The 56599-nt window shown below is 65.7% G+C and carries 54 protein-coding genes (1 of these 54 only partly in view); 24 read left to right on the plus strand and 30 right to left on the minus strand.

Annotated features, from left to right (window positions below; genetic code table 11):
• Together ABZ789_RS10465 and ABZ789_RS10470 are read left to right on the plus strand one after the other, a co-directional pair.
• Positions 1–1005, plus strand: partial view of an indolepyruvate ferredoxin oxidoreductase family protein gene (locus ABZ789_RS10465; RefSeq protein WP_358422928.1) — the final stretch only. 2454 nt of this gene lie to the left of the window's left edge; 1005 of the gene's 3459 nt are visible here — the last part of the coding sequence; its start codon lies beyond the left edge, outside the window; the stop codon is at positions 1003–1005.
• A gap of 34 nt (positions 1006–1039) precedes the next feature.
• Entirely contained in the window at positions 1040–2125 is a 1086-nt protein-coding gene (locus ABZ789_RS10470) for a Glu/Leu/Phe/Val dehydrogenase dimerization domain-containing protein (RefSeq protein WP_358422931.1), read from the plus strand.
• A 78-nt stretch (positions 2126–2203) separates the two neighbouring features.
• On the opposite strand, the gene ABZ789_RS10475 is transcribed toward ABZ789_RS10470, so the two are convergent.
• Entirely contained in the window at positions 2204–2710 is a 507-nt protein-coding gene (locus ABZ789_RS10475; RefSeq protein WP_358422933.1) for an Lrp/AsnC family transcriptional regulator, read from the minus strand.
• Positions 2711–2930: 220 nt separating this feature from the next.
• Here ABZ789_RS10475 and ABZ789_RS10480 point away from each other — a divergent pair, with 220 nt between their 5' ends.
• A complete protein-coding gene (locus ABZ789_RS10480; RefSeq protein WP_358422936.1) occupies positions 2931–4250 on the plus strand; it encodes an amino acid permease in 1320 nt (439 codons plus the stop codon).
• A 488-nt stretch (positions 4251–4738) separates the two neighbouring features.
• On the opposite strand, the gene ABZ789_RS10485 is transcribed toward ABZ789_RS10480, so the two are convergent.
• The 3 genes from ABZ789_RS10485 to ABZ789_RS10495 all read right to left on the minus strand — a co-directional run bounded on the left by ABZ789_RS10485 (position 4739) and on the right by ABZ789_RS10495 (position 6875).
• Positions 4739–5128 carry a hypothetical protein gene (locus tag ABZ789_RS10485; RefSeq protein ID WP_358422939.1) on the minus strand — a complete coding sequence of 130 codons (390 nt, stop codon included), beginning with the start codon at positions 5126–5128 and terminating at the stop codon, positions 4739–4741.
• Positions 5129–5227: 99 nt separating this feature from the next.
• Positions 5228–6115 (minus strand): PaaI family thioesterase, encoded by an 888-nt coding sequence (locus ABZ789_RS10490; RefSeq protein WP_358422941.1) that lies wholly within the window; start codon positions 6113–6115, stop codon positions 5228–5230.
• Between the two features lie 85 nt (positions 6116–6200).
• Positions 6201–6875, minus strand: coding sequence for a PaaI family thioesterase (locus ABZ789_RS10495; protein ID WP_358422944.1), 675 nt, complete (start codon positions 6873–6875; stop codon positions 6201–6203).
• 391 nt (positions 6876–7266) lie between these two features.
• On the opposite strand from ABZ789_RS10495, the gene ABZ789_RS10500 reads away from it, so the two are divergent.
• Positions 7267–9234, plus strand: a complete 1968-nt coding sequence (locus ABZ789_RS10500) for an APC family permease (protein ID WP_358422947.1) — start codon at positions 7267–7269, stop codon at positions 9232–9234.
• 130 nt (positions 9235–9364) lie between these two features.
• On the opposite strand, the gene ABZ789_RS10505 is transcribed toward ABZ789_RS10500, so the two are convergent.
• The 3 genes from ABZ789_RS10505 to ABZ789_RS10515 all read right to left on the minus strand — a co-directional run bounded on the left by ABZ789_RS10505 (position 9365) and on the right by ABZ789_RS10515 (position 11574).
• Positions 9365–10126 carry a DUF899 family protein gene (locus ABZ789_RS10505; RefSeq protein ID WP_358422950.1) on the minus strand — a complete coding sequence of 254 codons (762 nt, stop codon included), beginning with the start codon at positions 10124–10126 and terminating at the stop codon, positions 9365–9367.
• 26 nt (positions 10127–10152) lie between these two features.
• The gene (locus ABZ789_RS10510; protein WP_358422953.1) at positions 10153–11025 is read right to left on the minus strand and encodes an alpha/beta hydrolase; all 873 of its coding nucleotides are present in this window, start codon (positions 11023–11025) and stop codon (positions 10153–10155) included.
• Between the two features lie 66 nt (positions 11026–11091).
• Positions 11092–11574, minus strand: a complete 483-nt coding sequence (locus ABZ789_RS10515; RefSeq protein WP_358422956.1) for a helix-turn-helix domain-containing protein — start codon at positions 11572–11574, stop codon at positions 11092–11094.
• A 91-nt stretch (positions 11575–11665) separates the two neighbouring features.
• Here ABZ789_RS10515 and ABZ789_RS10520 point away from each other — a divergent pair, with 91 nt between their 5' ends.
• Complete coding sequence (locus ABZ789_RS10520; RefSeq protein WP_358422959.1) at positions 11666–12100, plus strand: PaaI family thioesterase; 435 nt, start codon at positions 11666–11668, stop codon at positions 12098–12100.
• 33 nt (positions 12101–12133) lie between these two features.
• Here the strand turns inward: ABZ789_RS10520 and ABZ789_RS10525 are convergent, their stop codons facing one another.
• Complete coding sequence (locus ABZ789_RS10525) at positions 12134–12415, minus strand: hypothetical protein (RefSeq protein ID WP_358422962.1); 282 nt, start codon at positions 12413–12415, stop codon at positions 12134–12136.
• Positions 12416–12623: 208 nt separating this feature from the next.
• Here ABZ789_RS10525 and ABZ789_RS10530 point away from each other — a divergent pair, with 208 nt between their 5' ends.
• The 4 genes from ABZ789_RS10530 to ABZ789_RS10545 all read left to right on the plus strand — a co-directional run bounded on the left by ABZ789_RS10530 (position 12624) and on the right by ABZ789_RS10545 (position 16841).
• Positions 12624–14009 (plus strand): hemolysin family protein, encoded by a 1386-nt coding sequence (locus ABZ789_RS10530; protein ID WP_358422965.1) that lies wholly within the window; start codon positions 12624–12626, stop codon positions 14007–14009.
• Positions 14002–15015, plus strand: coding sequence for a hemolysin family protein (locus ABZ789_RS10535; RefSeq protein ID WP_358422968.1), 1014 nt, complete (start codon positions 14002–14004; stop codon positions 15013–15015). The genes ABZ789_RS10530 and ABZ789_RS10535 overlap by 8 nt, the downstream gene beginning before the upstream one ends.
• 216 nt (positions 15016–15231) lie before the next feature.
• A complete protein-coding gene (locus ABZ789_RS10540; protein WP_358422971.1) occupies positions 15232–16524 on the plus strand; it encodes a hemolysin family protein in 1293 nt (430 codons plus the stop codon).
• Positions 16525–16601: 77 nt separating this feature from the next.
• Positions 16602–16841 carry a hypothetical protein gene (locus ABZ789_RS10545; RefSeq protein ID WP_358422974.1) on the plus strand — a complete coding sequence of 80 codons (240 nt, stop codon included), beginning with the start codon at positions 16602–16604 and terminating at the stop codon, positions 16839–16841.
• Between the two features lie 58 nt (positions 16842–16899).
• Here the strand turns inward: ABZ789_RS10545 and ABZ789_RS10550 are convergent, their stop codons facing one another.
• The 5 genes from ABZ789_RS10550 to ABZ789_RS10570 form a co-directional block, all read right to left on the minus strand.
• The gene (locus ABZ789_RS10550; RefSeq protein ID WP_358422977.1) at positions 16900–17022 is read right to left on the minus strand and encodes a hypothetical protein; all 123 of its coding nucleotides are present in this window, start codon (positions 17020–17022) and stop codon (positions 16900–16902) included.
• Positions 17023–17133: 111 nt separating this feature from the next.
• Positions 17134–17922, minus strand: a complete 789-nt coding sequence (locus ABZ789_RS10555) for an enoyl-CoA hydratase (RefSeq protein WP_358422980.1) — start codon at positions 17920–17922, stop codon at positions 17134–17136.
• Positions 17912–19504 carry a CotH kinase family protein gene (locus ABZ789_RS10560; protein ID WP_358422983.1) on the minus strand — a complete coding sequence of 531 codons (1593 nt, stop codon included), beginning with the start codon at positions 19502–19504 and terminating at the stop codon, positions 17912–17914. Before ABZ789_RS10560 ends, ABZ789_RS10555 begins: the two co-directional genes overlap by 11 nt.
• The gene (locus ABZ789_RS10565; RefSeq protein WP_358422986.1) at positions 19504–20181 is read right to left on the minus strand and encodes a DUF4956 domain-containing protein; all 678 of its coding nucleotides are present in this window, start codon (positions 20179–20181) and stop codon (positions 19504–19506) included. The genes ABZ789_RS10560 and ABZ789_RS10565 overlap by 1 nt, the downstream gene beginning before the upstream one ends.
• A gap of 24 nt (positions 20182–20205) precedes the next feature.
• A complete protein-coding gene (locus ABZ789_RS10570) occupies positions 20206–21048 on the minus strand; it encodes a polyphosphate polymerase domain-containing protein (protein ID WP_358422989.1) in 843 nt (280 codons plus the stop codon).
• 130 nt (positions 21049–21178) lie between these two features.
• Here ABZ789_RS10570 and ABZ789_RS10575 point away from each other — a divergent pair, with 130 nt between their 5' ends.
• The 4 genes from ABZ789_RS10575 to ABZ789_RS10590 all read left to right on the plus strand — a co-directional run bounded on the left by ABZ789_RS10575 (position 21179) and on the right by ABZ789_RS10590 (position 24841).
• Positions 21179–21886: a response regulator transcription factor gene (locus ABZ789_RS10575; protein ID WP_358422992.1), complete on the plus strand. Its 708-nt coding sequence runs from the start codon at positions 21179–21181 to the stop codon at positions 21884–21886.
• Complete coding sequence (locus tag ABZ789_RS10580; protein WP_358422995.1) at positions 21883–23292, plus strand: HAMP domain-containing sensor histidine kinase; 1410 nt, start codon at positions 21883–21885, stop codon at positions 23290–23292. Before ABZ789_RS10575 ends, ABZ789_RS10580 begins: the two co-directional genes overlap by 4 nt.
• 92 nt (positions 23293–23384) lie before the next feature.
• Complete coding sequence (locus tag ABZ789_RS10585) at positions 23385–23663, plus strand: hypothetical protein (RefSeq protein WP_358422998.1); 279 nt, start codon at positions 23385–23387, stop codon at positions 23661–23663.
• A gap of 41 nt (positions 23664–23704) precedes the next feature.
• Complete coding sequence (locus ABZ789_RS10590; RefSeq protein WP_358423001.1) at positions 23705–24841, plus strand: Rieske 2Fe-2S domain-containing protein; 1137 nt, start codon at positions 23705–23707, stop codon at positions 24839–24841.
• 36 nt (positions 24842–24877) lie between these two features.
• On the opposite strand, the gene ABZ789_RS10595 is transcribed toward ABZ789_RS10590, so the two are convergent.
• Complete coding sequence (locus tag ABZ789_RS10595; protein ID WP_358423004.1) at positions 24878–25465, minus strand: TetR/AcrR family transcriptional regulator; 588 nt, start codon at positions 25463–25465, stop codon at positions 24878–24880.
• A 110-nt stretch (positions 25466–25575) separates the two neighbouring features.
• Here ABZ789_RS10595 and ABZ789_RS10600 point away from each other — a divergent pair, with 110 nt between their 5' ends.
• Positions 25576–26364: an SDR family oxidoreductase gene (locus ABZ789_RS10600; RefSeq protein ID WP_358423007.1), complete on the plus strand. Its 789-nt coding sequence runs from the start codon at positions 25576–25578 to the stop codon at positions 26362–26364.
• Between the two features lie 9 nt (positions 26365–26373).
• On the opposite strand, the gene ABZ789_RS10605 is transcribed toward ABZ789_RS10600, so the two are convergent.
• The 4 genes from ABZ789_RS10605 to ABZ789_RS10620 all read right to left on the minus strand — a co-directional run bounded on the left by ABZ789_RS10605 (position 26374) and on the right by ABZ789_RS10620 (position 30153).
• Complete coding sequence (locus ABZ789_RS10605) at positions 26374–27129, minus strand: IclR family transcriptional regulator (RefSeq protein ID WP_358423010.1); 756 nt, start codon at positions 27127–27129, stop codon at positions 26374–26376.
• A 77-nt stretch (positions 27130–27206) separates the two neighbouring features.
• Positions 27207–27875: a helix-turn-helix domain-containing protein gene (locus ABZ789_RS10610; RefSeq protein ID WP_358423013.1), complete on the minus strand. Its 669-nt coding sequence runs from the start codon at positions 27873–27875 to the stop codon at positions 27207–27209.
• 167 nt (positions 27876–28042) lie between these two features.
• Positions 28043–28954 (minus strand): biphenyl-2,3-diol 1,2-dioxygenase, encoded by a 912-nt coding sequence (gene bphC, locus ABZ789_RS10615; RefSeq protein ID WP_358423016.1) that lies wholly within the window; start codon positions 28952–28954, stop codon positions 28043–28045.
• Between the two features lie 26 nt (positions 28955–28980).
• Positions 28981–30153 (minus strand): acyl-CoA dehydrogenase family protein, encoded by a 1173-nt coding sequence (locus tag ABZ789_RS10620; protein ID WP_358423019.1) that lies wholly within the window; start codon positions 30151–30153, stop codon positions 28981–28983.
• A gap of 352 nt (positions 30154–30505) precedes the next feature.
• On the opposite strand from ABZ789_RS10620, the gene ABZ789_RS10625 reads away from it, so the two are divergent.
• The 3 genes from ABZ789_RS10625 (at position 30506) to ABZ789_RS10635 (ending at position 32484) form a co-directional block, all read left to right on the plus strand.
• Complete coding sequence (locus tag ABZ789_RS10625) at positions 30506–30991, plus strand: nuclear transport factor 2 family protein (protein WP_358423022.1); 486 nt, start codon at positions 30506–30508, stop codon at positions 30989–30991.
• Positions 30988–31488, plus strand: a complete 501-nt coding sequence (locus tag ABZ789_RS10630; RefSeq protein WP_358423025.1) for a nuclear transport factor 2 family protein — start codon at positions 30988–30990, stop codon at positions 31486–31488. Before ABZ789_RS10625 ends, ABZ789_RS10630 begins: the two co-directional genes overlap by 4 nt.
• Positions 31489–31599: 111 nt before the next feature.
• Entirely contained in the window at positions 31600–32484 is an 885-nt protein-coding gene (locus ABZ789_RS10635) for an aldo/keto reductase (RefSeq protein WP_358423028.1), read from the plus strand.
• 93 nt (positions 32485–32577) lie between these two features.
• On the opposite strand, the gene ABZ789_RS10640 is transcribed toward ABZ789_RS10635, so the two are convergent.
• From ABZ789_RS10640 to ABZ789_RS10660, 5 genes are all read right to left on the minus strand, one after another.
• Positions 32578–34203: an ABC transporter ATP-binding protein gene (locus ABZ789_RS10640; protein WP_358423031.1), complete on the minus strand. Its 1626-nt coding sequence runs from the start codon at positions 34201–34203 to the stop codon at positions 32578–32580.
• Positions 34204–34232: 29 nt separating this feature from the next.
• The gene (locus ABZ789_RS10645) at positions 34233–35093 is read right to left on the minus strand and encodes an ABC transporter permease (RefSeq protein WP_358423034.1); all 861 of its coding nucleotides are present in this window, start codon (positions 35091–35093) and stop codon (positions 34233–34235) included.
• Positions 35090–36049 (minus strand): ABC transporter permease, encoded by a 960-nt coding sequence (locus ABZ789_RS10650; protein WP_358423037.1) that lies wholly within the window; start codon positions 36047–36049, stop codon positions 35090–35092. The genes ABZ789_RS10645 and ABZ789_RS10650 overlap by 4 nt, the downstream gene beginning before the upstream one ends.
• 7 nt (positions 36050–36056) lie before the next feature.
• The gene (locus tag ABZ789_RS10655) at positions 36057–37613 is read right to left on the minus strand and encodes an ABC transporter substrate-binding protein (RefSeq protein ID WP_358423040.1); all 1557 of its coding nucleotides are present in this window, start codon (positions 37611–37613) and stop codon (positions 36057–36059) included.
• Between the two features lie 71 nt (positions 37614–37684).
• Positions 37685–38650, minus strand: coding sequence for a TauD/TfdA family dioxygenase (locus ABZ789_RS10660; RefSeq protein ID WP_358423043.1), 966 nt, complete (start codon positions 38648–38650; stop codon positions 37685–37687).
• A 787-nt stretch (positions 38651–39437) separates the two neighbouring features.
• Between ABZ789_RS10660 and ABZ789_RS10665 the strand changes: the two genes are divergently transcribed.
• From ABZ789_RS10665 to ABZ789_RS10675, 3 genes are all read left to right on the plus strand, one after another.
• Entirely contained in the window at positions 39438–40967 is a 1530-nt protein-coding gene (locus tag ABZ789_RS10665; RefSeq protein WP_358423046.1) for a sugar transferase, read from the plus strand.
• 88 nt (positions 40968–41055) lie between these two features.
• Positions 41056–42027: a choloylglycine hydrolase gene (gene bsh / locus ABZ789_RS10670; RefSeq protein WP_358423049.1), complete on the plus strand. Its 972-nt coding sequence runs from the start codon at positions 41056–41058 to the stop codon at positions 42025–42027.
• 83 nt (positions 42028–42110) lie between these two features.
• Positions 42111–42548 (plus strand): SRPBCC family protein, encoded by a 438-nt coding sequence (locus ABZ789_RS10675; RefSeq protein WP_358423052.1) that lies wholly within the window; start codon positions 42111–42113, stop codon positions 42546–42548.
• Positions 42549–42555: 7 nt separating this feature from the next.
• Here the strand turns inward: ABZ789_RS10675 and ABZ789_RS10680 are convergent, their stop codons facing one another.
• The 3 genes from ABZ789_RS10680 to ABZ789_RS10690 all read right to left on the minus strand — a co-directional run bounded on the left by ABZ789_RS10680 (position 42556) and on the right by ABZ789_RS10690 (position 46088).
• Complete coding sequence (locus ABZ789_RS10680) at positions 42556–44148, minus strand: GMC family oxidoreductase N-terminal domain-containing protein (protein ID WP_358423054.1); 1593 nt, start codon at positions 44146–44148, stop codon at positions 42556–42558.
• A gap of 138 nt (positions 44149–44286) precedes the next feature.
• Positions 44287–45405, minus strand: coding sequence for an ATP-binding protein (locus ABZ789_RS10685; protein ID WP_358423057.1), 1119 nt, complete (start codon positions 45403–45405; stop codon positions 44287–44289).
• Positions 45402–46088, minus strand: a complete 687-nt coding sequence (locus tag ABZ789_RS10690) for a response regulator transcription factor (RefSeq protein WP_358423159.1) — start codon at positions 46086–46088, stop codon at positions 45402–45404. The genes ABZ789_RS10685 and ABZ789_RS10690 overlap by 4 nt, the downstream gene beginning before the upstream one ends.
• Positions 46089–46278: 190 nt before the next feature.
• On the opposite strand from ABZ789_RS10690, the gene ABZ789_RS10695 reads away from it, so the two are divergent.
• From ABZ789_RS10695 to ABZ789_RS10710, 4 genes are all read left to right on the plus strand, one after another.
• The gene (locus ABZ789_RS10695; RefSeq protein WP_358423060.1) at positions 46279–46992 is read left to right on the plus strand and encodes a DUF305 domain-containing protein; all 714 of its coding nucleotides are present in this window, start codon (positions 46279–46281) and stop codon (positions 46990–46992) included.
• A 50-nt stretch (positions 46993–47042) separates the two neighbouring features.
• Positions 47043–49091: a heavy metal translocating P-type ATPase gene (locus tag ABZ789_RS10700; protein WP_358423063.1), complete on the plus strand. Its 2049-nt coding sequence runs from the start codon at positions 47043–47045 to the stop codon at positions 49089–49091.
• A 252-nt stretch (positions 49092–49343) separates the two neighbouring features.
• Entirely contained in the window at positions 49344–50810 is a 1467-nt protein-coding gene (locus ABZ789_RS10705) for a sugar transferase (RefSeq protein ID WP_358423065.1), read from the plus strand.
• A gap of 320 nt (positions 50811–51130) precedes the next feature.
• A complete protein-coding gene (locus ABZ789_RS10710; protein ID WP_358423068.1) occupies positions 51131–52051 on the plus strand; it encodes an SDR family oxidoreductase in 921 nt (306 codons plus the stop codon).
• Positions 52052–52108: 57 nt separating this feature from the next.
• Here ABZ789_RS10710 and ABZ789_RS10715 read toward each other — a convergent pair whose 3' ends face one another.
• The 4 genes from ABZ789_RS10715 to ABZ789_RS10730 form a co-directional block, all read right to left on the minus strand.
• Complete coding sequence (locus ABZ789_RS10715; RefSeq protein ID WP_358423071.1) at positions 52109–52486, minus strand: hypothetical protein; 378 nt, start codon at positions 52484–52486, stop codon at positions 52109–52111.
• Between the two features lie 271 nt (positions 52487–52757).
• A complete protein-coding gene (locus ABZ789_RS10720; protein ID WP_358423074.1) occupies positions 52758–53564 on the minus strand; it encodes an aspartate dehydrogenase domain-containing protein in 807 nt (268 codons plus the stop codon).
• Between the two features lie 83 nt (positions 53565–53647).
• A complete protein-coding gene (locus ABZ789_RS10725; protein ID WP_358423076.1) occupies positions 53648–54520 on the minus strand; it encodes a helix-turn-helix domain-containing protein in 873 nt (290 codons plus the stop codon).
• A 728-nt stretch (positions 54521–55248) separates the two neighbouring features.
• The gene (locus ABZ789_RS10730; protein WP_358423079.1) at positions 55249–56157 is read right to left on the minus strand and encodes a UTP--glucose-1-phosphate uridylyltransferase; all 909 of its coding nucleotides are present in this window, start codon (positions 56155–56157) and stop codon (positions 55249–55251) included.
• Between the last annotated feature and the right edge of the window lie 442 nt (positions 56158–56599).

Below are 56599 nucleotides of genomic sequence, written 5' to 3' on the forward strand. Positions count from 1 at the left end.
CCCACGGGTGACATGGTGTACGACCGGTCCGTCCGGCACCCCGACGAGCGGGATCTGATCGACCGTCTCGACACCGCGACCCGCACGGCGGTCTCGTTCGACGCTCTCGCCGCGGCCCAGGCACTGTTCGGTGAGACCTCGGCCGCGAACTTTCTCGTCGTGGGTGCCGCCCATCAACTCGGCGGACTGCAGATCCCGGCCGTCGCGATCGAGGAAGCGATCGAGATCAACGGTGTAGCGGTCGCGACGAACATCGCCGCCTTCCGCTGGGGCCGCGTGGCGGTCGCCGATCCCGCAGCCTTCGCTGCCGCGACCGAACCGGCTCGTCCGGAGCGTGACGCCACGGTCGTACCGGAACGCCTGCTCGACGGCACCACCTTCACCGGTGAGGTGGAGCGACTCGTGCGGATCCGTGCGGCGTCCCTGATCGACTTCCAGAGCGAAGCCCTCGCCGCCCGCTACATCGAGCAGGTGCGGTCGGTGTGGGAGGCGGAACGACGCGTCACCGAGCGCACCGAGTTCAGCGAGGCAGTCGCCCGCGGGCTGTTCAAGTTCACCGCCTACAAGGACGAGTACGAGGTCGCCCGGATGCTCGTCGACCCGGTCTTCCTCGACGAGGTGCAGGGCCAGGTTCCCGGCGGCCACAAGCTCACCTACCGCCTGCACCCGCCGGTGCTGCGCGCACTCGGACGGGACAAGAAGGTCGGCTTCGGGCCGAAATCGCATGTCGCGCTGAGAGCTTTGGCCAAGGCGAAGCGTCTGCGTGGTACCAAGCTCGATCCCTTCGGTTACGCCCACGTCCGGCGCGTCGAACGTGCCCTGCTCGCGCACTACACCGCCATGATCGAACGGCTCGCCGCCGAACTGGATGCCGACTCCTACGACCGCGCCGCCGAGATCGCGGCCATGCCCGACATGGTGCGCGGCTACGAGGACGTCAAGCTCCGCTCCGTCGAGCAGTACCGGGTGCGCCTCGCCGAGCTCGGCGTCGACACCGATTTCTGATTCGTAAAATCCTATCCTGGAAAGGAATACACGCATGACCACCTCGATTGCAGTCGGCCCCGACGCCGGGTCCGTCTCAGGAGTCTTCGGCCGATCCCGTCGACTGTCCGACCGCCCGCACGAGCAGGTCGTCTTCCACGAGGACGCTGAGACCGGTCTGCGCGCCATCGTCGCGATTCACTCGACCGCGCTCGGACCTGCGCTCGGCGGGACCCGCTTCTATCCGTACGCCGACGAGTCGACGGCTCTCGAGGACGTGCTGCGCCTGTCCTGGGGGATGACCTACAAGGCGGCGGTCTCGGGTGTGAACCTCGGTGGCGGCAAGGCCGTCGTCATCGGCGATCCGGCGACGGGCAAGAACGACGAATTGCTTGCCGCTTACGGACGATTCGTCGATTCCCTCGGTGGTCGCTACATCACCGCAGCCGATGTCGGAACCCGCGCGGAAGACCTCGACGTGGTGGGCCGGCACACCCCCTACGCGGTGGGCCGTACCGTCGCGGCCGGCGGATCGGGCGACAGTTCGCCGCTGACCGCGCTCGGTGTCTTCCAGGCGATGCGGGCCGGAGCCCGAACTGTTTGGGGTGAAACAACGCTCGCGGGCCGCACCGTCGGCGTCGAAGGGCTGGGGAAGGTCGGCTACGAGCTCGTGAGCCTGCTCGTCGCGGACGGCGCGGAGGTGATCGTCTCCGATGTGAACCCGCAGGCCCTCGCCCGGGTGGTGGACGAATTCCCCGTGCGGGTCACCGACAGCGTCGTCGCGTCGTCGGCCGAGGTGTACGCCCCGTGTGCACTCGGGAGCACGTTGACCCCGTCGACCGCAGCCGTGCTCGACGCGAAGCTGGTCTGCGGGGCGGCCAACAACCAGCTCGCCGTCCCGGAGGTGGAGAAGCTGCTCGGCGAACGCGGAATCACTTGGATGCCCGACTATGTCGCGAACGCGGGTGGGCTGATTCAGGTCGCTGGAGAAGTGGACGGATCCGACGCCGCGGTCGTCCGGGAACGCGTGGAGTCGATCTTCGATCGCACCGCCGAGATCTTCGAGGTCTCGCGCGCGCTCGGCGTCACGCCGGGTGCGGCCGCGAATCGTATTGCCGAGCAGCGCATCGATACTGCCTGACACGCACAGGGGACGAGGGGATGCACCACGTGGTGCCTCCCCTCACCGTGCTGTGTCAGGGTCGACTCGTCGAGGGTGTCAGGACCGCCCGGACGAGGCCGAACGGCCGTGTCCGGCATCGCGGGTGAGGTGTTCGACGAGCGGCTGGGTCCGATACTCGATCGGGGTGGTGAGCGCGAGGGTCGTGGTGGTGTGTGCGACACCCTCGATGGTGTGGATGCGTTCGAGAACCAGCAGCAGATCCTCCTGGGACTGTGCGGCCATCCGGATCAGGAGGTCCTCACGGCCGGTCGTCGCATGTACCTCCAGCACCTCGGGGAAGCGTGCCAGCCGGGCGATCACGTGGCCCATCTGTGCCTGAACGAGTTCGACTCCGATGAATGCCTGCAGCGGCACACCCAATTTCGGCAGGTCGACGACCGGACGGTATCCGGTGACGGCACCGGAGTCCTCGAGCTTTTTGATCCGCGACTGCACGGTGTTGCGGGCGACGCCGAGTTTCGCCGACAGGTCGACGATTCCTGCCCGGGGATTGCGCGTGAGCTCTCCGAGGAGGGCTGCGTCGAGGCGGTCGAGACTGAACACGGTGGCACCCTTTCGTCTGTGATGCAGGTCACCGCTCGAGCATAATGCTCAGCCGAACAGAAAGACATTGACACTTCACGCGCTGGTGGAATTATTGCTGCATCGAATGCTCACGCAAACACGGACTGCTGCAACATGATGCGTCACCACGTGAGCGCTTTGCCCTCCCTCGTCCGATCGGGCGCGGCGGGCGCCGCAACCACCCCCCGAGGAGCACACAATGCCCGGAGTCGGCATCTGGCGGACGAAATCCGTCGAACAATCGATCGCGGACACCGACGAACCCTCGTCCCGACTGCGGCGGGAACTGACCGCCAAGGATCTCACCGTGTTCGGCGTCGCCGTCGTGGTCGGCGCCGGTATCTTCACTCTCACTGCCCGCACCGCAGGAAACGTCGCCGGCCCCTCGGTGTCGCTCGCCTTCGTTCTCGCAGCGATCGCGTGCGGACTCGCCGCCCTCTGCTACGCGGAGTTCGCGTCGGCCGTGCCGGTCGCCGGCAGCGCATACACCTTCTCCTACGCGACCTTCGGTGAATTCGTCGCATGGATCATCGGATGGGATCTGATCCTCGAATTCGCCCTGGCATCCGCGGTCGTCGCCAAAGGCTGGTCGTTGTATCTGGGAGGGATGTTCGGGGGAGAGTCCTCGATCGACCTCGGTCCGATCTCCGTCGACTGGGGTGCACTGCTCATCGTCGGCGTGCTCACCGTGGTCCTCGCCATCGGCACGAAGATCTCCTCGCGAGTGTCCGCGGTGGTCACCGCGATCAAGGTGGCCGTGGTGCTGCTGGTCATCGTCGTCGGCATCTTCTACATCGACAAGGCCAAGTACGCCCCGTACGTCCCGGAGGCAGAGGAATCGGCCGGTACGGCCACGGGTGTGCACCAGTCGCTGTTCTCCGCACTCACAGGTGCGGGCGGTAGCAGCTACGGCTGGTACGGGCTCCTCGCCGCGGCGAGCCTGGTGTTCTTCGCCTTCATCGGCTTCGATGTCGTCGCCACTACCGCAGAGGAGACCAAGAATCCCCAGAAAGCGCTGCCCCGGGGCATTCTCGGCTCTCTTGCGATCGTCACCGTCCTCTACGTCGGCGTCACGCTCGTGCTCACCGGCATGGTGAAGTACACCGACTTGAAGACGGGCAGCGCGCTGGTCGGTGACGGCAGCGCGACGCTGGCCACGGCCTTCGAGGCGCACGGCGTCGCGTGGGCGCAGATGGCGATCAATATCGGCACGCTGTTCGCCTTCGTCCTCGTATGCGTAGGCGTGATGGTGCTTCGTCGCACGCGCCCCGACCTGCCCCGCGGATTCCGGGTACCGCTCGTACCGCTGGTCCCTGTGCTCGCGGTGCTCGCGTGTGCCTGGCTCATGCTCAACCTGTCGGTCGAGACGTGGATCCGGTTCGCCGCCTGGATGGCTCTCGGCGTGGCGATCTATTTCGCCTACGGGCGCCGGAAGTCGGTACTCGGGCAGCGGTTGGAACTCGAAGCCTCCCGACGCGACGCAGAGGGGACGGAGAGGCGGGAACCCGAACCCGTGTGATGTGAGCCTGGGCCCGTCCACGTCGAACAGGCGCGGGCGGGCCCTCGTATTCAGTTTCTTCGATGGTCCGGGCAGGGCGCAACTATGACAAATCGGGCATTATACGCGGTCTTTGATGATCTTGGAAGAAATAATGCACGCATGTGAGCAAATTGCCTTATGCTGTGAGTCAGCGCCGCAGAGATGAACGTTGTGGCAACGAATCCGGGTAGTTCGTTCGAGTGCACGACAGACGAGATACGCGGATACTGCCTACGATTCTCTCTGCTCCTGTCGATTGGGAGACCGACAGGAAGGGCCCCGCCAGCGATTCGAGGGGAGGAGCCGGCGGGGCCTCGCGCTGTATCTCCTGTGTCGGGGAGGACTCAAGGGAGACACGGCCACCTACGCCGTGGCCGTATTGGAGCTTAGGGGAATCCCGGTCGGCCGTCCAGAGGTCGAGACTGAAACGAGACCTAGGAATGTTTCGTGGCTGTAAACAATGATGCCTATCCGGCTTTTCGGCGTCCCCGGGCCGCCTCGGCGTCGCCTGTCGCCGGAAAGATGGCTGCGGGCATGGCGCGGGAACTGTCGGGATGACCGTGGGGGGACGACGGACGCGGGGGGCGCCGCCGCCGGCGCCGGTTTCGCGTGGTCCGGAATCCCCAGGCTGCGATGCACACACCCACCCCGGAGAGCAGGTCGGCCTCGGTCAACCCGTGATTCGGTGTCACCGAGTACAGGACGCGACCTTCGAGGGGGCCGTTCATCAGCACCCACAGCACCGACGCGACCAGCGCGGCCAGGCTCGACAACAGGTGGGGTCGCGCCAGGCACCAAGTCGAGGCGGCGAACAGTGAGCACATGGCCACGAGCGAGTAGAAGACGGCGTTCTGCACGGACGACCCCTCTCGCTTCTGCCGGATCTCGATCAACTGTACTGGCGCGCGAGCGGGGCCTGCTCGTTCGTCGCCGGTGACACTCGCAACATCCGTCTCTCAGTCGGAGGGTGGTCGCTGCAACGTGATCGTGGTCAGTGCGAGTACCTGGTCGTCGGCTCCGGCGTCGACGAGGCGGACGTCGAGGACGGCGTGATCGCCGGACTCCCGGACGACGGTGACCTGTGAGCGTGCCGGCCCCTGTTTCACCTGCGACAGGTAGTGGGCCTGGATATCGGTGGCCACGAGATCGGGGCGCACGGTATGCGCTGCGTGCTCGGCGAGCAGGGCCTGGGCGCCACCCTGGATGGTGCCGATCATGTTGGCCACGAAGGGGGTGAGATCGAGTTCGAGGATGCCCTTCCTGGAGTCCAGCGTGCGCATGCCCAGCCGTGCGTAGATGTCCTTGTCGACGGGGTGCTTCGTGTACTCGCGGACGGTGCCCACCCACTCGCCCGGGTTGTAGTAATCGGAATCGGCTGCGGCAGAACGAGGTAGCCGCGCAAAGGTGACGAGGCTGCGTCCGGCGGGGCGCAGTGCACGGTCGTCGATGGCGGCAACGAGTTCCTCGAGGTCGGTGATGCCGCCGCCGTCGAAGATCTCGGCGGTGACGTGCACTGTCTTCTTGCCTATGCGCATCAGGCGAGCGTCGACGACGATCGGCCCCTCGGTGAGGGGCTCGGCCGCGTAGATGGCGAGATCCTGCGTGGCCGTCCAGTCCGGACTGCACGCGGCGAGTGCTGGGGTCGACGTGACGATGTCGACCACGGTGGTGAGCACTCCGAGTGCTGCCGCGCCGGCCCTGTTGCGCAATTCGTCGGGCAGGTCGGCGCGCATGACGGCGCGTTCCTTGCTCACCTGGAGCGACGTCAGGCCGAAGTCGGCCGTGAAGGTGTAATGGCCGGTCGTCACCATCGAGCTATTGGCGGAAATGTCGTTCTCATTCATGAGAGTGATATTGCCACGTTGCTTGCGGCCGGCAAAGAACGGCGCCCGTGGCAGGACTCCATGTCCTCGCATTCGGGGGCACGGTCTACTCGGGTCTCGGTATCTCCGCGAACGAGTCGCGCTGCTCCACCATCCATACCGGCGCGATGAAGATGCCCTCCGCCTCCACACAGATGCCCTCGTCGTCGGCGACGTGCCCGACGACGAACGCTTTGCGTCCCTCGACGCGATCGAGTTTCGCCTCGACCCGCAGAGTTCCGAGCGGGGTGCGCTTGCGGTAGCGGATGGTGAGCGTGCCGGTCATCCCCGGGTATCCGGAGATGCGCGCGGCGTCCCCGAGAACCTGATCGAGCAGCAACGCCGAGACTCCGCCGTGGACGTGCCCGGCCGGCCCTTCGTAAACCGGGCCGAGATGGACGTCCACCCACACGCGGCCGTCGTCGTCCTGCTGAATATCGCCGAGCGGTGCGATGGCGTTGCGCAGGCCTATCGCGGCGTTGCCCCAGTTGCGGAAGCGGCCCGAATCGTTGAACCGCGTGCCGTACGGGCGGTCCTCGCGGTCGCGTTCGAGGATCCGGCGGGCGGCGGCGAGATGTTCCCGCGCTCGTGCGACGTCGGCGGCATCGACGCGGGTCTGCAGGGCGAGTTGGATCAGCTCCCGCACATCCTCTGTGAGGGGGCCGTAGGTGAGTCTCTGCTGATCGATTTCCTCGTCGGACAGGCCGTCGTTGACGTAGAGCTCGAGGATGGAATCGGTCATCAGGTTCTCCGGATCGTGAGCGTGGTGAAGGAAATAGTCGACCGCGGGACCAGGCGGGAGTCAAGCCTCGATGCCGCTGCGCGGGACCACCGCAGACGCCGCGCTGCCGATACCGCAGCGGACGGCGTGAATCGGCCCTGGTGCCTGCCAAATAGAATGAACCCCGCCGGCTGTACGAGGGGAGGGGCCGACGGGGTCCGTCCGTGCCGCTCACAAAGGGGAGGAGACGCGGCACGTTTTGTTGCGAGGAGCAACAACGACTCCACGCTACCGGCAATTCTCCCACCTGCCAACCGCTCGAGTGGGTGAACGGAGGGGTGATTTCTCGTCGTTCTGCGCCTATGGCGAGCGTCGTATCACGAGCGTACCCTTCGCTTCTGCGTGCATCGAGATGCGCGGGACAGGAGCCGGTGTCGTGGCCGTAACCTTGCACAAGGGCCGTGACGGAATCACCAAACGTGTGTTGTTCGGAAGACCGCTACGCAGCGACACGCTCGGCTACACGCTGCTGCCGAAACGTATCGCCCTCCCGGTCTTCGCGTCCGACGCGTTGTCGTCCGTCGCCTATGCGCCGGAGGAGATTTTCCTCGTGCTGTCGGTGGCAGGGCTGTCCGCTTATGCCTTCTCCGGCTGGATCGGTCTCGCGGTCGCGGTCGTCCTGGTGGTGGTGGTCGCGAGCTACCGGCAGAACGTGCACGCCTATCCATCCGGGGGCGGCGACTACGAGGTGGCGACGACCAATCTCGGTGCGGCGGCAGGCCTGACGGTGGGGAGCGCGCTGATCGTCGATTACGTGCTGACAGTTGCCGTGTCGATCTCGTCGGCGGCCCAGAACATCGGTTCGGCGATTCCCTTCGTCGAGCACCACAGGGTGCTGTTCGCGATCACCGCGATCGTCCTTCTCACCACCGTCAATCTGCGCGGGCTCCGTGAAGCGGGAACAGCTTTCGCCATCCCCACCTACGCCTTCATGGTCTGCATCGGGGCGATGATCGTCTGGGGATTCGTGCGTCTCGTACTCGGCGACGATCTGCGCGCCGAGTCGTCGCAGTACGAACTCGTCGGCGAACAGTCGCATCTGGCCGGCCTGGCGTTCGCCTTCCTCCTCGCCCGGGCGTTCTCGTCGGGGTGTGCCGCCCTCACAGGTGTCGAGGCCATCAGCAACGGTGTACCGGCTTTCCGGAAACCGAAATCGCGCAACGCCGCCACCACCCTGCTCATGCTGGGTGCGATCGCGATCACGCTGCTGATGGGCATCATCGTCCTCGCCGAACGGCTCGGTGTCGTCATCGCCGAAGATCCCGCGACGCAGCTACGTGGAGCACCCGAGGGATACCACCAGAAGACGCTGGTCGTGCAGATCGCCGAGACGGTCTTCGCCGGTTTTCCTGTCGGCTTCTATCTCGTCACCGGGGTGACCGCGCTCATCCTGGTGCTCGCCGCGAACACCGCGTTCAACGGATTCCCGGTTCTCGCATCGGTACTCGCCCACGACAAGCACCTGCCGACGCAGCTCCGCACCCGCGGCGATCGCCTCGCGTTCAGCAACGGCATCGTCTTCCTCGCCCTCGGGGCGATCGTGTTCGTCTGGGCTTTCGACGCCGAGGTCACGCACCTCATCCAGCTCTACATCGTCGGCGTGTTCGTCTCGTTCACGCTGAGCCAGACGGGCATGGTGCGTCACTGGACCCGGCTGCTGGCGACCGAGACGGACGCCCGGCACCGGCGCAGAATGCAGCGCTCACGCCTCATCAACGCCGTCGGCCTGGCGATGACCGGAAGCGTGCTGATCATCGTCCTGATCACGAAGTTCGTTGCCGGAGCGTGGATCGCGATCCTCGCCATGGTGGCCGTTTTCGTGACGATGCGGGCTGTCAACCGACATTACCGCCGCGTCGCAGAGGAACTCGACCCCGCCAATTGGGATGGTCTGCTGCCGAGCCGAACATATTCGATCGTGCTCGTGGCCAAACTGCACCATCCCACCCGGCGTGCACTCGCGTATGCGGCAGCGACGCGACCCGACACCCTCGAAGCGATCACCGTCGACGTCGACGAGGAGGAGACCCGGCAACTCGTGCGCGAGTGGGAGGCCAGCGACATCACCGTTCCCCTGAAGGTGCTCGAGTCGCCCTACCGGGAGATCACCCGACCGGTGCTCGACTACGTCAAGCGGGTGCGGGGCAACTCGCCGCGCGACGTGGTCACCGTCTTCATCCCCGAATACGTCGTGGGCCACTGGTGGGAGAACCTGCTCCACAACCAGAGCGCGCTGCGGTTGAAGAGTCGCTTGCTGTTCCAGCCCGGGGTGATGGTCGCGAGCGTGCCGTGGCGGCTGCGGTCCTCGGAAGGTAAGTGATCAGTCCGCCGTTCCATTCGGACTCGGGACGATGCGACCCGAACGGTTCCGCCACGCACAACTCCTTCGTCGGAAACACTTCGCTTCCGCGGTAGGTGCGCCCGTCGTCGTCGGTGCAGTCGCTGAGGGGTCAGTGCCAGTCGCCCTGCCGTCCGAGGGTCTCGACGGGAGTCGCGCCGGGCCGGGTCCACTGCGGCACCGGGCGGCTCGTCTCACCCCATGTCGCGTGCCCCTCGGCGTCCGTGCGCCAGAACCAGCACGGGTCGTCTCCCTCCGGCCAGCCCTCGGGCTTGTCCTCCCACCTCTCGCCGCGCCCGTACGGGGTCATGTCGAGCAGGCCGGCGGAACTGTTGGCCCGTTCGGTGCCGCGACCCGTCGTGGAGTAGGTGAGGAAGGTCCGGTCGCCGTCCCGGAGATAGGAGGTGAGATAACCCATCGCTCCGCCCACGGGTTCGTCGATGTCGCGCACCGAGTACCAGGGTTGTGTGTATCCCATGAACTCGACGAACGCGGCCACTTCCTCCCAGGTACCCGTGGTCACGAACGCGAGTGAGACGCCCCGGGCCTCGAGGTAGACGGCGTCGCGGACATGCCAGGCCGTGGTGGTGCACCCCTCGCACTGTCCTTGCGGGGGTGCCCCGTCGTACCACATGTGTTTGTAGACGACGAGTTCGTTGCGGCCCTGGAAGAGGTCGAGGAAGGGGACCGGGCCGTCCGGTCCGACCACCTCGACCGTGCCGTCGAACTCCACCATCGGCAGTCGGCGGCGAGCCGCGGCGATAGCGTCGCCTTCTTTCGTGTGGGCCTTCTCCCGGAGCAGGAGCTTGTCGCGTTCGGCCTGCCAGGTGGCGAGGTCGACCACGGGTGGGCGGCCGGATCGCGGTGTGGTCATGGTGAGGTCCCGGATGATCGGTCGGGTTACACGCGGCTCGGTTGGAGCACGTCGCGGAGCACGGTGGCGAAGGCCTCGGGATCGCCCGCCATGCCCTGCTCGGCGCCCATGAATCCGCCGTGGTCGCCGGGGAAGAGCATCGGGCTGGTGCCGAGCCTGTCGGCGAGTGCCGCGGCAGCACGCCCGCACAATTGGCGCGTGGACTCGCGCCCACCGGCGACCACGATGTGCGTGGACGCCTTCGCGAGGGCATCGAAGTCGGGCCGGTAACCCGTGCACGACAACCAGTTCTGGCTCAGCAACACGTCGTCGCGGGTTCCGTCGTCCTCCGTGGGCAGGCCGAACTCCGCCGGATTCGGGGCGGGACGGTCGAGATAGCCGGACGTCAGCTCGCCCTCGTAGCCGACCAGCGCGATGAACTTGGCCATGGCCGGTCCGGTGCCGCTGCGCTGGTAGGTCTCGTGGATGTCGTCGCGCACCGCTTCGGCCTGAAGGCGATCGGGCAGCAGTTCGAGAATCGGTGGTTCGTGCGCGACCAGCGTGCGCACCTGTGCCGGGTGCCGGGAGACGAGTTCGAGGGCGTTGACCGCGCCGCCGCTGCTGGCGAAGACGTCGACGGGACCGAGATCGAGTTCGACGAGCAGTCGGTGCAGGTCGTCGGCGTGCAGGGCGGGAGTGGACGGGATCGACGTGTCGGTGCGTGTGCCACGACCCGTGCCGCGTGGATCGTAGGTGATCACCGTCCGGTCGTCGAACAGGGAGGCGAGCGTGGTGAAACCGCTTGCGTCCATGGGTGATCCTGCGATAACCAGCGGGAGCGCATCGCCTGGTGCCGAGCGGACGTCGTAGACGAGGCTCGCGCCGGGGACTTCGAGCGTGTGGGTGACTAGTTCGGTCATGTCGGCTCCTCGAGTGGTCGGTGACTGTACCGACTCCCGCCGACCGAAGAACTCATCGCGTCCGCGTCATCGGTTCGTGTCGTCGGCCAGTTTCTGTGCCGTAGGGCCAGGGCGGGTCTGCGCCTCGGTCGGCCGTAGTGGGCCGTGCCCGTGCGCGCACTTCACGACCGTTTCGACGGGAGCGCCGCAGTCGCGATGTTCGATGAGAAGTGACGGTCCCTCGGGATCGGCACAGTATTTGTCTCCCCACTGCAGCAGGGCCACGAGGATCGGGTAGAGGTCGCGGCCCTTCTCGGTGAGTCGATATTCGTGACGCGTGCGGCGCCCTTCCTCGCGATAGGGGACGGTGTCGAGGATGCCTGCGTCGACCAGGGTGCGGAGTCTGGCCGACAGCACGGGATCGGAGATGCCGGTGTGGCGGCGCATCTGCTCGAACCGTCGCACACCGTTGAACACCTCGCGCAGGACGATCATCGTCCATTTCTCGCCGATGACGTCGAGGGTGCGCTGGACCGAGCAGTTGTCGGTGCTGTAGTCGAGCCACTGCATGCACACATCGTAGCTGACTTAATCCTTGACAGTCAGGGCCCGGAAGTGGCTAACTGTGGATATCCAAGCCAGACCATGCAAGGGAGTCGTCGTGACCGAAACTGTCGAGAACCACCCGACGATCGAAGATTACGGCCGGAAGGCACCGAGCCGGTTCGTCGAGGCGAGCGGGTTCGTCGTCGAAGAGGCCACCGGCACGAAGGTGACGGGCCACGTCGATCTGGGGCCCGACCACCACACCCCCTGGGGCGTCGTGCACGGCGGTCTCTACGCGACCATCGTGGAAAGTGCCGGCAGCATCGGTGCGAGCGCTGCGGTGCTCGATCGCGGGCAGTTCGCCGTCGGCGTCAACAATTCGACCGATTTTCTGCGATCGACGACGGGATGCCGGGCATCGGTGACCGCGGAACCGTTGCAGCAGGGACGAACGCAGCAGTTGTGGCTCGTGATCATCACCGATACCGCGACAGGCAAGGTCCTCGCACGCGGCCAGTTGCGTCTGCAGAACGTTCCGTTGCCGGGATAGGCCGCCTACTGCCGACGAGGGTGCGTCGAGGCGTCACGCGGCAGACGTCGCGGCGAATACGAGGAAGACGACGAACAACGCCGCCAACCCCAGACCTCCGCCGATCACCGCATCTCGCTGGTTGGACGCGATTCCCTTGTCCACCCGATTCAGGCCGATCCATCCGCACACCACGGCGATCAGACCGGCGGGAACGGTGACGAAATCTCCGATGAAGGGCACGAAGGCGAACACCGCAGCCGCGATACCCGCAACCAGTGCGGTGCTGCCGACGCCGTTGCGGTACGGGGATCCGGCCGCGTGCTCGTCGGTCATCTCGCCTCCGGGTGAGATCGTGAGGATCGAAAGGGTACCCGTCCATGTGACCAGGAACAACATCCATGCGGGTTCGGAGGGCCGTATCCTGGGCGGGGTAGTTGTTTCCTACTTCAGAGAGAGCCATGAGACGCGCGAAGCGCAAACCTCGAAGACCCTCCCAGCCCCCGTGTGACGCTCCGTCTGTCACCGCACCTCGGATCCGGCCGTGCTGACCGTCGCAGGTATCGCACTCGGCATCCTCGTAGTCCTCGCCATCACCGCGCTGACCGGCTATTTCGTCGCGCAGGAATTCGCCTACATGGCCGTGGACCGTTCCCGTCTGAAGGCCCGCGCCGAAGCCGGCGATCATGCCGCCGGCCGCGCGCTGTCGGTCACCCGCCGCACCTCGTTCATGCTTTCCGGTGCCCAGCTGGGCATTACCGTGACCGGTCTGCTCGTCGGCTACGTAGCCGAACCGCTGATCGGTAGCGGTCTCGGAGAGTTGCTCGGCGGCGTCGGGATTCCCACGGCCGTCGGGATCGCGATCGGCACCGTGCTTGCGGTGGCGTTCTCCACCGTGGTGCAGATGGTCTTCGGCGAACTGTTTCCCAAGAACCTCGCGATCGCGCGACCGGAACCGGTGGCCCGGTGGCTGGCGTTGTCGACGACGATCTACCTGAAGGTGTTCGGCTGGCTGATCACCTTGTTCGATGCCTCGTCGAACCTGCTGCTGCGGATGTTGCGCATCGAACCGGTACACGACGTGGAGCATTCGGCGACTCCGCGCGATCTCGAACACATCGTCGCCGAGTCCCGCGATACGGGTGAGTTGCCTCGGGAGCTGTCCACGCTGCTCGATCGGATCCTCGACTTCCCCACCCGCACAGCCGAACACGCGATGATCCCGCGCGCCCGGGTGGACTACGTCCGTTCGGACGAACCACTCACTCAGGTGCTGGCGAAGATGAGCACCGGGCACACCCGCTATCCGGTCGTCGGTGTGAGCGCCGACGACCTGCTCGGCGTGGTGCACCTGCACGACCTGCTCGACCGCGACTCCGACACCGGATCCGTGAAGCAGGCTCTGCGGCCGGCAGTGATCGTCCCGACCACGCTGCCCCTGCCCGACGTGCTCACCCGCCTGTCGGAGGAGAACGAGGAGATGGCCCTGGTCATCGACGAGTACGGCGGTTTCGCCGGGGTGATCACCGTCGAGGACATGGCCGAGGAACTCGTCGGTGAGATCGCCGACGAACACGACCCGGCCCTCGAGGCACAGGTCATCGTGCCCGACGACGACGGCTGGCGTATCCGTGGCGACGTGCACCTCGACGAGGTCGCCCGCACCCTCGATCACGAACTACCCGAAGGCGACTACGAAACCCTCGCCGGCCTGGTCATCACCGAATACGGCGGGTTGCCGGAGGTGGGCGAGACCGTCACGATTGCTCTCGGTCCGGATCCGGCCGATCTGGTGCACGAGAGTGCGCCACACATACGTGTCCTGCACGCCGAGGTGCTCGAGGTGGACAAGCATGTGCCGTCCATGGTGCGCGTGAGCACCTCGACCGCGACCGTCGGCTCGCGCGGAGCGGAGAACACCAATGGATAACCCTTTGATCGTGCTGGCGGTCACGGTCGGCCTGATCGCAGCGAGCGCGTTCTTCGTCGCAGTCGAGTTCGCGCTGATCGCCGCCCGCAGGCACCGCCTCGAAGACGATGCGCCCAACAGCCGTGCCGCGCGTGCCGCGCTGCGCAGCGCCTCCGAACTGTCGGTCCTGCTCGCCGGATCCCAGCTCGGCATCACCGTGTGCACCCTCGCGCTCGGTGCGGTGACCAAACCCGCCGTGCACCACTGGTTGACACCCGCCTTCGAAGGCTGGGGTGCACCCCTGTGGCTGGCCGACGTGGCAGGTTTCGTCCTCGCCCTGATCATCGTGACCTTCCTGCACCTGGTGGTGGGGGAGATGGCCCCGAAGTCGTGGGCGATCGCGCACCCGGAGAAATCGGCGACCATGCTGGCAATCCCGATGCGCGCATTCATGTGGGTCGCACGCCCGGTGATCGTCCAGCTCAACCACATGGCCAACTGGTGCCTCCGCAAGGTCGGCGTCGACCCGGTCGATCAGGTCGCCGCGGGCCAGGATCCGGACGCTCTGCGGCACCTGGTAGAGCACTCGGCCACCGTCGGGACCCTCGACGAGCGGTACCACGGGCACCTGACGAGCGCGCTCGAACTCGAGGCGCTCACGGTCGGCGACATCGTCCGGCCGAATGCCCATCCGAGCAGTGTCCCGCCCGAGGCGGACACCGCGCTGATCCGTGAGACCGCCCGCCGCACCGGGCACCTGCGACTGCTCGTGCGGGGCAACGGCCATGTCGACGGGGTGGTGCACGTGCGCGACGCTCTCGCGGCAGAGCCGGGGGCGACCGCGGCTCGGCTGATGAGGCCCGCCCTCACGGTGGAGGCTCAGGTCCCGGTGTACGAGGCCTTGCGCACCATGCGGGAGACCCGAAACCACCTGGCCACGGTCACCGATGACGGACGAGTGGTCGGGTTGATCACCCTCAACGACGTGCTCACCCGGCTCATGCCCACTGCCGACAGCGCCGCCTGACCGACACCCTTCATCACCGGTGGCCGGGTATCCGACAGATGGATGCCCGGCCACCGGCGTGAGAGCGACCCCATCCGTCTGCTTCGTGCCGGCCGCTCGCAACTCGCCGACCGCTGTGCTGTGCTGTTCCTAGACAGGCAGTCACCGGCGAGGAGTACGGAATATGGCCGACGGTCCGAGATCCCTGTCCCCCCGAGCTGAGCGCGACATGTCGCCATGACCTCCGGTGCGCTCCTCAATCTGGCGTTGGTGCTGGTTTTCGTGCTCGTCGGGGGCGTGTTCGCCGCCACCGAGATCGCGCTGGTGTCTCTGCGCGAAAGTCAGATCCGTGAGCTCGATCGGCGAGGGGGACGCGGTCGCCGCACCGCGGCACTCGCGCGCGATCCGAACCGTTTCCTGTCTGCGGTGCAGATCGGGGTGACCGTGGCCGGTTTCTTCTCCGCCGCATACGGCGCCTCGACTCTCGCCCCCGATCTGACTCCCACACTGCGTCGGTGGGGATTGTCCGAGGGCATCGCCGACGCCACGGCCTTGATCGGTACGACCCTGGTCATCGCGTATCTGTCGCTGGTGCTCGGTGAACTGGTACCCAAACGCGTCGCTCTGCAGCGCGCCACCGGTACGGCTTTGGCCACCGCACCGGCACTGGATCGTTTCGCCACGCTCGTGCGGCCGGTGATCTGGCTGTTGTCGATCTCCACCGACGCCCTGGTACGACTGCTCGGCGGCGACCCGACACGTAAGAACGAGGAGATCACTCACGACGAGCTCCGTGACATGCTGATCGAACACGATGCTCTTCCCAAGGACGAACGCAGTGTGCTCGCCGAGGTTTTCGACGCCGGAACCCGGAGCCTGACCGATGTGATGCGCCCTCGCACCGAGGTGGACTTCCTGGACGCCGACAGCACGGTACCGGAGGCTCGCGCCATCGCACTGAGCAAGTCGCACAGCCGTTTTCCGGTTGTGTCCGGCACCAGTGATCACGTGATCGGGTTCGTCCACCTGCGCGATCTGCTCCTCGCCGATTCCGGGACCGGACCCACCCGGGTGGCCGACCTGTGCCGTCCGATCCTGGCTCTACCCGGTTCCGAACCCGCCCTGGCCACCCTCACGCTCATGCGCCGCGGCAACGCCCAGATCGCTTTGGTGGTAGACGAATACGGCGGCACTGCCGGAATCATCACGATCGAGGACATCGTCGAAGAGATAGTCGGTGAGATCGGTGACGAGTTCGACCCTCTCGTCGAGCCTTCGACTCTCTCGCCGGACTCCGGGCGGAGCACCTCGCCGGCAGTGCAACCGATCGACGGACGCCTTCACGTCGACGACTTCTACCGCCTCACCGGTATCCGGCTACCCGACGGGCCCTACGACACCGTCGCCGGTTATGTCCTGTATCGCCTGCAGAAATTACCTCGCGGCGGCGAGACCGTCGAGTGTGACGGGCATCGGCTGACCGTCGGCGAACTCGACGGCCACCGCATCGTTCGCCTGTTCCTGAGTTAGATCCTCTTCGGTCCGCATCGAATCGCGTGCAAAGGTCCCGGGGTGTTTGTCCGTGAACCGGAAGGGAACCCGTTTCCATGGCCAGTATGGAACCGTTTCTCCCCGTCAAGAACACCGGCTCGAACGAGATCGACGCGGCCGATCCCGGTCAGGGCGCACCCGGTACCGATCCCGGACCCGTGCCGTCGGGCGAGGAAGTCGATCCGGAGACGATCGACCGGGAGAAGGAGGAATTCGAGAAGAGGATGTCCGAGAAACGTAGGGAAGAACCGGTTTTCCGGACCCCTGAGGTGCACCCTCGGGACTCGGCCGATTGAGGACGAGTCGCGCCCGCACGCAAGGGGGGTGCGGGCGCGACGTCGGCCTGTGTGGCTGTCAGAGAATGATGCCGAGACCGGCGAGCAGGCCGACGAGGGTGAGACCGAGGGATCCGAGCAGCATGTTGTGCCTCCGTTGTCGTTCTTTCACGTGGAAGGGAGTGAACGAGTCCGGGGACACGCACTCGTTCACTCCCACCCCAAACGTCTCAATTACCCCGTGATCTTGTTAGCCGACGCGAGCGTCTGTGATTCATTTGTGATCTTGAAGTCCGAATTGACCGAAATATAGTCACCTATGGGCGTTTTGGGCTTTTCCTCGTTCGATCACCTCGGCGCGCCGCTCGGCCACACGCGCCGGGGAGAACTCGCGCATCCACGCTTCCGATGTCTGTTGTTCGACACGCAGGGCAGGTTCGGCGACATGCTCCTCCGCGCGGCGGTACGAGCCGAGCAGCGCGCGTACTCCCGGCTGATCGTTGCCGGCGATCGTCCGCGCGATCTCCACCGCAGTATCGAGGAGGTCGTCGTGTGCGACGACCTGCGTCACCAGGCCCACGCGCAGTGCCTCCTCGGCGCCGACGAAGTTGCCCGTCAGGCTCATGCGGCGCGCGAAACCCGGACCCACGACCGCAGGCAGGCGCTGCGTGAGTCCCCAGCCCGGCAGAACGCCGACGCGGGCATGGGTGTCGGCGAATCGAGCGCGCTCGGAGGCGACGAGGAAATCGCAGGCCAGGGCCATCTCGAGACCGCCGGTGATCGCCGCACCGTTGACGGCGCCGATCACGGGCTTGGACAGCGGTGTCCACGGGTGCCCGACGGGGATGTCTCCGTCGCCGATCAGCGACAGGTTCCCGCCGTTCTGCCCGAGCTCTTGCAGGTCCAGTCCGGCGCAGAAGGCCGGGTCGGTGCCGGTGAGCACGACAACGCTCGTCGCGTCGTCGGCGTCGGCCGCCCGGAGTTCGGCGCGCAGTGTCTCGATGAGCGCCGAGCTCAACGCATTCCTCGCATTCGGTCGGTTGAACGTGAGAATGCGGACCGCGTCGCGTTGTTCGACGAGCAGGATCTCCTCAGAAGTCATGGCCCGACATTAGCCACTGACGCTGAGCCTCGGTGCGTGCCTGAATCCACGAGCGCATCGAGTCGACAGCGGCCTGCAACGTTTCCGCCGTGAGAGTGTCGGAGGTCGGGACGGACGCGGCCACCTCGGTGAGCACGTCGAGGGCCAGTCCGCTGCCGTAGATCTGCTCGGACAGGTCGCGGTACGCCTCTTCGTACAGCGACGTGAAGGCGTCGGAGTCCAGGAAGCGGGTCTTCAAGCTGTTGCCGCCTCGCGGCGCCTCACCTGCGGTGTCGCCTCCGGGCATACGCTCGGGCATGCCTTCGGGTCGCTCCCCGGCCTGCATGCCCGGAGGCAGTCCTCCGCCGCCCGGGCGCATTCCGCCCCCAGCGCCGCCCGCACCGCCGCCACCCGGACCCATCATCGATATCGTGTCGTGCGGGCCGGCGCTCGTATCGCCCTGCATCGCCAGGTTCAGATCCCACGACACCACAGACAGCTTCTCGGTCTCGAGGTCGTACCAGAGGTAGTAGTTCTGGCCGGGTCCGGCCATGTCGTCGCTGTTGACGAGCAGATTCTGTGTGGCGACGTAGCGGGCGAAGGAGTCGACGTCCACCCGGTCGGCCAGGTGCGCGTCGAACTCGGTGTCGTCGGCGGAATCCAGCCACTTCAGGAAATCGATGATCGGCTGCAGCGTGCCCGAGTCGGCGGCATTGATCTGCTCGAACTGCTCGGAGTAGTCCGATTGGTCGTCGCCGACGTACTCGAACCGCGACGACGCATCCGCCTTGTAGAGATATCCATCGGAATCGAACAGGCTGTCGGCATAGGTGCCATCGGGGTGTTCGAGTACGAGCCGGGTGGTCGTTGCGCTGTCGTTCACGGAGTACACCGTGTACGCGTAGCGCTGGGTGGGCTGGCCGGTCTCGGCGGTGAGCGACAGTGCCATCGCCTCGTTGAGCACGGGGGAGCCGGGCCGGACCGAGAGTTCGGTCATGCCCTGATAGGCGCGACCCTCGACGTTCTCGTCGAAGCTGATGAGCAAGGGCAGGGAGGTCGGGTCGTCCGGCGTCGCCTGCGCCATACCTCCCATGCCGGGCGGGCCCTGGGCGGGATCGAACCCTTCGGGCGGTTCCATGCCTTCGGGCGGTTCTATGCCCTCGGGCGGGACCATGCCCTCGGGCCGGTTCCCGGCCGCGTCCTCTCCGCGCACACCCATGAGCGTCGAGTTGCCCTTCAACCGCACCGCGGCATCGTCGATCCGCGTGCCGTCGATGACGACGGAGGCGGTGACCCACTTCTTGTCGCCTTCCTTCTGAAAGGTGGAGATCATGTCGTCGTATTCCGCATCGCCGATCTCGATCGACAACTCGTGGGTGACGGAGGCGTCGAACAGATCGACTGTGCCCGTGATGTTCTGCGTGATCACCGAGGCGATGATCGTCGCGTCGCCGGTGATGTAGGGGCGAACCCTCGTCGCTCCGAACACCGACGCGACAACCGCGACGAATGCGATCAGTGCGACAGGCAGTTTCCAATGCTGCCGCAACGATTTCGGTATCCGGTGCCGCAGCCGGCTCCGGGGCGGGGTCGGTGTGCTCATCACAGATCGGTCTGGTCGTATCCGGTCAGGACGGTGACGCGCTGGCCCGTATTGACGGCGTTCAGGGCGGTGATCAGCGTGCTCGCCTGAACCCCCTTCTTCATCTGCGCGGTGTAGTACAGCTCGGTCAGGGCGCCGGAGCGAGCGGATTCGGTGGAGACGAGCTCGAATTCGGTGCAGTGCTCGATGAGTACGTCCTCCACCCTTGCGATGTACTCGGGCTCCGGTGGCACCTGGACTTTGACCACCTGGCGACGCACGTCGTGCTTGAACCAGTCGAACTTGTTCATGATCAACAGCACCAGGCAGATCGCAATGGTGGCGGCGACGGCGAGGACATAGAAACGTGTGCCGGTGGTCATACCGATGGCCATAACCAGGAAGATGAACCCGACGTCACGAGTTTCCTTGATGGCGTTACGGAATCGGATTACCGACAGAGCGCCGACGAGGGCGAACGCGCGGGCGATGTTCGAGCCGACCACCAGCATGATGAGACTGATGATCATGCCGCACAGCACGAGCGTCTGCACGTAGGACTGGCTGTAGGAGACGTTCTTGTGGGTGTAGCGGTAGACCCACGCGATCACGCTCGACAGGAGGAACGACAACGTCAGCGACACAACGATGTCGAACACTGTGAACGTGCCGCTGAGATCGTGGAAATCGAGATTCATGGAAGTCCTTGTCCGAAGAAGAGATCAGTGCGTGGAGACCGGAGTGGTGCGTAGGAGGTCGTCGGGCACGCCGGTGTCCGAGCCTGCGGGCAGGATCAGCTCGGGAGAGCCGAGGCGTGAGCGCGGAGCGAGCCCGAACGCTTGGACCGATTGGCAGTACTTCGACACCCGCACCACCGACATGTCGAGGCGGGCGGTGAGGTCGGTGGCCCAGTAGGGCACCCGCTCGTTGGCCTTGAGTTCGACGATGGCCAGTTTCGGCGGGATGATGAAGCGGTTCTTCGCTCCCGACGCGAAGTGGAAGTCGCGGTCCCGGCCGTGCACCTTGTGGTCGATCGTCACACGCAGGCCGAGATCGGCGTCGCGTCCGACGAAGGCTTCCCGCAGATAGCCGGTGGTCACGATCGGTCGTAGATCGAGGTTGCCGACGAGGGCGCTCACCTCGTGAACGAACGGCCGCTGCGACGCATCGCATTCGATGTCCTCGCGACCGTCGAGCCAGCGCCGGGCGCGGGCGTAGGGCAGCGCGATGCGTCGTTTCTGCGTGACGCGGTTGACGCGCTGCTTGATCTCGACCTGCACCGGCGTGCCGTCGGTGCACTCGGCCGGGTCGCCGTACAAGCGCATCCGCACCTTGCGCCGGAACTTCAGGCCCTCGATCTTCTCCCAGTAGAAGCGCAGATCGGCAGTGTCGTAGTACAGCGATGTCACGGGGTAGCCCCCGTGCGGAGAATGCGGGTCGGAGTCCATGCGTGCTGCCAGCTCGCGCCGCAGTTCCGGAACCTTCATCTCGTCGACGAAGTACTTGATCTCGTATCGGTTGAACGCGTGCAGTCTGCTCGCGGTCTGCTGATAGCCGTTGTCCACTCCACCAGCACACACCCGCCGTCTCGAGGTTCCGTGGGGTTTTCCTGGCAACTTCCTGGCAATCAGGGCTCACAGGAACTTGCCAGGAATCCTCGAGCGGAGAATCAGTCTCACGCGCGACAATCGACTCGTGACCGACCGTACTCCCGAGGCGCGCGTGCTCGTCGTCGACGACGAGCCGAGCATCGTCGAACTGCTGTCGGTGAGCCTGAGGTTCCAGGGCTTCGAGGTCGAGACCGCGAGCAACGGCGCGGAAGGTCTCGACAAGGCCCGGCGGTTCCGGCCCGACGCGGTGATCCTCGACGTGATGATGCCGGGGATGGACGGCATGGGCATGCTGCGCCGCCTGCGTGCCGACGGCTGCGATGCGCCTGTGCTGTTCCTGACCGCGAAGGACGCCGTCGAGGACAAGGTTGCAGGACTGACCCTCGGCGCCGACGACTACGTCACCAAACCCTTCAGCCTCGAGGAGGTCATCGCCCGGCTGCGCACGATTCTGCGCCGCGCCGGCAAGACGTCCGAGACCGAGCGGAACTCACGCATCACCTTTGCCGATCTGGTACTCGACGAGGACACCCACGAGGTGTTCAAGGCCGGCAAGCCGGTGTCGTTGTCGCCCACCGAATTCACCTTGCTGCGTTATTTCATGCTCAATGCGGGGACGGTGCTGAGCAAACCCCGCATCCTCGACCACGTGTGGAACTACGACTTCGGCGGAGAGGTCGGCGTCGTCGAATCGTATGTCTCGTACCTGCGCCGCAAGGTCGACACCGGCGAGGTTCCCCTGATCCACACCGTCCGGGGCGTCGGCTACGTGATGCGAGAACCACGCACATGACCCGTCTGCGGGCGCTTCCGCTGCGATGGACGCTGGTGGCGGCACTCGTGGTGCTGGCAGGCATCGGTCTGCTCGCATCGGGTGTGGCCGTGACGTCCGCGCTGCAGGAATCGCTGCTCGCTCGCGTCGACCGGGATCTCGAGGACGCCGCCCGCACGTGGGCGCGCCCCGACGCCCCGCCGCCTCTTCCCAGGCCACCGGACAGCCCGAGTTCGCAGCGCCCTCCGAGTCCGTTCTACGTCCGGGTCACGAATTCGGACGGGCAGGTGCTCGTGTTGGTCAACGACGCGCCCACTGCACCGGACGTTCCGCTGGGTGCCACCGACGGGCCGGTCACGGTCGGTTCCACCGGCGACGGCGACTACGACTGGCGCGTGCTGAACACCGAGAGTGCCGGCGGCGTCATCACCACGGTCGGCATGAGTCTCGCGGAGACCGAGGACACCGTGAACCGGCTCGTGGTGCTGCAGACCGGAATCGGTGCCGGTGTGCTGGTCGCACTCGCGGTGGCCGGGGGCTTCGTCGTACGCAGGAGCCTTCGTCCGCTCGACGAGGTCGAACGCACCGCCGCGGCCATCGCAGAAGGAGACTTGAGCGAAAGGGTCCCCGAGCGAGATCCCCGCACCGAGATCGGGCGGCTGTCGGTGACGTTCAACGCGATGCTCGGCAAGATCGAGACGGCGTTCGCGGCGACGGAGGCGTCGGAGGAGTCGGCGCGACGCTCCGAGGAGAAGATGCGTCGATTCGTCGCCGACGCCGGTCACGAATTGCGGACCCCACTCACCACCATCCGGGGCTTCGCCGAGTTGTACCGGCAGGGCGCGAGCACGGACACGGGCATGCTCATGGATCGCATCGAACGCGAGGCGCGGCGCATGGGTCTGCTGGTCGAGGATCTGCTCGTGCTCGCGCGCCTCGACGAGCAGCGACCACTCGAGCGATCTCCGGTGGACCTCCTTGCAGTGGCGGCCGACGCCGTGCACGGCGCGCGGGCCGTCGCACCCGGTCGGCACATCGAACTCGAGGTGATCGACGGCCCGGGAACTCCCGAGGTGCTCGGCGACGACGCGCGGCTGCGTCAGGTGCTCGGCAATCTCGTCACCAACGCCCTCACCCACACCCCGCCCGAGGCCGACGTCACGGTACGGGTGGGTACCTCGGATGCCGACGTCATCCTCGAGGTGTCCGATACCGGGCCGGGTCTCGACCCGGAGGATCGCGAGCGCGTCTTCGAACGCTTCTACCGCGCCGATGCGTCACGCACCCGTGCCTCCGGTGGCACCGGCCTGGGGCTGTCGATCGTTGCCGCGCTGGTCGCGGCGCACGACGGACAGGTGGAGGTGGAGTCGGAGAAGGGCGTCGGTTCGACCTTCCGGGTCCGCATCCCGCGTCGCGTGCCCGATTGACACCGGTTTGTTCCACTGGGCTGAAAAGCTGTGTCGCCGGACACATCGCGGTTCCTAGGCTCGACGCATCCGAGGAAGGGAACCGGCAAACAATGCAGTCGCTCGCCTGTCACACCTGTGACGCTCGCGTGCTCGTCGCGAAGTACAGCCCCGCTCATACCAGCATCCAGTGGTCCGACGAGGCCCGGCAGTCGTGCCACGAGATCGCGGCCGCAGCGGCCGTCGGCTCCGGTGCCTACGTGATGCGTTGCGAGGCACTCGACCGCACGGTGGACGCGGCGGTGTCCGACGGTGTGATCCAGCCCAGCCACCGGGTCGACCCCACCATCGCCCCTCTCGCTTCCACGGAGTCAGTCACCTCTGCCCGGTGACTGTCGTTCGCCTTCACCCCTCGTCAGCCCAGGAGAAACCCATGACCGTCCCCCAGGAGCGGATCGAGATCCGCAATATCGATCCCGGTTCCAATCCCACCCGCTTCGCGCGCGGATGGCACTGCATCGGCCTCGCAAAGGATTTCCGTGACGGAAAGCCGCACCAGGTCAAGGTGTTCGGCACCGACCTGGTGGTCTTCGCCGACACGGCAGGAAAGCTGCACGTGCTCGACGCCTTCTGCCGGCACATGGGCGGAAACCTCGCGCGCGGCGAGATCAAGGGTGACAACATCTCCTGCCCGTTCCACGACTGGCGCTGGAACGGCCAGGGTCGTTGCGTAGAGGTGCCCTACGCGCGCCGCACGCCGAAGCTCGGCCGCACCAAGGCGTGGACGACCATGGAGCGCAACGGCGTTCTCTTCGTCTGGCACTGCCCGCAGGGCAGCGAGCCCACCCCTGAGCTCGCGATCCCCGAGATCGAGGGTTACGAGGACGGCGAGTGGAGCGACTGGACGTGGACGTCCATCCACGTCGAGGGCTCGCACTGCCGCGAGATCGTCGACAACGTCGTCGACATGGCGCACTTCTTCTACGTGCACTTCCAGATGCCCGAGTACTTCAAGAACGTCTTCGACGGGCACATCGCCGGCCAGCACATGCGCTCCTACGGGCGTGACGACATCAAGACCGGCGTGCAGATGGATCTGCCGGAGGCACAGACGATCTCGGATGCCTTCTACTACGGTCCGTCCTTCATGCTGGACACGATCTACACGGTGTCCGAGGGCACGACGATCGAGTCGAAGCTGATCAACTGCCACTACCCGGTGACGAACAATTCGTTCGTGCTGCAGTTCGGCACCATCGTCAAGAAGATCGAGGGCATGTCCGAGGAGCAGGCCGCCGAGATGGCGACGCTGTTCACCGACGGTCTCGAGGAGCAGTTCAAGCAGGACATCGAGATCTGGAAGCACAAGTCCCGCATCGAGAATCCGCTCCTCACCGAGGAGGACGGCCCGGTCTACCAGCTGCGTCGCTGGTACAGCCAGTTCTACGTCGATCTCGAGGACGTCACGCCCGACATGACGCAGCGTTTCGAGTTCGAGGTCGACACCTCCCGTGCGCTAGAGTCGTGGCACAAGGAGGTCGAGGAGAACCTCGCCGGTTCGGCGGAGTGATCCGATGATCCGTCCCGCCGGATGCGGCGGGACGGATCACACGTCGCGTCGACGGAATCCGTCGACGAACAACGACACGATGGTTCGCGCGAGGTCGGCGAGGGTGCGGTTCGGTCCGGGCCGGTACCAGCGGGAGGCGTGCCAGACGGCGTCGTAGATCAATTCCCGGAACGTCTCGGGATCGACGTCGGTGCGGAAGATGCCCTCCGCGATGCCGTCCCGGATGGTTTCGCGCCAGGCTACTTCCATGGCATCGGCCGTAGAGACCATGTCGGCCTCCACGACGCGTTCGCGCATGTACTCACCTTCGCGCCGCCAGATGGACGTCGCGCCGTGATAGTCCTCGGAGGTCTCCAGCGCGATCTGAGCGAGTGCCTCGAGCCGTTCGATCGGCGGCAGAGAACGCGCCAGCACCTCGCGGCATCGTCCGTTGAGATCGGTGATGTACTCGCGGATGAGTTCGGTGACGATCGCTTCCTTGGACGGGAAGTAGTGGTAGAGCGCCCCGGAATAGACCCCGACCGCGTCCGCGATCTCGCGGATGGTGGTGGCGGTGACTCCCTTGCGGGCGAAGATCTCCGCCGACCTGTCGAGTATCTGCCGTTTTCGCTCGTGCGGGTCCACCGTCGTCCTCTCGTAAGGCCTGAGCGAGGCCTGCTCTCGGACCGTATTGTGCCACATCCATTGATCAACCGATCAATGGACGCCCCGTATCGACGTCTTCAGGAGTATGCATGGCTGTCTCCCGCATGGAACCGATCGTTCCCACCACGCCCCTCGCCGGCGGTACCGCCCTCGTGACCGGTGCCGGACAGGGTATCGGACGCGGAATCGCTCTTGCCCTTGCCGCTGCCGGGGCCTCGGTGGCCGTGGTCGGCCGCACCGCGGAAACGATCGGCGCCACCGCGGTCGAGATCGAATCGCGGGGTGGCCGCGCAGTACCGTTCGTGTGCGATGTCACCGACGGTGCAGCGGTGGAGGCGACCGTGGCCGACGTGGTGCGCGAGTTCGGCGGACTCACGATTCTCGTGAACAACGCTCAGTCTCCTGCGCCCGGAACCCTGCTCGAACTCGACGAAGCCGTCTACCGCGGCGGCATGGAGTCCGGCCCCACCGCCACCTGGCGGATGATGCGGGCGTGCTACCCGCATCTGCGCGGCGGCGGCTCGATCGTCAACCTCGGTTCGGCGGCCGGCATCCGGTGGAATCCGTCGGGAACCGGCGGATACGCCGCGGCGAAGGAGGCGATCCGGGTGCTCACCCGTACCGCCGCCTGCGAGTGGGCGGCAGACGGCATTCGAGTCAATTGCATTCTTCCGCTGGCAGATTCGGTCGCCATGCAGCAGTGGGCGGAACGTGAACCGGACGAGGCCGCCGCCTATGCGAGTTCGATTCCGCTCGGGCGTCTCGGTGATCCCGAGACCGACATCGGCCCCGCCGTCGTCTTCCTGTGCAGCGAGGCCGCCCGCTACATCACCGGTCACTCGCTTCCGGTGGACGGAGGTCAGGCACTGGTGCGCTGACCAGGGGGGTCAGTCGGCGTGCTGCGGCGAGTCGTTCTGGGACAGGGCGCGCCAGACCGCCCGTGCGGCGAGTCGGACCGGAGTGGCCAGGCCGACGGTGTCGACGGCCTCGACGGGCCCCGTCACGGACAGTGCACCTGCGCAGGTGCGACCGTTACCGATGGGTGCCGCCACGCACGCGACACCCGGCGTCGACTCCTCGCGCTCGTGCGCGATGTGCCGCTCGCGAATATGCGCGATCTCGTTGCGGGGCAGCAGGGTCTCGACTCGCACGGTTCCGGCGGGCAAGCATCCTGCCGCGGCGCGAGCGGTATCGAGCCGAGTGTGGGCCAGAAGTGCTTTGCCGAGTGCGGTGCGGTGGGCGGGCAGCCGGCCACCGACGCGCGAGGGTAATGCGAGAGGTCCGCGACCGACCTTGTCGACGTAACGCACGTCGCCGCCGTCGAGCACGGCCAGGTGGACGACGAGACCGGTCGCCGAATGCAGGTCGTGCAGGACGGGATGCGCTGCGCGGTGCAGGCGGTCGTGGTTGCGCGCCAGCGCGCCCCATTCGAGCGGCGTACGTCCGAGGGCGTACGCCTTGCCACGCTTGCTCACCCAGCCGTGTTCGGCGAGTTGGGTGAGCAAGCGGTGGGTGGACGAGCGGGGCAGGCCCGTGCGGGTCGACAGCTCGGAGAGGGTGAGGTGATCGCCGCTGTGGAACTCGTCCAGAAGGCCGGCAACGCGCGCGATGACGGCATCGGGAAACTCGGCAGTGCGTGTCACGAAATCCTCCCAAGGTGTGTGTCCGTGTATTGATCGATCGATCAATCAATCCTTCGGCGGCAACTGTAACAGGACGTTTACCGAGTGGCCAGCGTCACTTCGAGACGGTCGGCTGCTCGGCGTACCCGCCGGGCCGCATCCTCGGGGATCATCTCGTCCGGGCCGGCCAGCGACAGCGCGGCGATCTCACCGTCTCCGGCCGCAAAGGCGGCGACCATGTGGCGGAAGCAGGTACCGCCGTGCACCACGCCGTCGACCAGTGCGCAGCCGTTGCCGTCTTCCAGCGCGGGGTGGGTTCCGTCGCGGCGAGCCAGTAGCGCCAAGCCGGCGACGGTCTCCTCGGCGGACTGCCGCTGCCCTGCCCACGAGCTGTCCGCGACCCGGATGCCACTCACTTTCTCCAGGTAGACGAGCTGCTCCCCGTCGAGGACCGTCAGGTGGACGACCAGTCCGGTCTCGCGATGCAGTTCGTACATGGCGGGGAGGGCGGCGCTGTGGATGCGGTCGTGGGTCTGCGCGAGGGCGCCGAGTTCGACGATCTTCGGGCCCAGGTGATAGGTGGTTCCGGTGCGTCGCATCCACCCGACCCGCACGAGCTGCAGGAGCATGCGGTGCGCGGACGAGCGGGGAAAACCTGTACGGCGGCACAGTTCGGTGAGCGTCAGGCCGTCGGTATCGCGGAACGGTTCGAGCAGCAGGCCGACGCGACCCATGACGGACGAGGGGTTGTCTAGAACTTCGGACATGTTCTTCTCCGAGGCGTGATCGTGCGGTGATTGATCGACCGATCAATATGTGTACGACTGTAGCGCCGCTCACGATCCGAGGGAAGAACGAATTTCAGGACAGAACGAAAAATGCACCGCGACCAGCGTCGCGGTGCATTTTTCGAACGGGGTGGAACAGCCCGATGTCAGGTTGTCGGCGGCAGGAACGCCTTCAGCGGCTCGGAGCCCGACTGGTCGTGGCCCCAGTACGCGTCCGCGGTGATCTCCTCGGACGTGTAGTGACGCTCGTCCACGAGCATGCCCTCGGTGCCGAACTCGAGGTCCCAGCCTCCGGGTGCACGGACGTAGAACGAGATCATCTTGTCGTTGGTGTGCCGGCCGAGCGTCGACGAGATCGAGAAGTCGAGGCGATTCACCCGGTCGAGCGCCTGACCGACCGCGTCGAGGGTGTCGACCTCGGTCATCAGGTGGACCAGGCCGGGCTCCTCGTTCGGCGGAGCCGGGCACAGCGCGAGGCTGTGGTGACGCTCGTTGATGCCGAGGAAGCGCACCCGGACGAGTCCGTCCTCGTCGAGGCGGATCGAGCCGCGCGGCAGGAAGCCCAGAACCTGGGTGTAGAACTCGTACGTCTCGTCGAAGTTCGCCGTGGGCAGCACCACGTGGCCGAGGCCGAGTCCGCCGGTCACCCAGCGTCCGCCGCCCCGCGTCACGACCGGGCTGTGGTCGAGCACCGGTCCGAAGAACACCTCGAGGCGGGTTCCGGCCGGATCGTTGAACGCGATCGCGCCTTCCGCGTCGATGTAGGTCGCTTCCTTGTGCGAGAGCACCTCGACGGTGCGTCCCGACTTCTCGACAGCCTCACGGACCCGCTGGAGCGCGAACTCGTCACGCACCTCCCAGCCCACGGCCAGTGCCTTGTCGGAATCGCCGGGCAGCACCTGGATGCGCGAGCGACGCTCGTCGATGCGGGCGTAGAAGCCGTCTGCTTCCGGGCCCGAACCCTCGGCCATGCCGAGGCCGTCGAGAAGCAGGGTGCGCCAGCGCGGCACGTCCTGCGTCTGGATGCGGAGGTAGCCGAGACCTCTCAGTTCAGTCATGTCATCGTCCTCGAAAGTGAAGGGGATCAGATCATCGCGCGGTAGGGACCCTGCGGGTCGCCACCGAGCTGCGTCAGGGCTGCGGAGTGGTAGATCAGGCCGGGCACGTGGATGGCGTGGGTCAGGCCGACGTGCGCGTCGCGCCAGAAGCGCTGCATCGGCGTCTTCAGGTGCACCGCGGCACCGCCGGCACGCGCGAAGATCTCGTCCATCGCCCGCACGGCCCGCCATGCGGCCGAGATCTGGGTGCGACGCCCGATGGCGCGCTCCTCGAAGCTGATCTCCTCGCCGCGGTCCGTCTTGTCCCAGAACCGGTCGACGGTTTCGAGCAGTGCGAGTCGCGATGCGGAGATCTCGGAAGCGGCCTCACTGATGGCGAACAGAACGTACGGGTCTTCCTTGATCGGGATGCCCGTGACCTGGACGCGCTCCTTCTGCGCTGCGATGTAGCAGGCCAGTGCGCCCTCGGTCATGCCGATCAGCGACGAGGTGATGCCCAGCGGGAAGATGTACGAGAACGGGAACTTGTACAGCGTCTCGTCGCGACCCGCGTGCCGCCAGCCGTTGCCGCTGAGGACGATGTCGGCGTCGATCGTGCGGTGCTCGGGGATGAAGGCGTCCTTGATGATCAGGTCCTTCGAGCCCGTGCCGCGCAGGCCGATGACGTTCCAGCTGTCCTGGTCGATCTCGTAATCGGAGCGGGGGAGCACGACGTGCAGCACCTTGCCGGTGCGGTTGCCGTCCTTGTCGCCGACCGCGGCACCGATCATGACCCAGCCGCAGTGGTCCGTGCCGGACGAGAACGACCAGCGGCCGTTGAGGATGTAACCGCCGTCGACGGGCACCGCGACACCCATCGGTGCGTACGGCGACGCCATCCACATGTCGTTGTCTTCGCCCCAGATCTCTTCCTGGGCCTTGGGGTCGAAGAAGGCGAGCTCCCACGGATGAACGCCGACGATGCCGGCGACCCAGCCCGTCGCGCCGTCGAGTGCACCGAGCGCCATGATGGTCTCGGCAGCCTCACGCGGGTGGCCTTCGAAACCGCCGTATTCTTTCGGCTGGAAGGTGCGGATGATGCCGGAGTCGCGCAGACGCTTCGCGGAGGTGTCGGTGAGGCGCATGATCTTGTCGCCCTCGACACCCTCGGCGCGGATCTCCTCCGCGTGCTGCATGATCCTGTCCAATACCTGACCCATGACGGTGACTCTTCCTGGGAATCGGCTGCTGACGAGCCGGGACTGCGTGAGGGGGGTGTGCTCCGCGATGCGGAGCGACCTGCGCTGTGCAGGTGTGGCGTGTCGAACAGTCCCAGCCGAGATGTGAGCGCGCACCGACATTTCCGTTGAATGGGACGACGAGGCGGCCGGGATCCGGCGGAACGAACAATCGATGCCTATACCAAGGATTCGTCCACGAAATCGATCTTGTTCGATCGTGTACTTCCGCTCACCGGGACACTGCGGGCGGCAGCGACGCGAGGCCGGTAGACAGACGCGGGACGGCACAGCTCTGCCGTCGACACGACCGCCCGCATTCGGAAGGATCGTCATGACCGACACCGCAGACCTGGTGGCTTCGCTCGTCGAGCGGGTGCAGCTTCTCGAGGACAAAGCCGCCATCCACGAGGTGCTCACGGCCTACGGTCCGGCCGTCGACGCCGGCGATGCCGACGCGGTGGGCGAGCTGTGGGCGGAGGATGCGGTCTACGACATCGACATCCGGGTGATGGAAGGTCGCGACGCCATCACCGAGATGGTTCGCACCCGGCCGCACCAGGACTACATCAACGAGGGATGCGGCCACCTGCTCGACCCGGTCCACATCCGCGTCGACGGTGATACCGCCGTCGCGACCTGCCATTCCCTGCTGCTGCGCCGCAACCTCGATTCCGATTCGTTCCGGGTGTGGCGGGTGACGGCCAACCGCTTCGAACTCGCCCGCATCGACGGACGCTGGAAGATCAAGCGCCGCACCGCCCGCGTGCTCGACGGAAGCGCCGAGGCTCGCGAGCTGCTTGCGAGGGCCTCCCGATGAGCGATATGTCTGCCGCAGAGCAACTCCTCGCCATCCACGAGATCCAGCAGGTCTTCTCGGCCCGGCTGCGGGTGATGGACACCAAGCAGTGGGAGCTGTACCCGACCCTGCACACCGAGGACGTGGTGAGCGAGACGTGGGGCGGGCTGCCCAGCGACAAGCAGCCCAGCACCGGCGAGGAAGCCGGCCGCGTCGTCGGCCGCGAGGCACTGACCCACGCCATCAGCAACTTCCTCGACGGGCCGGTATCGATCACCTCGGCCCATCACGGTCACTGCCCGGAGATCGTCCTCGAATCCGACACCACCGCCCGTGGAATCTGGGCGATGGAGGATCAGCTGTGGTGGGACAACGACGGCGTCGAGGAGTCGCTCCACGGGTGGGGGCACTATCACGAGGAATACCGCAAGGTCGACGGTGTCTGGCTGATCTCCTACCGCAAGCTCACCCGCCTGCGTGAGGTGCACACGCCCGGTTTCTTCAGCTTCCTGAAGTAACTCCGGACGGCGAGTCCTCTCGGGGCGGTCTCGCGTTCACAGGTGGGCCTGCCCTGGATCGAAGGTCGCGGTTCGGCCGTGACCTTGCCGTGGGAGACCTAGGGTGGGGACATGACACCCCCATCGATCACCCTGAACAACGGCATCACGATGCCGGCTCTGGGTTTCGGGGTCTTCCAGACGCCTCCCGAGCAGACCGTCGACGCCGTGACCACGGCTCTCGACGTCGGCTACCGGCATATCGACACCGCCGCCGCGTACCTCAACGAACGGCAGGTCGGCGAAGCGATCGCGCGGTCGGACGTCGACCGCGACGATGTCTTCCTCGAGACGAAAGTCTGGATCACCGACTACGGCTACGACAAGACCCTGCACGCTTTCGACAAGAGCATCGGCAAACTGGGCGTCGACCGGCTCGACATGCTCATCCTGCACCAGGCGCTGCCGGGCGAATTCGATCTCACCATCGGCGCGTACAAGGCTCTCGAAAAGTTGCTCGCGGACGGGAAGGTCCGGTCCATCGGTGTCAGCAACTTCATGCCCGACCATCTCACCCGACTGATGAACGAGACCTCGATCGTGCCGGCGGTCAACCAGATCGAGGTGCACCCGTACTTCCGTCAGTCCGACCTGCTCGCCGCCGACGCCGAGCACGGCATCCTATCGCAGGCATGGTCTCCGATCGGTGGCATCACCTTCTACCGCAACGGATCCCACGGGTCTACCCTCGAAGATCCTGTGATCGGCGATATCGCCCGCGCTCACGGCAAGAGCGCCGCGCAGGTGATGCTCCGGTGGCATCTGCAGCAGGGACGTCAGGCCATCCCCAAGTCGGTCACGCCGTCCCGGATCGCGGAGAACTTCGACATCTTCGACTTCGAATTGACCGCAGAGGAACTCGCTGCCATCGACGCACTCGACACCGGCGTGCGCGGCGGACCCGAACCCGAAGTCATCACGCGGGAGACCTTCGGACTCGACATCCCCGAAGCCTGACCGACCCGCCCTCGGGTGTTGACGCGCCCGAACGAGGTTCACGCAAGCTCTACCGTGTGCGAACCTCGTTTCGGCGTGCGAACTCTGCCGAACTCAGACGGCGACACGCTCGGAAGCGCGCCGCGCCGACGGAACAGGATCGGGCACCGCAGCGATGAGCGCCCGCGTGTACCCCTCGCGCGGAGCGGAGAACACCGACTCCACCGGACCTTCTTCGACCACCGCTCCGGATTGGAGCACTGCAACCCGGTCGGCCACCTGGTGCACGACGGCGAGGTCGTGGCTGATGAACAGGCACGCGAACTCGAGCTCACGCTGGATCTCCGTGAACAGTTCGAGAACTTCGGCCTGCAGCGACACGTCGAGAGCGCTGGTCGGTTCGTCGGCGACGAGCAGCCGGGGGCTCAGCGCCAACGCCCGCGCCAGCGCGACCCGCTGTTTCTGCCCACCCGACAGCTGATGCGGAAAGCGGCCGGCGAACGAGGCGGGCAGGCGGACGGCATCGAGCAGTTCGAGCACCCGCCCGCGCCTGTCGGCTGCGGTACCCACCCGGTGGACGTCGAGTGGCTCCCGGATGCTCGCGGCGACGGTGAGCCTGGGATCGAGCGAGGCTGCCGGATCCTGTTGGACGACTGCGACGTTGCGCCTCACCTCGCGGAGCTCACGCGCGGAGAGCGTACCGAGGTCGTGACCGTCGAACACGACGCGTCCGGCGCTGACGGGCACGAGCCCTAGGGCGACGCGACCGAGGGTGGTCTTACCCGAACCGGATTCGCCGACCAGCCCGAGAACTTCTCCGCGACGGATGTCGAGGTGGACACCGTCGACGGCGGAGAACGCCGGCGTGCCGTGGCGGGCGGGATAGGTGACGGTGACGCCGTCGAATTCGAGGACTGGATCCCCGGCCCTGCCGGCTTCGGTCGCAGGGGTGTTACCGGGCTCGGGTAGCCGTGGCACCGATGCCAGCAGTGTTCGCGTGTAGGGGTGCTCGGGTGCGTCGAACAAAGAATGGACACTGCCTGTTTCGACGACGAGTCCGTGCCGCATCACCACCACACGGTCGGCGTGCCGGGCAGCAACGCCCATATTGTGGGTGATGAGCAGCACACCCATTCCGGTACGGCGGCGGATACGGTCGAGCAGGGCAAGGATCTCTGCCTGCACGGTGACGTCCAGAGCGGTGGTGGGTTCGTCCGCGACGAGCAGGTCGGGGTCGTTGGCCAGCGCGAGGGCGATCGCGACACGCTGTTTCTGCCCACCGGACAGCTGATGGGGGAAGTAGTCCACACGCCGCTGCGGATCGGGGATCTCGACCTGCTCGAGCAACTCGATGGCGGCGCGGCGCGCGTGTGCCTTCGACAACGAGCGGTGGGCGCGGAAGGCTTCACGCAGTTGCCATCCGATCCGGCGCACGGGATTGAGCGCACTCTGCGGTTCCTGGAATATCAACGCCACCTTCGTGCCCCGCAGGCGGTTCAGTTCGCTTTCCGCGGCGCCGAGGATCTCGGTGCCGTCGAGGACGATCGATCCGGCGGTGTCGGCGCCCTCGGGGAGCAGACCGAGGATGGCACGGGCGGTCATCGACTTTCCGGAACCGGACTCGCCGACCATGGCCACCGTCTCGCCGCGCCGGATCTCGAAGGAGGCGCCCCCGACGGCAGGAGTGTCGGTGCCGAAGGCGATGTGCAGGTCGCGGACGGTGAGAAGAGTAGGAGACACGACAAAATCCTTGCTGTCGGAGAACCGGTTCATCGCCGACGTGAGCGGGCGGCCAGGGATTGGGAGATCAGCAGCAGTCCGAGAACCAGGACGACGACGACCGAGAGTGGGCCGACGACGAACAGCGGCGAGTGGTAGGCATTCTGGGTGCCCTCCTTGATTAGGGATCCCAGCGACGGGGTGGGTGGAGTGATACCGAGTCCGAGGAAACTCATCGCGCCCTCGATGAACACGCCCACCGACATCGCCAGGGCCAACTGCACCGTGAGTGGTTCGAGACTGTTGGGCAGGATGTGGCGGCGCAGGATCCATCCCTCGCTCGCACCCACCGTGCGTGCGGCCTCGACGTACGGTGCCTGCCGGACGGTGAGCACCGACGTGCGGGTCAGCCGGCCGAAGATGGGGATCTCGGCGAGCACGATCACCGCCCCGATGGTCCACATCCCCGGCCCCACGACCATGGTCAGTGCGATTGCCAGGATGATCGTGGGAAAGGCCAGGATCAGATCGAAGGCGCGTTGCAGGGCGGTGTCGAGCAGGGAGAAGCGGGTGGACGCCAGCCCGAGTATCGATCCGATCGCCGCGCCGATGGGGACGGCGAGGAAGATGACGAGCAAGTCCACCCGGATCCCGTAGAGCGTGCGAGACAGGATGTCGCGGCCGACCGAATCGGTGCCGAGAAGATGTTCGCTGTTCGGGGCGAGCAGCGTGGCGCCCGCGAGCTGGGCGTCGGGTGCGTAGGGGGCGAGCCAGGGCGCGAGCAGACCGGCCGCGGCGACCAGCCCGACCAGGATCACTCCTGCGAGGCCCCGGCCACCGGTCAGCGCGGTCCACCTGCTGTCCCGGTCGTCGACCGAATCCTCGGGCTGCGCGGCGACGGCGGTGCTCATGCTTTGTCTCCCAATCGGATCCGGGGGTCGAGGGTGGCGTTGACGAGATCGGTGGCCAGCTGGATCACGACGAACAGGGCGACGGAGAACAGCAACATCACCTGCACCACGGGGTAGTCGCGACTTGCGATGGCCCGTTCGATGAGGTGCCCGAGTCCGGGCCAGGCGAAGATCGCCTCGACGAGCACCGCGCCGCCGATCAGGTGGCCGATCTGGAGGCCGAGGACGGTGATCGTCGACGGCAGCGCGTTCGGCAGCGCCTGGGTGAGGACGATGCGTCGCCGGGAGATGCCCAACGCCCGTGCCGTGGTCACATAGGGTTCGGCCATGTGGCTGCGCAGCGACTCGGTGAGAAAGCGGGTCAGGGCAGCGGCGATGGGCAGCGCCAGGCACACCGCGGGCAGCAGCAGATACTGCACCGAGATCCCGGGATCGTCGAGCAGCCCCCTGCGCGGGATGCCGCCGGCGGGCAGCACGGCCCAGACGACACCGAACAGCACGACGAGCACTGCGCCGGTGACGAAATTGGGGATGGCCACGGCGACGGTTCCGAACGCGGTGACGAGACTGTTCAGCCACTTTCGGTCGACGATCACCGACACGGTGGCGAGGGTGAACGCGATCGACAGTGCCACCAGCAGCGCTGCGCCGGCGAGCGCCAGGGTGTTGCCCAGGGCGCCGAGCAGGAGAGCGCCGATCTCCCCTCCGAGGACGAGGGAGCGTCCGAGATCGAAGGTGACGATGCCGACGAGCCACGCGAAGTACTGGGTGATCTGCGATCCGTCGAGGCCGAGTTCGGTCCGTAGGGCCGCGAGTGCTTCCGGGGAGGCATCCGGTCCGGCGAGCACGAGCGCGGGATCGCCCGGCACCAGACGCAGCAGCGCGAAGATCACCACCGAACCGACGGCGAGGACGATCAGCGCGGAGGGGAGACGGCGAAGGCTGTAGCGAAACATGATCGGCTCATCCCCCCAGGTAGGCGTCGCTCAGGTCGAGCTCCGCTTTCTTGGACCAGTCGAAATCGTGCAGATCGGCAGTTGTCGCGAGTTGGCCCGTGGCGTTGTGCAGGCCGATGACGAAGGCGTTGCCGAGCAGTTCGTCGTTGAGTGCCCGGTAGGCGGCCTCGGCCTCGTCGCTCTTGGGATCGGCCAGCCGCCAAGCCGTTTCGACGGCTCGCTGGTAGTCGGCGTCGATGAAGTTGGAGGTGTTCTTGTAGGCGTTGAACGGGAAGGCGCTCGTGGGGAGGGTCGCGGGTGTGTACTGCGCGTAGGTGTGCCCGTAGACCCACAGTCCGCCGAAGGTGCCGCCGATCAGATTCTTCAGGGACGTGGCACCGTCGAGCGGCACCAATGTCGTTTCGATACCGACGGCAGCGAGATCGGCCTGGATGATCTGAGCCGTCGATTCGGCTTCGATCGATCCCGTGGCATAGGAGAGAGGGAGGACCGGAATCTCGCCGACCTCTGCAACCAGAGCCCGTGCGCGATCCTGGTCGAGCGTGTAGGTCGAATTCAGGCCGGCGTCGTAGGCCGGCGAGTACTCGGGCCACGGCAGGTTGCCGACGTCGCCGTGCCCGCGGTAGACGTCCTCGAGGATGCGGTCGCGATCGACGGCGTAGGCGATGGCCTGACGCAATCGCACGTCGTTCAGCCCGGGTGCGCTGACGTCGGCGCCGACATACCACGTGCGTTCCACACCGGCCTGGTCGACGATCCGGAAGTTCGGGTCGGATTCGAGCTGGTCGGCGTCGCGCGGGGAGACGGCGAGCAGCACGTCGAGCTGACCGGAGCGCAACTGTGAGATGCGGGTCTGTGCGTCGGGCACGATGACGATCTCCACGCCGTCGAGCTTCGGTGCGCCATCCCAGTACTCGTCGTTCGCTTCGAACGTGATCGACGTACCCGGTTTCCACTCGGTGAAGCGGAAGGCGCCGGTGCCGTTGTAGGACGTGCCGGTCTCGAAGCCCGTGAGGGTGTTGCGGTCGATGATCGGGACGAGGTCGAGCAGGTCGAGCAGATTCGCTGTCGGTTGCGAGAGGGTGAGCACGAGAGCGTGCGGGTCGCTCGTGTCGTAGCCGGTGATGAGCGCAGCGGTGCGAGCGAGCTGACCGGCCCTCTGGGGGTCCGCGTAGGTGCGGATGCTGAACTCGACATCCGCGGAGGTCATCGGCCGGCCGTCGTGAAAGGTGACGTCGTCGCGCAGGTCGATGCGTGCGGACAGACCGTCGGGCGCGACCTCCCATGCCGTGGCCAGGTGCGGTTCCGGATCGAGACTGTCTGCCGGGTAATCGATCAGGGTGTCGTAGACCAGCCCGGTGACAGCAGCCTGGGTGAGAGAGCCCGCGTAGATGCTCGCGGGCACGAGATCCATGCCCTCGCCGATCCGGAGGACGCCGCCTTCGGCGACTCCCGCCTGGCCCACCGCCGAACTACATCCTGCGACAGCCACGCTGCCGACGACAGACAGGGCGACAGCACCCCAGAGGGGGCTGCGCCGGCGGAGAGAGGAGCGGCTGAACACGCGGGGGTCCTTTCGAAGGTGCAGGTGCCGGCCACCCACAGAGGGGCGACCGGCACCGCAGGGAGAGCGGATCAGGAATCGAATCCGGGGAAGCGGCCGGGGGTGTCGACGACGGAGAAGTGCGCGGCGTCGCCGGTACGGATACGGCTGGTGGTGCCGTCGACGGAGACGGGCACGTCGCCCGCCAGCGTCACCCGGTGGACGCTGCGCTTGTGGTCTCCGAAGTCGGCGATGCCGTAGTGCTGAGTCGCGCGGTTGTCCCAGATCACCAGGTCGCCCGGAGTCCAAGCCCACCGCAGGGTGTTCTCGAGGCGAATGACGCGTTCCTGCAGCAGCTGGAAGAGCGCAGCCGATTCCGAGGACTTCAGGCCGACGAAGTTCTTCACGAAATGTCCGAGCAGCAGCGACTTCTCGCCCGTCTCGGGATGCACCCGCACCACGGGATGCTCCGTCTCGAAAGTGAGACGGGTGAAGTTCTGCATGTAGTTGCCCGACTTGGCGGCGAGACCGCGATTGTCGGCGTGGACGCCGGCATAGTCGTACTCGTTGCTGTGCACGGCCCAGAGGTTGTCGACGAGGGCCTTGAGCGGAGCGGGTAACTGCGCGTATGCGGCGGTGGTGGACGCCCAGGTGGTGGCACCGCCGTAGGGCGGGATCTCTACCGCACGCAGGATGGACGCTTTCGGGATGCGGTCGATGAAGCTCACGTCGGTGTGCCAGCTGTTCGCGGCGCCTTCGATGACGAGGGTGCGGTTGTCCTCGGAGGTGAGGGTCGGGTGCGTAGTTGTGGGCGCGCCGAGCGTGGATGCGAACTGATACTGGATGTCGTCGTCGAGGTGGTGTTGTCCGCGGAACACCACCACCTTGTTGGCTGCGAGCGCGTAGCGGATCGCGAAGGCGGTGTCGGCGGAGATGTCGCCGGAGACGTGGACGCCCTCGATGAGCGCGCCGATGTTCTCGCCGAGCTTGGTGACGGTGATCCCGCCGGCGGCGTAGATCTCGGCTGCGGTGGTGGGCCGAACGTCTGTGATGGTCACGAAGTCTCCTTGTTCGTGGAAGTGGTGGATGTGTCAGCGAGGGCGCTTCGGGTGTCGCCACAGCGCGTCCTCGGGTTCGGGCTGTGGTGGTCGAGGCGGAACGCTAATAGCCCGCTGTCGATCGGCGAACCCATCGGATCAACCTGCGCGCAGGGGTTTACAGCCCGCGCCGGTCTCGGTATAAGTCGTGGTCCGGTGTCTCGGGGATCTGGTGATGCGGACCCGGCGATCGGCGGGCTGTCCGGGCATGAGCGCCCGGCGTAGTCGCTCTGATGCCGGACACGAAACTCACGGGATGGTCTTCGCGCGCCGAAACGAGGTTCGCGCGCCGTACAGCTGCGGCGAACCCCATTTCGGCGGGCGAAGATGCCAGGAGCTTGTCTGGGACGCTCGCGGCAACGAGCACGTATTACCCCGGCTCCCTTCCGTGCCCCGCCCGTGCTCAGCACGAATGAGGGAAAGAAATCGGCCGATTCCTGAACACCGGGAATTCGGCGTGCCGCGAAGGTGATCATGATCACCAAGTGTTTCTGCACTGGCACTGCAAAATACCAGGTAGACGGGTTCGGAGGCTGGTGGATTCGGCCGAAGGCGTGTCGTAGGGCCGACTTTGGAGTTGGTTCAGCGGGTCATATGGGGCAAGACTTCAATTCGTACGTAACGCCCAGCCATTCACACCAGATAACTCGGGTAACGCTCCGGTATGAGCAGGTTCCAATGTCGGTCCTGGCTTGTCGGAGGAAATTCTTGTCTCGGGGAGGAGACAGGTGATGGGGAGGGCTGCGGGATGATGACGGTGCGTGATCGAGGGGTCGACCCGTCGGATGCATCGAGGCGCGCGCAGGGTAGCGCGTCCGCGGATGTGTCGCCCGCAGCCGGCCTCAGCCGGTGGAAATGGCAGAACGCGTACGTGAAGAGGCTGTATTTCACGGACGTGGTCGTCGTCGTGCTGTCCGTACTACTGGCTCAGTGGGTGCGGTTCGGCTACGAGGAACTCTTGCTCGCCGGGGAGGGCGCAGATCTCGAGTACTCGTTGACATCCGCCACGCTCATCGGCGCGTGGCTGATTGCGCTGAGCCTCTTCCGGACTCGGTCACGGCGCGTGATCGGGGCCGGTTACGACGAATACCAGCGGGTCGTCTCGGCGACGATCGGAATGTTCGGGGCGATCGCGATCATCGCGCTCGTCGCCGACCAGAAGATCGCACGTGGATTCCTTGCGATCGCGTTGCCGGTCGGTCTCGCGGGTTTGCTGCTGACGCGGTGGTTGTGGCGGAAAGCGGTAGCGCGCAAGCGCTCTCGTGGGGAGTTCCAGACTTCGGTGCTGGTGGTCGGCGGTGCGCGGGCGGTGCGGCACATGGCGCGCACGTTCGAGCGGAAGGACGGCGAGGGTTACCGGGTGGTCGGGGTGTGTGTGCCGAGTTATTCGGGTGCTCCCGGCGATGTGATCGACGTCGACGGCCGGGAGATCACTATCTACGGCGACGAACGTTCGGTGGTCGAGGCGCTGCAGTTGTCACACGCCGACACGGTGGTGGTCACGGCCACCGAAACGCTCGGTAGCGAGGGATTGCACGATCTGATCTGGCAGCTCGAGCCGCTGGAGACGGATCTGGTGGTGGCCACGGGTGTGGTCGATGTTGCCGGTCCGCGGATCGAGATGCGTCCGGTGGCGGGTTTGCCGTTGATTCATGTGGAGAAGCCGAGTTATCACGGGGCGAAGCGATCCGGGAAGCGGTTGTTCGATCTGGCGTTTGCGTCGGTGGCGTTGGTGGTGCTGGCGCCGGTGTTCGCGGTGGTGGCGTTGTTGATCAAGCTGGATTCGCGGGGGCCGGTGTTCTATCGGGCGGAGCGGATCGGGTTGGACGGTGAGCCGTTCGGGATGGTCAAGTTCCGGTCGATGGTGACGGACGCGGATACGTTGGTCGACACGCTCATGTCGCGGAACGAGGGTGCCGGCGTGTTGTTCAAGTTGAAGGACGATCCGCGGGTGACGCGGGTGGGGAAGGTGTTGCGGCGGTTCAGTATCGATGAGTTGCCGCAGTTCTTGAATGTTCTTCGGGGTGAGATGAGTGTGGTGGGTCCGCGTCCGCCGTTGCGGCGTGAGGTGGAGGCCTATGACGGTCGGGTCAAGCGTCGGCTTCTGGTGCGTCCGGGTGTGACGGGGTTGTGGCAGGTTTCCGGCCGGTCGGATCTGTCGTGGGACGAGTCGGTGCGGCTGGATCTGTCGTATGTGGAGAACTGGTCGATGGTGTCGGATGCGCTGATCATCGGGAAGACGGTCAAGGCGGTGCTGGCCAGCGACGGCGCCTACTGAAGTAATTACCTCCGCAGGACTTGCCGGAATCGCGGTGCGTACGCACGCACACGGATACGGTGAGTCGAGAAAGTTCGGAGGTAGTCAAATGTGCACAGCGGCCAACTACACCGCCAAGGACCATTACTTCGGCCGGAATCTGGACCTCGAGTTCTCCTACCGGGAAGCTGTCACGGTCACGCCGCGCAACTTCCCGTTCGAGTTCCGTGAGGTGCCACAGCAGACGACGCACCACGCCATGATCGGTATGGCGACCGTCGCCGACGGCTATCCGCTCTACTACGACGCGACCAACGAGAAGGGCTTGAGCATGGCGGGGCTCAACTTCCCCGACAACGCCGACTACAAGCCCGTCTCGGAAGGCGGGACGAATATCGCGTCGTTCGAGTTCATTCCGTGGGTCCTCGGCCAGTTCGAGACCGTGGCGCAGGTTCGTGATGCGCTGGCCGACGTGCGCATCGTCGACATCGCGTTCAGCGAGGAGTTTCCGCCTTCCCCGCTGCACTGGATCATCTCCGACCGCAGCGAATCCATCTCTGTCGAGTCGGTCCGGGAAGGACTGAAAGTCCACGACAACCCGATCCAGGTCCTCACCAACAACCCGACGTTCGATATCCAGCTGTTCAACATCAACAACTACATGAGCCTGTCGGTCGATCCGCCGGAGCCGCGCTTCTCCAAGGAGATCCCCTTCGACACCTACAGTCGAGGAATGGGCGCGATCGGGTTGCCGGGAGATCTGTCGTCGATGTCGCGCTTCGTCAAGGCCGTCTTCACCAAGGTGAATTCGGTATCGGGTGAGTCGGAATCCGAGGCGATCAGTCAGTTCTTCCACATCCTCGGCTCCGTGGAACAGCAGCGAGGTTGTGTGCGCCTCGCCGACAAGTACGAGATCACCATCTACTCGTCGTGCTGCAATACGAACAAGGGCGTCTACTACTACCGCACCTACGAGAACAGCCAGATCACCGGTGTGGATATGCACAAGGAAAACCTCGACGGAAGCGACCTGGCGTCGTATCCGCTGGTGAAGGGCCAGCAGATCTTGATGCAGAACTAGTCGGTCGGACGGTTTGGGCGGCCGTCCTCCGGGGTCACCTGTCCGGTGTACTGCTTTTCCCACGCCGACGAGGAGGACCCGCCATGGCGGTAACCGTCTCCGATCGATTCGATATCGCCGCCGCACCGGAGCAGGTGATGCGCGCACTGGAAGATGTCGAGCGCCTCCCCGAATGGTCGTCGGCACACAAGGGCGTCGAGGTACTCAGCAGGGACGATGACGGTCGCCCACGGCTGATCCGCATGACGCTGTCGTTGTTCGGCTTCTCCGACACGCAGACCATCGAGCACGACTGGACCGAGCGGTCGACGTCGTGGACTCTCGTCGAGAGTTCGATGCAGCGCAGCCAGGACGGCGAATACGCGCTGGAGCAACTCTCACACGGAACCCGGGTGCACCTGAGGATGTCGCTCGAACCGAAGGTTCGCGTTCCTGGTTTCCTGCTGCGGCGCGGCCAGAAGCATGCGGTCGAGGCGGTCCGTGACGGGCTGACCGCTTTCGTCCTGAACCACTACCGCTGATCGCCCCTCAGCCGTGACGGATCAGGTCGGCAGCCTTCTCTCCGATCAGGACGGACGGTGCGTGGGTGTGGCCGCGGATGATTGTCGGCATCACCGACGCGTCCGCGATGCGCAGCCTGTCGATGCCTCTCACTCGGAGACGAGGAGTCACGACGCTGTCGGCGTCGCTCCCCATGCGGCAGGTGCCCACCGGGTGGTATATCGTCTGGCCGATTTCTGTCATCGCGCGAGAGAGTATCTCTTCGTCGGAGTTTCCGGGTAGGGGAACGGGCCGGAGCATCGGACCGAGCCGCGATTTCAGCGCCGGCACAGAAGCGAGAGCCGAGCACAGCCGCAGACCTTCGAGAAGCGCGTTGCGGTCGATCCCGTCCTTGTCGCTGAGATAGTGAGGATCGATGATCGGCTTCTCTGAGGCGTCGGCAGACCTCAACCTCACTTCTCCACGGCTGACCGGCCGGAGAAGGGCCACGGCGATGACAACGGCGTGCTCGGTGGGAGCGACGAGTCCTTGCCCGAAGAACGGGGCGGCTGAGAAGCACACTTCGAGGTCGGGGAGCGTCAGATCCGGCCTGCTGCGAACGAATCCGTATGCTTCCTCGATGCATGAGGTCAGCGTGCCCTTCCGCCGCAGCAGGTACTTCACGAGTTCGGAGAGCTTGCCGGCCGAGAACAGCGAACCGCCCTCGACGCTGTAGCCGAGGCCCGTCACGAAATGGTCGGTAAGACCGCGACCGACCTCGGGGAGATGATGATGTACCTCGATGCCGTGCCGGCGGAGTTCCTGTTCGTCGCCGATACCGGAGAGCATCAACAACTGTGGCGTGTTGACCGTTCCACCCGCGACGATCACCTCTTCCCGGGCACTGACGGTGGAGCGAATGCCATCCTTCTCGTATTCGACACCGACCGCGGCGGTTCCGTCGAGAACGATCCGGGTAGCGTGCGCCCCGGTGAGGACGGTGAGGTTCGTCCGTCGACTCGCAGGGCGCAGATAACCGTCGGCCACGCTCCACCGTGCACCGTTCTTCTGCGTCACCAGCGGTCGCGTAAAGCCTTCGGGGCGAGAACGGTTCGCTCGTTCTTTCGAGAATCCTGATTCTGCGACCGCGTCGAGGAAGGCCGTGGTGATCGGACGCGGGCTGCGTAGCTCGTCGATGGCGATCGGTCCGGAATGCCCGAAATCCGGTTCGCGGCTGCCCTGTACGTTCTCGATCCGCCGGAAGTACTCGAGCACTTCGGAGAACGACCACGACGGGTCGCCGGTAAGTTCTGCCCACTCGTCGTAGTCTGCGGCGAAGCCTCGCATCCACATCATTGCGTTCATCGACGACGAGCCGCCGAGCGTCTTGCCGCGCGGCCAGTAGATCTTCCGGCCGGCGAGCGCCGGCTGCGGTTCCGTCAGGTAGTCCCAATCGACCTCACTTCGGAACAGCTTCGCGAACGCGGCGGGAATACGGATGTATCTGTTCTTGTCCTCCGGCCCGGCTTCGAGAGCGACCACCTGTTTCCGGGGGTCGGAGCTGAGACGATTGGCGAGCACTGCCCCTGCGGACCCGGTGCCCACGATTACGTAGTCGGCTACGGAGGGTTGCGGAGTCATTGTTCATCTCCGAGCGTGTGACGGCTGCTGTGGGCGGAATTCGTCTCCGTGCGCCCGGCCTGTGGCCGGACCTTCGTCATGGTCCGAGCGTAGGCGTTCACCTGCGGAAATGCGAGACCGGAGTGTCCGTATCGTCCACTATCCCTGGTCGTTACGCGGCAGATCGAGAGTGAATCGGGCGCCACAGCCCGGTCCGTCGCTGTGCGCGCGGAGACGCCCGCCGTGAGCTTCGACGAGTGTCCGCGCGATCGTCAGCCCGATGCCGGTACCGCCGTGATTCCGGTCGCGAGCGGTGTCCGCCCGGTAGAACCGGTCGAACAGGTGATCGAGGTGGTCGGCCGCTATGCCGTCGCCCGTGTCGGTCACGGTGATCTCTGCCCGGTCTCGATCCACAGCTGTCGTTGCGACGGTGACCGTGCCCCCTGCCGGCGTGTGCCGCAGAGCGTTGTCGAGCAGATTCGCCAGCACCTGCCCGAGCCGATCGGGATCGACCGTCACACGCGCGGACTCGACGGCCTCGACCTGCAGGGTGACTCCCTTGCTGTCGTACTGTTCGCGCACCGCATCGACAGCTGTGTTCACCAGGCTCTCGGTGGTTGTGGGCACCGGATGGATACGGGTGAGATGCTCCTCGGCACGGGAGACGGCGGTGATGTCCTGCGCAAGGCGTCCCAGCCGCCGGGTGGCGGCCCGCAAGACCTGGTGGGTGTCGTCGTCGAAGCTGCGGACACCGTCTTCGAGAGCTTCGAGATAGGAGTCGAGAGTGGCAATGGGCGTGCGCATCTCGTGACCGAGGTCTGAGAGCATCCTTCGCCGCGTGTTCTCGGTTGCTTCGAGCCGCCGTGCGAGTTCGTTGAAACTGGCTGCCAGCTCGTCGAATTCATAGCCGAGTTCGGGGCTCGGGACGCGGGTGTCGTACTTGCCTCCCGCGATCCTCGCGGTGGAGGTGGTCACTGTTCTGAGTGATCGCTGGATGCGACGTGCGATGTACCAGCTCACCGCAGATGCCAGCAGCACTGCGATCGCGACCGCCAGTCCCCACGCGAGGATGATGGCCCAGGTGAAGGCTTCTTCGACATGTGCGGCCTGACTCGAGTGGTGGTCGATCCCGGCTTGCCCGAGATGATCGTGGAAGATTCCCGGGGCGAGAGCAGAGGCGACCACCCATGCACTGACGGCACACCCGACGACGACGGCGACGAGCGCAAGGAACAGACGGGTACCGAAGCTCGTCCCGGTAGGGGAGCGGAACGTCATCGTCCTGTCCCCATCCGGTAGCCGACACCGCGCACGGTGCGCACGAAGCGCCCCCGGTTCGCGTCGTCGCCGAGTTTGCGGCGCAGATGCCCGATGTGCACGTCCACCAGATGCTCGTCGCCCACCCAGTTCTCTCCCCAGACCGCTGCGATGAGCTGCGCCCGGGTGAACACGATTCCCGGGTCCTGTGAAAGAGCGGCGAGGATGTCGAACTCGGTGCGGGTCAGCGCCACCGATGCACCGGAGACGGTGACTTCTCGTCCGTCGACGTCGATGGACAAATCGCCGAACGTTCGTGCCGCCCGCCTCGCAGACGCCGCGACTCGCGCGGCCGTCCGGGGACGACGCAACATCGCCTGGATGCGAGCCATGAGCTCGCGCGGGCTGAACGGCTTGGTGAGGTAGTCGTCGGCTCCGACGGACAGGCCGATCAACGTGTCGACCTCCTCCGTGCGCGCGGTGAGCATCACGACATAGGCGTCGGAGAAGGTGCGAAGTTGCCGGCATACCTCGACGCCGTCGAGTCCGGGTAGGCCGAGGTCGAGCACCAGGATGTCGGGGTCGACCTGCCGGGCAAGCACGACCGCTTCGGATCCGTCGCCGGTGATCGTCACATCGAAGCCGTCGCGTTCGAGATACGAACCCACGAGGTCGGCGAGTGGTTCCTCGTCTTCGACGACCATGGCCCGCATCCGGGCGGAGGAGTTCGGCGCCGTCGCGGGTGCGCCGGAAGGTCCGGTCACGCGAGGAGGGTAGGGCATGGGATCCATCATCGTCACCCACCCTGATGCTGACGGTGCGGCCGCACTTCTTGAGCAAATCTTTATGTGATCTCCACTGGAATCCGGGGCTGTGGCGGTGAGAGTGGGGGTCATGAACAAGAAGGCTCTTGCCGCCGGTGCGGTGGCCCTGGCGGTGGTGTTCACTGCATCTGCCTGCGGCGATTCGGGTAACGACGGAGGCGCGACCGCAGCGACCGGCACGTCCGCGACCTCGGCTCCCGCGACTTCCCAGGCGAACTCCGCGGACTTCGACCGGGAGGACGTGATGTTCTCGCGCATGATGATTCCGCACCACGCCCAGGCGATCGAGATGAGCGACATCCTGTTGGCCAAGGACGGGATTCCGGAGCCGGTGAGGGCTATGGCCGAACAGATCAAGTCCGAGCAGCAGCCCGAGATCGAACAGTTCCAGGCATGGCTCGACGAGTGGGGCATGCAGTCGATGCACAGGGAGGACTCACCCCGCACGGACAGGCTCCACATGCCCGGCGGTCCGCACATGGACGACGGGTCCCACATGGACGACGGGTCCCACATGGGCGACATGCCCTACGAGGACGACATGCCGCACATGGACGGGATGATGAGTGCGCGGGACATGCAGGAGCTGTCCGACGCGCAGGGCGTCGACGCCGCCCGCCTGTTCCTGGAGCAGATGATCGTGCACCACGAGGGAGCGATCGAGATGGCCCAGGACGAGATCGAGAACGGTGAGTATCCCGGCACCGTCGACCTGGCCCGCACCATTGCCGAAACCCAGCAGAAGGAAATCGAAACCATGCGTCAGTTGTTGACGACTCTGTAGCCCGATCCGCATCGCAGGGTTTCTCCCGCCGATCGAGTCAGGAGCCGTCGATGTCCCAGCAGGTGCACGAACACGTCCACCAGCACGCGGAGCACGATCGCCACGCCGGGCACGGTGCGCACGGTGAGATGTTCCGGCGCCGGTTCTGGGTCAGCTTGATCCTGTCGATTCCGGTCGTGGCGTTCAGCCACATGGTTGCCGACCTGTTCGGCTACCACCTGCCGGATGTCCCCGGCATCGAGTGGATTCCTCCGGTCTTCGGCACGGCAATCTTCTTCTACGGTGGCGTGCCGTTCATCACCGGAGGCTGGGCCGAATTGCGTTCCCGCAAGCCGGGGATGATGCTGCTGATCGCTATGGCGATCACCGTCGCCTTCGTCGCCTCATGGGCCACGACGCTCGGTATCGGCGGTTTCGATCTGGACTTCTGGTGGGAACTGGCGCTGCTGATCGTGATCATGCTTCTCGGGCACTGGCTCGAGATGCGTGCGCTGGGATCGGCGTCCGGTGCGCTCGAAGCGCTGGCGGCGATGCTGCCCGACACAGCCGAGAAGATCACCGATGACGGCGTCGTCGAGGTGCCGCTTCACGAGGTGAACCTGGACGATCTGGTGCTCGTGCGCGCCGGGGCGCGCGTGCCCGCCGACGGCACCGTCACCGACGGCACTGCGGAAGTCGACGAGTCGATGGTCACCGGCGAATCGAAGACCGTCACCCGCGGCGTCGGCGACACGGTGGTGGCGGGCACCGTCGCCACAGACAGCGCGGTGCGGGTGCGGATCACCGCGGTGGGCGAGGACACCGCGCTGGCCGGTATCCAGCGGATGGTCGCGGACGCACAGGCTTCCTCGTCCCGTGCGCAGGCACTCGCCGATCGCGCCGCGGCCTTCCTGTTCTACTTCGCTGCTATCGCCGGCGTCCTCACCTTCCTCGTGTGGACGTTGCTCGGAAATCTCGACGAAGCCGTGGTGCGTACCGTCACCGTCCTGGTCATCGCTTGCCCGCACGCCCTCGGTCTGGCGATTCCACTGGTCATCGCCATCTCTACCGAACGGGCGGCCAAGGCCGGGGTGCTGGTGAAGGATCGGTTGGCACTCGAACGCATGCGCACGGTCGACGTGGTGCTGTTCGACAAGACCGGCACCCTCACACGGGGCCGGCCCCAGGTAACCGGGGTCACGGCAACAGAAGAAATCGGCGACGAGCACCTGCTCGCCCTGGCTGCTGCCGTCGAAGCCGATAGCGAGCACCCGGTTGCGCGGGCCATCGTGACGGCTGCGGACGTCCGCGATCCGTCGGAGGAACGGATGGCGGCGACGGAATTCCGGTCGTTGCCGGGCCGGGGCGTGCGCGGACTGGTCGACGGTGCGGAGGTGACGATCGGCGGGCCGTCGATGCTGACAGCCCTCCGGCTTTCGGTTCCCGACGACGTCGCTGCGGTCACCTCCGGATGGGTGCAGCGTGGAGCCTCGGTGCTGCACGTCGCGTGCGACGGCAAAGTTCTCGGAGCGATAGCGCTCGAAGACACCGTGCGCGACGAATCCCGCCAGGCCGTCGATGCCCTGCACGCGCGCGGCGTGAAGGTCGCGATGATCACCGGTGACGCGCGGCAGGTGGCCGACGCCGTTGCCGCCGACCTCGGCATCGACGAGGTCTTCGCGGAAGTGCTGCCCGAGCACAAGGATGCGAAGGTCACCGAACTGCAGGATCGCGGGCACACGGTCGCCATGGTGGGCGACGGCGTCAACGACGCACCGGCCTTGGCGCGCGCCGATGTCGGTATCGCGATCGGGGCGGGTACGGATGTGGCGATCGAGTCGGCCGGCGTCGTCCTCGCGGCGAACGATCCACGAGCGGTGCTGTCGATCGTCGAACTTTCGCACGTGAGTTATCGGAAAATGTGGCAGAACCTGCTCTGGGCCACCGGCTACAACCTTGCCGCCGTCCCATTGGCGGCCGGTGTACTCGCGTTCGCCGGAGTCGCGATCTCGCCCGCCGTGGCCGCGGTGCTCATGTCTGCGTCGACGATCGTCGTGGCGCTCAACGCCCAGACGCTCCGTCGTCTCGACCTCGACCCTGCTCACGCCGCTCGTGTGTGACGGGCAGAATAAGTCTGCTTTCGTTGCCGCGCGCAAGCAACAATTCTGTGAGAGGATCTCGAATACATAACGTATCGATGCAGCTACGGAGGACGCGGCATCGATTTACGGGCAATTGTCGATGCCGGAGTGCAGGGAGGCACTCGCGTGTCGACGCGTCTCGGGGAGGAGACACGCAATGAGGGTTGTTCTGTCATGACCACGGCCCGTCTAACGGAAAGTGTTGTGCAGCAAGGCATATCGGAAAATGCTGTGCACGGCACTCAGGCGGGTGGTCCTACCTCCACCAGGTGGGACTGGCAGAAGTTCTACGTCAACACTCTGTTCGTGACCGATGCTGTGATCGTCGCGCTGGCAATAGCACTCGCGCACGTAATGCGTTTCGGTCAGGACTCGCTCGTGACCATGGACGGCGTCGGAACATTGAGTTACGTGCTCATCTCCATCGCATTCGCGACTGCCTGGATCGGGTTCCTTGCGCTTTTCCGCACACGGTCGAGGCGGGTGATCGGGGCAGGCTTCGAGGAGTACCAGCGGGTCGTCTCGGCGACGCTCAATCTCTTCGGCCTGGTCGCCATCGTGGCGTTGATATTCCGGATGGAACTCGCCCGCGGCTATCTCGCTATCGCCCTGCCTGCCGGTTTGGCGGGGCTGCTGTTCGCCAGGTGGATCTGGCGACGGGCCGTTGCTCGCCGCCGCCGGCGTGGTGAGTTCACCACTTCGGTTCTGGTGGTGGGTGGTGCTCGCGCGGTGCGCCATATGGCGAGCACGTTCCAGCGTCGCAGCGGCGAAGGTTATCGCGTGGTGGGTGTGTGCGTGCCCCGCTATTCGGGGGTGCCGGGCGAGAGTATCGACGTGGACGGGCGGCAGATCCCGATCCACGGCGACGAGAACTCCGTCGTCGAAGCGCTGCGGGCTTCCGGGGCCGACACCGTTGCGGTGACGGCTACCGAGACCCTCGGGCACGAAGGCATCCGCGACCTGCTGTGGCAACTCGAACCCGAGCGCGCAGACCTGGTGGTGGCGACCGGCGTCGTCGATGTCGCAGGCCCGCGGATCGAGATGCGCCCGGTGGCCGGGCTGCCGCTGATCCACGTGGAGAAGCCGAGCTATCACGGCGCCAAGCGCAGCGGGAAGCGACTGTTCGATCTCGCGTTCTCGCTCACGGCATTGTTCTTCCTTGCTCCGGTTTTCGCTGTCATTGCTCTGCTGATCAAGCTCGAGGATCGTGGCCCGATCTTCTACAAGTCGGAGCGCATCGGGATCGACGGAAATCCGTTCGGAATGATCAAGTTCCGTTCGATGGTGCAGAACGCCGACGCGATGGTCGATCAGTTGCTCGATCAGAACGAGGGCGCCGGCCTGCTGTTCAAGATGCGGGAGGATCCTCGCGTCACGCGGGTTGGCCGCACCCTGCGGCGATTCAGCCTCGACGAACTCCCTCAGTTCCTGAACGTCGTGCGTGGCGAGATGAGTGTGGTCGGTCCGCGCCCGCCGCTGCGCCGGGAGGTGGAGAGTTACGACGGGCGCGTCAAGCGCCGACTGCTGGTGCGTCCGGGCGTGACGGGTCTGTGGCAGGTCAGCGGTCGCTCGGATCTGTCGTGGGACGAATCGGTGCGCCTGGATCTGTCGTACGTGGAGAACTGGTCGATGGTGAGCGATGTGCTGATCATCGTAAAGACCGTGAAGGTGGTTGTCGCCAGCGATGGCGCGTACTGATCTCCTGCGGGGAGTGCCACTGGAATCAAGATCAACTTCCCTGTAGTGTTACACCTGTCGCCGTCCCCTGCACGGTGACATCGGCCCCGCCGGAAGGTTACTCGCATGCCCTTCCGGTGGGGCTTCTCCGTTTTCGGCGTCCAAACCGCGACCGCGGCCGTTGTCCCGGTCGGGCATCGGATCGTGTGGGAAGTGCCCGGCTGGATCGACGTGTCGGGCCCTTCGGATTCTCGGGTGCGTTTGCGACGACGGTGCGGCGGGAAGCCGATCTGCATCGACATTTCCGCGATTCGCCGAACATATTCGAAGGGACGGTACGCATGGCTGAACAAGACGTGCACACCATTCGAACCGACCAGCTGCAATTCCAGGACCCCGCATCTCGCTATCCGTCCATCTCCCCTCCGAGGCAGGATCAGCCCGAACCCGGACTCGACGCCGACATGATTCCCAAGGCAGACATCGGCGAGTTCTCGTACCGGGGTACCGGCCGGCTCGAAGGCCGCAAGGCGCTGGTGACCGGTGGTGATTCCGGCATCGGTGCCGCTACGGCCATCGCTTTTGCTCGAGAGGGTGCCGACGTCGCGATCACGTATCTGCCGGACGAAGAACCCGATGCCAAGAACGTCGCCCGCATCATCTCCGAGAGTGGCCGCAAGGTGGTCACCCTCCCGGGTGATCTCACGGATGCGTCGTTCTGTACCGAAGTCGTGAACCAGGCCGCAGAAGAACTGGGTGGATTGGACATTCTGGTCAACAACGCGGGCAAGCAGATTGCGGTGGAGGGGCTGGACGATCTCAGCGACGACCAGCTCGAGCAGACCTTCCAGGTGAACATTCTCGCGATGTTCCGCACCACCCGGGCGGCTCTGAAGCACCTGCAGCCGGGCTCGACGATCATCAACACCACATCGATCGTGGCCTACCAGCCGTCGCCGGCGTTGATCGACTACTCGTCGACGAAGGCCGCGATCAACAACTTCACCAAGAACATGGCGACCCAGCTGGCGGAGAAGGGGATCCGAGTCAACGCGGTTGCGCCGGGACCGATCTGGACTCCGCTACAGCCCTCGGACGGTCAGCCGAAGGAAGAGCTCCCCGAGTTCGGGCAGAGCACCCCGCTCGGACGCGCGGGGCAGCCTACCGAACTGGCTCCGGCCTACGTGTTTCTGGCGTCACCGGAATCGAGCTACGTGGTGGGCGCGACGATCCACGTCAACGGTGGGATGCCTTCGCCGTAACAGGCAAATCGTGCGCGTCGGTGGAATTTCACCGACGCGCACGAGAGGTTCTGTGGCTCAGACCGCGCTGCGAACCGAGCGTCCGAAGATGCGTCCTTTGGCAGTCGAAATCGGCACGACGGGAGCAAACTCCGAGGAGGCCGCTGCCAGTGCGGCAAGAATCTGTTCGGGGCCGGCGCAACTGCTCGCGCACGTGATCCCGCGGGCGCGGAGTTTCTGCAGGGCGAGTGCTTCGGCGACGCTGCAGTATCCGTCGAGGATGTCTTCGTGGACGATGGCGTAGTCGATTTCGCCGTCGAGGTCCGTCGTGGTCTCGACGCCCGAGGCACCGAGTTGCTCCTGAAGGGCGGTCCACCTGTCGAGAGCGACGGGGTGGGAAGGCGTGCCGAGGAAGAATACCCGTGCCGATTGGTCGGAAGGCGATACTGTGGTCACAGGCTGCTCCAGGGTACGAGTAGGTCAGGTGAAACCGAATTACCGCGCCGGGTAGGGCGTTACACCTTCACCTGCGAAATGTGGTGTTTCACACTGTGTACAGCACCCGTTCACCAGGCGCTAGTCGAACAGCCACGTGGGGGCATGAATGTGACCAAGGTGGTCACGAAACGGTCTTACTCCTGGGGACTTTCGTCCCGAATCACCCGAGTCTCAGTTCGCAGAACCGGCCAATTTCGCCGACTCGGGACCGAGCGGCCGCTCGGTCCCGCTACTGGATGCGACGAGGTCCGAGTACCACCGCACCGGGGCCGATCCCCCGCGCGAGCGAGGCGAGTACTTCGATCACCGACCAGGCTGTGATGGCAGAGGTGCGTCCGTTCGACGACGGGTCGACCGAGTTCGCGAACGTCAGCTCGTACCGGCCGACCGGAGACTCCCACACGACGACATGACGTGTGCTGGTGGCGATGGGGTCGGCGACGACCACCACCTCGACACGATCGAGCCCGAGGGTTGCCAGTGCGAGGGCCACCGAGGAGTTCGAGGTTCGGGGGAAGGCCAATGCTGCTTCCCGCGCCGAACCTCGGAACACCTCGCCTTCGCCATGCTCGGATCGTCCGATATCGAGAGCGCTGGGCCGCTTGATCGTGGTGTGCGTCAAGCGCGCGTCGCGTGTTCCCGCCCGGGCCGCTGCGGCCAGAATGTCGAAGCCGCCGATAGCGCCGGTCGGGAGCAGCACGCGTCCGGGCCCGGCGCTGTACGACTCCACGTCGGTCTCGCGCTCCGCGAACACAGCGCACGAGCAGACCACGATGTCTTTGCCGTGCCCCGTGACCTTGGGTATCAGCGTGCGGGCTGCGTCGACCGTCGCTGCTTCCACCACCACATCGGCGGCATCGATCGCCGCGTCGACTTCCGGCGCAATGCTGCCGGAGGTCAGCACATCCGTGAGACGTACATCCGGTACAGCGCCCGCGCGCAGAGAATCGATCACCGTCTGCCCGATCGCGCCGGCTCCTACGACGCACACGGAAATGGGTCGAGGACCGACTCCGCCGAGTGCCAGTTGACTCACATCCTCTGTGCCCTGCAGCCGCTCGCGTCCGTGAATTACCGGCTCATGCTACCGCGCGGCGAATAGGCCGAGGAGGACTGTTTTCATGCCGCCGGAAGCATCGCCTCCCTGCTGCGAGTGCGAAGTTCGGACGACGTCGCACGACGGCACGGGCAGCGCACCGCGCGTCCGAGGTGGTCGTCGGGCAGCCAGCCGTACTCGTCGCACCGCCCGCACCGTGGCGGAAGCTTCGGACGCGGTGGTTGCAGGGATTGCCAGGCCGGAATCCACGCTGCCGCAGAACGAGCGGGATCCCAAGGTCGATGACGTTCGAGAGCGGTGCGGACAAGAGCGTCGACGCCGTGTAGGTCGACGGATTGAGTGACGAGCGCGCGCTTCTCGGGCGTCAAGGTATCGAATCGTGCGGTGAGGCCGGCCCGGCGGCACGCCGTGGCCAGCCGATCGACAGGAGATGGCCGCTGCTCCTCCTGTGTGGAAGCGCGGGTGTGCTTCGTCGCGTGGGGGAGCGCGGCAGGTTCGTCTCTTGGGTCGAGGACGGTTCGGGTGACAGCGGTGTCACCCCGCTCGTCGATTTTTGTCGCCCCGTTCGATGTGCTCTTGTCACCCCGTTCGGACCTGCGGGGTGACGAGGCGTCGCCCCGCTTCATCGACAGGTCGTAGAGGACGGGCCGGCGATCTTCACGGGAGATCGTCGCTGCGACTCTCTCCTGATCACCCCGCGAGATGAGGCCGAGGGCTACCAGTGCCTTGAGGCAGCGCTGCACCTGCCGTTCGCTGATGCGGGCGTAGCCGGCGAGTTTCCGCACGGACGGGTACGCATCGGCACCGTAGCGAGACGCATGATTGGCCAGGCCGAGCAGCACCACGGTCAGCGCCGGTGCCGACGGCATACCGGGCGGAGTGGGGGAGGGAATATCGGCGCACTCGAGCGCCCAGGTGATCGCTTCGATGCTCACGATGTCACCCGCGCATGGGTATGCTGACGCATGTTCGACTCCTCTTCAGTCGGACATCCGGCCCGTCGCGATGCCAGTCGCGGCGGGCCATCTGTTTTGAGTTGTTCGCACACCCGTTCGGGCGTGTGGTTGATCATCTTGGCATTGGGGGCGGGAGGCGTCAACGATTTCGAGCGTCGCGGTACCGGCCGACTCGGCGCCTGTGTCCTCCGATCGGACGAAATCCGGAATTCGGCGTAACGGAGAAATCGGGCCCTGCGAAATTGCAGTTACAGTGCACCTTCGATTGGGGTTCCCATTGAGTGAGCGTCTCCAGGTCGACCCGACGGCCGATACGACCCAGTTTCCGCGCATCGACGATGGTGCAGTGCACCATCGAGTCGGCGTTTCTTCCAGGCGCAGCGGCGTGCACAGTGCGGGGAGGGCACCTTCGCTGGGCACGCGCCGGCCTTCGAAGAGAATCGTTTTCAGGGAGAGGAGCGGCCCCGACCTCTGGCTGATCGCTGCGATCGTGGCACTGATAGCGGGTGTGGCGATCTTCGTCGGTGGCGTGGTCGTGAATCAACAACGCGACTCGGAGTCCACCTACCAATCGGTGTATGTGCCGGAGGACGTCCTGGGCGGCTCTCAGAGGTAGCGCTGCATCGCATCTCGGTTCCCGAGTCCCGCCGGCAAGAAGGGGAGGAGCCGGCGGGACTCGGCGGTTGCCGATTCCCAGGGGGAGGGGGCTAGTTGGGGCCCGCGGCGTCCTGCTCCAGCCGCTCGTGCAGCCATTCACGGAGTCCCTCGCCGTATTCCTCACTGGCGAGTGCGGCATCGATGGACGCCCGTAAGTAACCCCCCGGGTTACCCAGGTCGTGGCGGGTTCCTCGGTGCACGACGACGTGCACCGGGTGGCCTTCTTCGATCAGGAGCGCAATGGCGTCCGTCAGTTGGAGTTCGCCACCGGCACCCGGCTCGATTCGCCGCAGGGCATCGAAGATCTCCCGATCCAGGAGGTATCGGCCGGCAGCAGCGAGCGTGGACGGTGCATCGGCCAGCGCGGGCTTCTCGACCATCCCCCGGACTCGCAAGACATCCGGATTCGCAACGTTGGGTACTTCCTCCACTTCGAAGACGCCGTACGAACTCACCTGGCTCTTCGGTACATCGATGGCGCACAGCACGCTCCCGCCACACTTGGCACGGACACGAGCCATCGTCTCCAGGATGCCGCGGGGTTGCACGAGATCGTCGGGAAGCAGCACAGCGATCGCATCCTCGTCGGGATCGAGCGCAGCCTCCGCACACCCAACGGCATGGCCGAGGCCGAGGGGCTTCTCTTGGATGACCGATTCGACAGTCAAGAGATTGGGCGCGCGCCGAACTTTCTCGAGGAGCTTCAGTTTGCCCTTCGCTTCCAGGTGCTCCTCGAGGTCGAAGTCGTCGACGAAATGCGCTACGACCCCGTCCTTCCCCGGAGACGTAACGATGAGAAGTCGTTGAGCACCTGACTGGGCAGCTTCGGTCGCTACGAGTTCGATGCCCGGGGTGTCGACCACGGGTAGCAACTCTTTCGGCACCGTCTTCGTAGCCGGCAAGAACCGAGTGCCCATCCCTGCCGCCGGCACCACAGCCGTTCTGAACGCTTTGTTCACGCCTACTTCTTCCATGGGTTTACCCTCGCCTCCCCGTCGAGCGCACGACCGCGCATTGATACCCGAAATGACGCTGTCGAAACGTGTGAACCGAAGAGGTGAGATACATCTCACCTCTAAAGACAGCCGACTGTTGATGCCGTGTGGCGTGATGTCGGTAAAGGCAGTGTAGGGGCCTTCTTCGAGGAGCGCGACTCCAACAGTGCACTGAAAGTGCAAGAGAGCAACGCAGATTGGCCCCAAGGCTCTCGGAGGGCCCCCAATGCGCGGCGCGGGAAGGACGAAAACCTCAACCTAAACGAAGTCGAATCTGGATGGCCGTTCAGGCTGCCAATTCTCGTAAGTAACGTTAAGGTCGCAACGAGCGATCTCGCATTGGCGCGAAGCGCTTACAACTGGAGGGAACTGAGCCCAGCTGGGCACGTAAGGAGCAGGTCACGCG

The sequence above is a fragment of the Rhodococcus sp. NPDC047139 genome (genome assembly GCF_040643435.1).
Lineage (GTDB): Bacteria > Actinomycetota > Actinomycetes > Mycobacteriales > Mycobacteriaceae > Rhodococcus.

Excerpts from the sequence above, each read along its gene's own strand:
- ABZ789_RS10470 (WP_358422931.1), top strand. The coding sequence starts at position 1,040 with ATGACCACCTCGATTGCAGTCGGCCCCGACGCCGGGTCCGTCTCAGGA.
- ABZ789_RS10480 (WP_358422936.1), top strand. The coding sequence starts at position 2,931 with ATGCCCGGAGTCGGCATCTGGCGGACGAAATCCGTCGAACAATCGATC.
- ABZ789_RS10490 (WP_358422941.1), bottom strand. The coding sequence starts at position 6,115 with ATGAATGAGAACGACATTTCCGCCAATAGCTCGATGGTGACGACCGGC.
- ABZ789_RS10495 (WP_358422944.1), bottom strand. The coding sequence starts at position 6,875 with ATGACCGATTCCATCCTCGAGCTCTACGTCAACGACGGCCTGTCCGAC.
- ABZ789_RS10500 (WP_358422947.1), top strand. The coding sequence starts at position 7,267 with ATGCGCGGGACAGGAGCCGGTGTCGTGGCCGTAACCTTGCACAAGGGC.
- ABZ789_RS10505 (WP_358422950.1), bottom strand. The coding sequence starts at position 10,126 with ATGACCACACCGCGATCCGGCCGCCCACCCGTGGTCGACCTCGCCACC.
- ABZ789_RS10510 (WP_358422953.1), bottom strand. The coding sequence starts at position 11,025 with ATGACCGAACTAGTCACCCACACGCTCGAAGTCCCCGGCGCGAGCCTC.
- ABZ789_RS10515 (WP_358422956.1), bottom strand. The coding sequence starts at position 11,574 with ATGCAGTGGCTCGACTACAGCACCGACAACTGCTCGGTCCAGCGCACC.
- ABZ789_RS10525 (WP_358422962.1), bottom strand. The coding sequence starts at position 12,415 with ATGACCGACGAGCACGCGGCCGGATCCCCGTACCGCAACGGCGTCGGC.
- ABZ789_RS10535 (WP_358422968.1), top strand. The coding sequence starts at position 14,002 with ATGGATAACCCTTTGATCGTGCTGGCGGTCACGGTCGGCCTGATCGCA.
- ABZ789_RS10540 (WP_358422971.1), top strand. The coding sequence starts at position 15,232 with ATGACCTCCGGTGCGCTCCTCAATCTGGCGTTGGTGCTGGTTTTCGTG.
- ABZ789_RS10545 (WP_358422974.1), top strand. The coding sequence starts at position 16,602 with ATGGCCAGTATGGAACCGTTTCTCCCCGTCAAGAACACCGGCTCGAAC.
- ABZ789_RS10555 (WP_358422980.1), bottom strand. The coding sequence starts at position 17,922 with ATGACTTCTGAGGAGATCCTGCTCGTCGAACAACGCGACGCGGTCCGC.
- ABZ789_RS10560 (WP_358422983.1), bottom strand. The coding sequence starts at position 19,504 with ATGAGCACACCGACCCCGCCCCGGAGCCGGCTGCGGCACCGGATACCG.
- ABZ789_RS10565 (WP_358422986.1), bottom strand. The coding sequence starts at position 20,181 with ATGAATCTCGATTTCCACGATCTCAGCGGCACGTTCACAGTGTTCGAC.
- ABZ789_RS10580 (WP_358422995.1), top strand. The coding sequence starts at position 21,883 with ATGACCCGTCTGCGGGCGCTTCCGCTGCGATGGACGCTGGTGGCGGCA.
- ABZ789_RS10585 (WP_358422998.1), top strand. The coding sequence starts at position 23,385 with ATGCAGTCGCTCGCCTGTCACACCTGTGACGCTCGCGTGCTCGTCGCG.
- ABZ789_RS10590 (WP_358423001.1), top strand. The coding sequence starts at position 23,705 with ATGACCGTCCCCCAGGAGCGGATCGAGATCCGCAATATCGATCCCGGT.
- ABZ789_RS10600 (WP_358423007.1), top strand. The coding sequence starts at position 25,576 with ATGGCTGTCTCCCGCATGGAACCGATCGTTCCCACCACGCCCCTCGCC.
- ABZ789_RS10610 (WP_358423013.1), bottom strand. The coding sequence starts at position 27,875 with ATGTCCGAAGTTCTAGACAACCCCTCGTCCGTCATGGGTCGCGTCGGC.
- bphC (WP_358423016.1), bottom strand. The coding sequence starts at position 28,954 with ATGACTGAACTGAGAGGTCTCGGCTACCTCCGCATCCAGACGCAGGAC.
- ABZ789_RS10620 (WP_358423019.1), bottom strand. The coding sequence starts at position 30,153 with ATGGGTCAGGTATTGGACAGGATCATGCAGCACGCGGAGGAGATCCGC.
- ABZ789_RS10625 (WP_358423022.1), top strand. The coding sequence starts at position 30,506 with ATGACCGACACCGCAGACCTGGTGGCTTCGCTCGTCGAGCGGGTGCAG.
- ABZ789_RS10630 (WP_358423025.1), top strand. The coding sequence starts at position 30,988 with ATGAGCGATATGTCTGCCGCAGAGCAACTCCTCGCCATCCACGAGATC.
- ABZ789_RS10635 (WP_358423028.1), top strand. The coding sequence starts at position 31,600 with ATGACACCCCCATCGATCACCCTGAACAACGGCATCACGATGCCGGCT.
- ABZ789_RS10645 (WP_358423034.1), bottom strand. The coding sequence starts at position 35,093 with ATGAGCACCGCCGTCGCCGCGCAGCCCGAGGATTCGGTCGACGACCGG.
- ABZ789_RS10650 (WP_358423037.1), bottom strand. The coding sequence starts at position 36,049 with ATGTTTCGCTACAGCCTTCGCCGTCTCCCCTCCGCGCTGATCGTCCTC.
- ABZ789_RS10665 (WP_358423046.1), top strand. The coding sequence starts at position 39,438 with ATGATGACGGTGCGTGATCGAGGGGTCGACCCGTCGGATGCATCGAGG.
- bsh (WP_358423049.1), top strand. The coding sequence starts at position 41,056 with ATGTGCACAGCGGCCAACTACACCGCCAAGGACCATTACTTCGGCCGG.
- ABZ789_RS10675 (WP_358423052.1), top strand. The coding sequence starts at position 42,111 with ATGGCGGTAACCGTCTCCGATCGATTCGATATCGCCGCCGCACCGGAG.
- ABZ789_RS10680 (WP_358423054.1), bottom strand. The coding sequence starts at position 44,148 with ATGACTCCGCAACCCTCCGTAGCCGACTACGTAATCGTGGGCACCGGG.
- ABZ789_RS10685 (WP_358423057.1), bottom strand. The coding sequence starts at position 45,405 with ATGACGTTCCGCTCCCCTACCGGGACGAGCTTCGGTACCCGTCTGTTC.
- ABZ789_RS10690 (WP_358423159.1), bottom strand. The coding sequence starts at position 46,088 with ATGGTCGTCGAAGACGAGGAACCACTCGCCGACCTCGTGGGTTCGTAT.
- ABZ789_RS10695 (WP_358423060.1), top strand. The coding sequence starts at position 46,279 with ATGAACAAGAAGGCTCTTGCCGCCGGTGCGGTGGCCCTGGCGGTGGTG.
- ABZ789_RS10700 (WP_358423063.1), top strand. The coding sequence starts at position 47,043 with ATGTCCCAGCAGGTGCACGAACACGTCCACCAGCACGCGGAGCACGAT.
- ABZ789_RS10710 (WP_358423068.1), top strand. The coding sequence starts at position 51,131 with ATGGCTGAACAAGACGTGCACACCATTCGAACCGACCAGCTGCAATTC.